Below are 55573 nucleotides of genomic sequence, written 5' to 3'. Positions count from 1 at the left end.
CGCGGGTCCTCGCGGACGGCGTCGACGCTGCGGGTCCAGGTGTTGGTGTGGAGGAAGGTCCGGCCGAAGTCGGCGGCGAAGTCGAAGACTCCGGGGCTCAGCGCGCTGGCGTAGCTGCTGGTGACGGCGTCGACATCGGCGTCGACGAGCGCGGCCAGACCCTCCCGTACGGATGTCTCGTCCAGCGGGTCGATGCCGACGACGACATGCTCGACCGAGCGGCCGTCGTCGTGGAGCAGGGCGTTGATGTCACGGACGGCGAGGGCGGCGCCCTGGGCGGTCTCCCGGCCGTCGGCGGCGAAGGCCCCGGCGACGGCGATGGTGCCGATCCGGACGGTGTCCCGGCCGGCGGCCCGGACCCGGCGGGGGGTGGGGGCGGCCGTCGGGGGCTCGGCTCCCTGGGCGTGGCGCTCGATGTCGAGGACCCGGATGCCGGGGTGGTGGTCGACCCCGCCGGGGACGGGCAGCCGGATCAGGTCGCGGTCGACGGCGAGGGCGCTCAGACCGGCCCGGGAGTCCTGGTCCAGCTTTCTGAGCAGGCGTTCGACCTGGGTGGTGACGGTGCGGATGCTGGTGCCGAGGCGGCTGGATATCTCACGGTTCGAGAGGCCCATCGCGACGAGCGAGATGATGTCGATCTCGCGGGCGGTGAGGCCGGAGGGCGGGCCGGGGAGCGGGCGCAGGGTGAGGGTGACGGCGGGGCCGGGACCGGGTGCGGGACCGGGACCGGGTCCGGCGCGCGTTTCGAGGGTGCACCAGGCCCAGTGGCCGTCCTCGCACCACAGGAAGCGGGCGGAGGCGAGCCGGGCGGCGTGGAAACCGGCGACGCGGCGGAGGAGAGGGGTGCTGAGGGGGGTGGCGGCGGGGTGGCCGGGGTCGGGGTCGCCGGGGGTGAGGGGGATGTCCCAGGAGAGCGCGGGGGTGGTGGGCGGTCCGGCGGTGGGCGTGCTGCCGCTACCGCTGTCGCTGTTGTGAGGCTGAGGCTCAGGTGTCCGCAAGGCGACTCCTCCATTCGTCTCGACGGGACGGCTCACCGTGACCCGCCCGCGCGACGGAACCCCCGCTCAGCACGATAGACCGAAGGGGCCACATGGGGGAATACCCGCCATGGCCTGAAATCGACGGACAGGGGCGGGTCCCGCCCCGGGAGCCCTCGCCGGCCCTCGGAACGGCCCAGCCACGGCCCGACCACGGCCCACCCACGCCCCAGCCACGGCCCGACCACTGCCCAGCCACGGCCCGGCATCGCCTCAGCGGCCGAAGCGGCGGCCCCGGTTCGAGTACGAGCGCATGGCGCGGAGGAAGTCCAGGAGCCGGAAATCGGGCCAGTAGCACTCGCAGAAATGAATCTCCGCGTACACGGACTGCCACAGCATGAACCCGGAGAGTCGCTGCTCCCCGCTGGTGCGGATGATCAGATCGACGGGTGGCTGCCCGGCCGTGTAGATGTGCCGGGAAATGAGATCCACATCGAAATTCATCGCGAGATCGTCAAGGCTCTGCCCGGAATCGAGATACTCCTCGATGGCGGATTTGACCGCATCGGCGACTTCCCGCTGACCGCCGTATCCCACGGCCACATTCACCTGGACACCGCCCGTGCGGTCGGCGGTGCGGGCGGAATTCTCCTTCAGCCGGGCGGCCAGATCGGCGGGGAGGAGATCGAGTGCGCCGATGGCCTTGATCGGCCAGGGGTGACCGTCGGCGGCCAGCGCCGTGACCGTGTCGTCGATGATGGTGACCAGGGCGGAGACCTCGTCCTCGGGGCGGTTGAGGTTGTCGTCCGAGAGGAGGAAGAGGGTGACGCTCTCGATTCCGACGGCATCACACCACTTCAGCAGCGTGGGAATCTTCGCGCCGCCCACCCGGTGCCCGTCGCTCGGGTTGTCGAGCCCGATCGACTTCGCCCAGCGGCGGTTGCCGTCGACCATGACACCGATATGCCGGGGGACTTGGCCCTTCTGGACCTTCGCCATGAGCCTCTTGGCGTACACCGCTTCGAGTGCGGCCCTCAGAGCGTCTCGCATCATATGTCCCTCGCAGTGTCGTGCCGCACTCTTCTGAAATGACCCGGGAAATGATTTCGGCCTATTCGTGCGACGGTCCTGCTCGACCTGCAAGAATTTACTTCAACGGGGGACGCTGAAAACTTGACAGCCGTCGATTCGATCCGGAAGCCCGGCTCCGCCGGCGCGCTCATGGGGCGCCGGCCGATCTCTTCCCAAGTGACAAACTCGCCCTCGACCATATCATCAAACATGATCACCCCGATCACTGCACTTGGACATTTAACAACAACTACGCCAAGTGGCCGTCGGATGGAGTGAAATTCAGTCAATTTCGCCCAAATGGCGGACCTCGGGGGTGGGTGCCGATCATTCCCGAATGGGGAGTGCGGGCCCGCCGCCACCGGGGCGCGGGCGCCTGCGGGGCACAGCTCCGGCCGCCGGCCGCTCGGCGGCCGCGGCGAGGGCGGTCCGCCGGCGGAGGTCACGGTGCGCCGCGTCGGCCGCGACGCCGACCGGGTGGGACGGGCGCGTACATCCCTCACCGGCCCCGGGGCTGATGTCACGCGCGTGCCGCGCCCCCGACATGGAGGGGGCGCGGCACGCGAGAGTCGTTTCCCCTCACACCGGAGGGCGCTCGGGTCAGGGAGTCGCGCTCCCCGCGCACATGCGTCCGCCCGCTCCTATGGTGATGTCATTGTCGGAAGCACCGGGCGGCAGGGTGCGGACCGGGGCACCGAGGGAGTGAATCCTCACCGGCACCGAAAGATTGTTCACTATCGACCGGGTCGAGCCGGAAGCGGCCGGGGCGGCACAGAAGTTCGTTCCGGCAATGACCTGGACGCTACCGGTGAAATCGACACCGGTGTACAGACAGAGCCTGGACGAAGCACAGTTCTGGGCGGTGGCTGTCACCGAGGCCGTCGTGGCCGGGGCGGCCACGGCGGGAGCCGCCGTGGCCAGTAAGCCGGCTCCGGCGATGGCGAGCGCCGAGAAGACCGCGGCGGATTCCCTCTTCACCTTCATGTTCTCCCTCTCCGAGCGAGTGCTGTCGTTGTCGATGGTCGGTGGTCGGTGGGTCGGTGGTCGATGCCGATGTGTTCGCACTGTTCCGAACGGATGGCCCCTGCCGGGACGCCCCCGCCTCCCGGGAGCGCGGCCGGAGGTCAGGGCGTCGCGCTGCCCATGCACACCCGGTCGAGGTTCCCTCCCCCGCGCGGCACCACGATGTCGCTGCTGAAGCCGCCGGACGGCAGGCCCTTGATGATCCAGTTGTCCATCAGGCCGTTCCACTCATAGATCTTGGCGTCAACCGAAAGACCATTGGAATAGGATCTGACCTCACTGAATCCCGGAGTGCTGATGGGACGGAAACAGGCATTGGTACTCGCACTCGTTATTTTTGTGCCGCTGAAGTTGACACCGTCCCACACGCAGAGCCGATTCGGCGCACAATCCCCCGCCGCCGCAGCGGACGGAGCCGTGACGAGCATTCCCGCTCCAGCGACGGCAAGCACCGAAAGAACGGCAGCAGACCTCTTCATCCAGTTCACTGTGTTTTCCCCTTCTCGAATACCGATGAGGCCGCTGCCTCGCGTATCCAGGGCCTCGACAGGCCATGGATGCCCATCCGGTTCACCCGCCACACACATAAATGTCCCGGGCGGCACCGAGCCGTATTCCTTATCGGCCGAGGAGCAGGAGGGTTCCTCAGAGGAAAGTCACGCAAAATGCTTGCACATAGTGTGAAATCAGGTACCGGAATGAGCCGCCCCTGAGGGCGCCCGGGCGGGGATATCACCGGATTTCCGATGCCTTCATCACCCGGGGATCGCCGTGTGCGACACGAAAGGCCTCCGGAACGGCCGTGGGCCGTTCCGGAGGCCTTTCGACGACTGTCGGCAGACGAGCCGGGCTGTACGCCGGGTTCTGTGCCTCGGGACCTCGCGGTCGTCGAGGCGACGGCCATCCATCTAGGACCGGTGTTGCCACCGGCCTCGTGCGGTCTACCCGCGGACTCGGGCGAGCAGCCCTCGAACGTCCGCGCAGGGCCACCGGTTGGGGTGGCCCCTCTTGACCTTGCTCCGGGTGGGGTTTACCTAGCCGCCTGAGTCACCTCAGGCGCTGGTGGTCTCTTACACCACCGTTTCACCCTTACCGGGGGCCGAAGCCCCAGGCGGTCTGTTTTCTGTGGCACTGTCCCGCGGGTCACCCCGGGTGGGCGTTACCCACCACCCTGCTCTGTGGAGCCCGGACGTTCCTCGGGAAGATCGGGTGGATCTTCACGCGGCCGTCCGCCCGGCTCGTCTGCCGTGTCGACCATGCTACCCGGCGGGTGCGAAGAGGACCTTCGCCACCCCGGGCTCCGCGCGGGTGAGCCGCACCCGGAGGCGCTCCCCGAGCGGCAGCGGCGGCGGGCCCTCGACCCGGCCCACGACCGCCGGGTCCTCCAGATGGACCGTGCCCACGCCCGGGTCGTGCTCCTTCACCTCGACGACGCGGGCGTCGAAGATCTCCCCGACCCGGCCGGCGAGGAGCGCCGCCTCCACGAGGTCCACGCACTCCCGCTCGACCGTGTTCGCGCGCCGGGAGCCCTCCGCCATCTCCCCGGGGAGGGAGTCGAGCGCTTCGAGCACCCACTCCGGCACGCCCCGCCCCGCGCAGGCCGCGAGGCACAGCTCTCCCGTATAGCGGTCGACCAGTCGCCGCAGGGGTGCGGTGCAGTGGGTGTACGGGGCGGCGACGGCGGCGTGGACCGCCGGGGAGGGGAGCCTGCCGCCGGTGAAGACGGTGTAGCCCGCGCCGCGCAGGAGGGTGGTGCACTCCTGGAGGAAGGCCGCGTGGCGGGGGTCGCGCGGGTCGAGGGAGCGGACCACGTCGGCGTACGAGACATGGTGCGGCCAGTCGATGCGCAGGGCCTTCGCCGAGCGGCGCAGCCGGGCGACGGCGCCGTCGGGGGCGGTGGGGAGGGTACGGAGCACGCCGGTGCCGGCGGCCGTCATGATCTCGGCGGCGGCCATGCCGGTGAGGAGGGAGATCTGGGCGTTCCATGCCTCGGTGGGGTGGGGGGCGCGGTAGGCGAGGTGGTAGGCGCCGTCGCGTTCGGTGATCTCCTGCTCGGGGACCTGGAGCGAGATTCCGCCGCGCTCGCGCTCGCGCTCCTCCCGGAGGAGGCCGATGGCGCGGAGGAGGGCGAGGGGTTCCTCGGCGGTGCGGGCGTCGATCCTGCGCTGGGCGGTTTCGTAGTCGAGCCGCTCCCGGCTGCGGACCAGGGCCCGCCGCACCTCGGCGGTGAGGGTGCGGCCCTCGGCGTCGAGGTCGATCCGCCAGAGGAGGGCGGGGACGGTGCGCCCGGGGAGCAGGCTCGCGGCGGCCTCGGAGAGGACGGGAGGGTGCAGCGAGATGGTGCCGTCGGGGAAGTAGAGCGTCTGGACCCGTCGGTGGGCCTCGGTGTCCAGGGCGCCGCCCGGGGTGACGAAGGCGGCGACATCGGCGATGGCGTAGTGGACGCGGTAGCCGGTGCCGTGGCGGGCGAGGTGCATGGCCTGGTCGAGGTCGAGGGAGTGGGGTGGGTCGATGGTGAGGAGGGGGAGGTGGGTGGCGTCGGTGCGGGGGGTGGGGGGCGCCGCGGTGGCGGCGGTGGCCGCCTCGGCGAGGACCGGGGGTGGGAAGCCGGCCGGCGCGCCGAGGGTGGTGCGGAGGGTGTGGAGGGCGGTGCTGAGGGGGGAGGCGGTGATGCGGATCGGGCGGCGGGGCATGTTTTGAGCGTAGGGCGGGGGGAGGGGGTCGGCACCTGGGCGCGGGGGGCCGGAGAGGGCCGCAGGGGGCAGGGTCCCGTGGTCCGGGGTCCGTCATCGAACTCCCCCAGAGCTGCCTCCGGCAGGTGCCCCCGGACGGGCTGGGACTGCTCGGGTTGCCTGGGGCACAGGGTCCGTCCTCAAACGCCGGACGGGCTCCCAGCCCCTCCGGCGAGCCGAGGCACACACCCCAGCGGACGGGCTCCCAGCCTCTCCGGCGAGCCGAGGCACACGCCCCAGCCTCTCCGGCGACTGAGCCGCACCACCCCAGCCTCGTCTGCGAGCCGAGGCACACACCCCAGCCCCTCCAGCGACTGAGCCGCACCACCCCAGCCCCTCCGGCGATTGAGGAGCGGGGGTTCGGGGGCAGGCCCCCGACCCGGGCCCGCAGCATGCGGGGACCTGTCGCACAGGGTCCGTCCTCAAACGCCGGACGGACGGGTGGGGGGTGGGGGGAACGTAAAGTGGGGGGAAGCTTTGTGGGTGAGGAGAGGGTTCGTGCTCGTACTGTTGCCGCCGTCCGAAGGCAAGGCCGCATCCGGGCGCGGAGCGCCTCTCAAGCTGGAGGGGCTCTCGCTGAGCGGCCTCGGCGACGCCCGGGCCGCCGTGCTCGACGAGCTGGTCGAGCTGTGCTCCGGCGACGAGGCGAAGGCTCAGCAGGTGCTCGGGCTGAGCGACGGGCTGCGCGGGGAGATCGCGAAGAACGCGCTGCTCCACACCGCGGGCACCCGGCCGGCCGGGGAGATCTACACCGGCGTACTGTACGACGCCCTCGACCTCCCCACCCTCCCCCCGCCCGCCCGCCGCCGCGCCCACTCCTCCCTCCTGGTCTTCTCCGGCCTCTGGGGAGCCGTCCGCGTCGGCGACCGCATCCCCTCGTACCGCTGCTCCATGGGCGTCAGGCTCCCGCGCGCCGGCGCGCTCGGCACGCACTGGCGCGGGCCCATGGAGTCCGTCCTGCCCGAGGCGGCCGGTGACGGCCTGATCCTCGATCTCCGGTCCTCCGCCTACACCGCCGCGTGGAAGCCGAAGGGCGAGCCGGCCGGGCGCACCGCGACCGTCCGGGTGCTGCACTCGCAGCTCGTCGACGGTGTCGAGAAGCGCTCCGTCGTGAGCCACTTCAACAAGGCGACCAAGGGGCGGATCGTCCGCGACCTGCTGCTCTCGGGCGCCGAGCCGGAGACCCCGGGCGAGCTGGTGGAGGCGCTGCGGGAGCTGAAGTACACCGTGGAGGCCGCTCCCCCGGCCCGCGCCGGGCGCCCCTGGGCGCTCGACGTCGTGGTGACGCAGATCCACTGACCCCACCCCATTGCGGAGGGTGCAACGAGCGTTGCGCCCAGTGCGGGGGCACGGCAGGATGAGCCCATGACCTCCGTGCTGGATCTCGCGCCCGTCGTCCCCGTCGTCGTCATCGAGGACGCCGAGGACGCCGTCCCCCTCGCACGGGCCCTCGTCGCCGGCGGGCTCCCCGCGATCGAGGTGACCCTGCGGACCCCCGCCGCGCTGGAGGCCATCCGCGCCATCGCCGCCGATGTGCCCGAGGCCGTCGTCGGCGCCGGCACCGTCCTGACCCCCGCCCAGGTCGACACGGCCGTGGACGCGGGGGCCCGCTTCCTGGTGAGCCCCGGGTGGACCGACCGGCTGCTGGACGCCATGAAGGGCTCGGGCCAGGCGTTTCTGCCCGGCGTCTCCACCACGTCGGAAGTGGTGGCGCTGCTGGAACGCGGGGTGAGCGAGCTGAAGTTCTTCCCGGCGGAGGCGGCCGGCGGCACGCCGTATCTGAAGTCCCTCGCGGGCCCGCTCCCGCAGGCCCGTTTCTGCCCGACCGGCGGGATCTCGCTCGCCTCCGCCCCCGCCTATCTCGCCCTGCCGAACGTCGGCTGTGTCGGCGGCACCTGGATGCTCCCGGCCGACGCGCTCGCCGCGAAGGACTGGAGCCGGGTCCGGGCACTGGCCGCCGAGGCCGCCGGACTGCGCGCCTGACGCGCGTACCCCGGCGGCGGTCGCCGAGACGGCGGCCCGTACCCGGCCGGGGCCGGGCGCGGGCCGTCGCGGTCAACCGCGCAGATGCGAGGTGTCGTTGAGCAGCCGGACGGACGCGTTGCCGTCGGCGTAGTACGCCACCGCCGAGACCGAGGCCGCCGACAGCTCCATCCGGAAGAGGGAGTCCGGCGGCGCGCCGAGGGCGAGCCTGACCAGGGTCTTGATCGGCGTGACATGGGTGACCAGCAGGGCGGTGCGCCCCGCGAAACGGTCCGTGAGCCGGTCCCGGGCCGCCGCGACCCGGCGGGAGACGGTGGCGAAGCTCTCGCCGCCGCCCGTCGGCCGGGCCTTCGGCGAGGCGAGCCAGGCGGCCAGATCGTCCGCGTACCGCTCCTGGACCTCGGCGAACGTCAGACCCTCCCAGGCCCCGAAGTCCGTCTCGCGCAGCCCCTCGTCGACCTCGACATCGAGATTCAGCCGGGTGGCGACCGCCTCGGCGGTCTCCCGGCAGCGCCTCAAGGGGGAGCTGACGATCGCCTGGACCGTGCCGCGCGCGGCGAGCGCGGACGCCACGGCCTCGGCCTGGCGCCGGCCGGCCGGGGAGAGGGAGGGATCGCCGCCGCCGCTGCCCGAGAAGCGCTTCTCGGGGGTGAGGGCGGTCTCGCCGTGCCGCAGCAGGACGAAGGTGGCGGGGGCGCCGAGGTCGGCGGGGGCCGCCCAGCCTACGGGAGGGGCGGCGGCGGTCACCTCGGGGGAGCCGTCGGCCACGGCGGTGGTGGCCACGGCGCCGGCGGCCGGGGCGGCGGTGGTGGCCACGGCGGCGGCGGTGGTGCTCAGTGCCGCGCGGGCCTTCGCCGCGCCGGCCGCCGCGTCGCCGACGACCCGGGCCGCCTCCTCGTCCCGCGCGGAGAGCTGCGCCATGGAGCGCGAGGGCTCCCACTGCTTGCCGCGCTTGCCCGCGTCCATCGCCTCGTTGGCGAGCCGGTCCGCGTGCTTGTTCTTCTCGCGCGGAATCCACTCGTAGGTGACGGAGGACGCCGGGAAGATCCGCGCCGCCTCCGCCGCCAGCGGCTTCATGTCCGGGTGCTTGATCTTCCAGCGGCCCGACATCTGCTCGACGACGAGCTTGGAGTCCATCCGGACGTGCACCGTCGCGTCCGGGTCGAGCGCGCGGGCGGCCTTGAGACCGGCCACCAGGCCCTTGTACTCGGCGACGTTGTTGGTCGCGACACCGATGTACTCGGCCGCCTCGGCGACTGTCTCACCGGTCGCGGCCTCGATCACCGCGGCGCCGTACCCCGCGGGGCCCGGGTTGCCCCGGGAGCCGCCGTCCGCCTCGACGATGAACCTCGGCTGGGACCTCGGCGGCATCAGAGACCGGACTCCGAGGTGCGGATCAGGATGCGGTGGCAGTTCTCGCAGCGCAGCACGGTGTCGGGGGCCGCGGCGCGGACCTCGTTGACCTCGGTGATGTTCAGTTCGAGGCGGCAGCCCTCGCAGCGGCGCTGGTAGAGACGGGCGGCGCCCACCCCGCCCTGCTGGACGCGGAGCTTCTCGTACAGCTTGAGGAGGTCGGCGGGGACGACGGCGGAGACGGCCTCGCGGTCCTTGGCGACCGAGGCGGCGTCGGCGTCCAGCGCGCCCTGGGCCTCGTCGCGGCGGGCCGTGGCGTCGTCGACCTTGGCCTGCACGGCCGAGACGCGCTCGGTCAGCTCGGTGACGCGCTCCTGCACGGACTCACGGCGCTCCATCACATCGAGGACGATGTCCTCCAGGTCGCCCTGGCGCTTGGCGAGGGAGACGATCTCGCGCTGGAGGTTCTCCAGGTCCTTCGGGGAGCCGACGGCGCCGGAGTCCAGGCGCTGCTGGTCGCGCACGGCGCGCTGACGGACCTGGTCGACGTCCTGCTCCGCCTTGGTCTGCTCGCGGGCGGTGTCGCTCTCCTCGGTCTGGGCGGCGACCAGGAGGTCGCGCAGCTGGGTGAGGTCCTTGGTGAGCGCTTCGATCTCGGCGTGCTCGGGGAGCGACTTGCGCTTGTGGGCGAGCTGCGACAGGCGTACGTCGAGGGCCTGGACTTCGAGAAGTCGGATCTGGTCGGCGGGCGCGGCGTTCAGTTGGGGGCTCCAGGAGAAGAGAATCGGGATGACCAGGGATCGGTGACCGTGCGCGAGACATGGACCCGCAGGTTCCAGCCCTGCCGGTCGGAGATGTCGTCGAGCTGGGCGGCGGCCAGCTCGCACCAGGGCCACTCGGTGGCCCAGTGCGCGGCGTCGACCAGCCCGAGCGGGGAGTGCTGGGTGGCTTCGGACACGGGGTGGTGGCGCAGATCGGCGGTGAGGAAGGCGTCCACGCCCGCGGCCCGTACGGCGTCGAAGAGGCTGTCACCGGAGCCGCCGCTCACGGCGACGGTACGGACGAGGGCGTCCGGGTCGCCGGCGACGCGGACGCCCTGCGCGGTGGCGGGGAGGTGCTTCGCGGCGCGCTCGGCGAAGGCGGCGAGGGTCTCGGGGTGGTCCAGCTCACAGATCCGGCCGAGACCGCGGCGGCCGGAGGGGTCGTCCGGAGCGGGGACCAGGGGGCGTACGACCCGGAGGCCGAGGGCGCCCGCGAGGGCGTCGGAGACCCCGGGGTCGGCGGTGTCGGCGTTGGTGTGCGCGACGTGGAGTGCGATGTCGTGCTTGATCAGGGTGTGCACGACACGGCCCTTGAAGTGGCCGGCCGCGACGGTGGTGGTGCCCCGGAGGTAGAGGGGGTGGTGCGTGATGATCAGTTGGGCGCCGAGGCGGAGTGCCTCGTCGGCGATGTCCTGGACCGGGTCGACGGCGAGGAGGACGGTGCCGACCTCGGCGTCCGGGTCGCCGCAGACGGTGCCGACGGCGTCCCACTGCTCGGCCCATGCGGGGGGCCAGAGGGTGTCGAGGGCGGCGATGACTTCAGACAGACGGGGCACGCAAACAGGTTACCCGCGCCACGGGGCCGCCGGTCCTGGGGAGCCCGGCCGCCTTCCGCCCCCGGGTCACCACCGGCCCGGGGGTCACTCCGGGCGCCGCCCGTCCCGTCCGACTCCGGATCGCCCGTGCCGCGGCCCTCGCGCAGCACAGGCCTTCCCTCCCCCTCAGCCGAATCCCCGGGTGGCCACCCTTATGTGTGAACCCGTCGGTCTCGCGTTGTTCGGCAGGGAGTGCGAAATCTAGCTTCGTGACCGGAGGTGACGAAGCGATGACAGTGTGTGCCATCACCGTGGACGGCTCGTACGCCGCACGGCTCGCGGGAGAGGGGGACGCCCTGTTCGCCGAGCGCTGGACGCTGGACGGCCCCGAGCCCTACGCCGTACCGCTGCCGCTCGCGCAGCCGGAGGAGCCCGGCACGGAGGTGGTGCCGCTGAGCGACGGGCGGGTGCTGGTCCGGCGGCGGGTGGCCGGGCGGCAGCTGTTCTCACTGGTGTATCCGGCGGGCGCGGGCACCGGGGAACTCCCGCTCGGCGGGGTCGAGTCGGACTGTCTGGAGCTGCTGCCGCCGGCGCCGGACGGGCGGCGGGTGTACGCCCTCGCCCCCGGGGAGCGGTCGTCGGCGATCTGGCTGGTGGCCGGGGGAGACTTCGGCCCCGAGCATGTCGCGGAGGTGCCGGGGCGCTGCTCGGGAGGGGTGTGGCTGGACCGTACGGGCCGGATGCTGGCGCTCGACCGGAGCCTCGGCGGGGGGCCGGTGAAGGCGGTCGCGGTGGATCTGGAGCGCGGCGGGGAGGTGTCCGTGCTGCTGGCCATCGCCGAGGGGAGCGACGACCGGCTGATCCTCGCGGACCCGGACAGCGGACTGCTGCTGATCCGCTCGAACGCGCCGGGGCGGGAGCGGCTGGGGTGGGGGGTGCTGGGGAGCAGCCGTCCGGTGCGCTTCCCGGAGTGCCTGCTGCTGCCGGACCGCGCGGTGACGCCGTTCGCGGTGCAGCCGGGGCAGGCGCTGGAGCCGGAGAGATGCGGGGTGGCGCTGCGGATCGAGGGGGTGGAGGGGAGCCGGCTGGGGGTGTGGCGGCCCTCGGACCGCCGGGTGCGTCAACTGGCGCCGCCGGAGGGGTGGCTGGTGGGGACGGGGCTGTGGAGCGGGGAAGGGGTGCTGCGGCTGCCGTGTGTCCGGGGGGAGCGGTGGTGCGGGGTGGCGCGGCTGGACACGGAGGGGGTGTTCGGGGAGGCGGGGGACGCGGGGGCGGTGGTGTGCAGGCCGGTGCCGTTGCAGCAGGCGCCGCTGAGGGGGCGGGTGGGGTTTGGATAAACTCTGCGGCCTGAAAAGTTGTTCGGCGTTCGCGCAGGGGGGAGTTTTCGCATGTCCGATGGAGGAGTTGTTCCGGAGGAGGAGGGGTCGCGGGAGCGGGGGGAGAGGGAGAGGGCGGGGAGGCACCGGGGGGTGGCCGCTGCCGTGGAGGAGCCCGGGTCCGAGCCCCACGGCAAGCACCGCCGCCCTTCCCCGGCCCCTTCCCCCTCCTGACCCCGACCTCCCCGGGCCACGGGCAGCCCGAGCGATCCCGGCCCGCCCGGGGGCAGCTCCGGGGAAGCCCGAGGGACGGCCCCCGCGCCACAGGACCCCGCGTGCCGCGGGCCCGGGTCGGGGGCCAGGCCCCCGAACCCCCGCGCCTCAAACGCCGGCGAGGCTGGATTTTGTGCCTCGGGTCCCCGACGGAACCGGGGCTGCTCGATCCATCGGCGAGGCTGGATTCACCGGACCACCGAGACCCGGAGCCCGGGTCAGGGGCCGAACCCCGAACCCCCGCGCCTCAAACGCCGGCGAGGCTGGGATTCGTGCCTCGGGTCCCCGACGGAACCGGGGCTGCTCGATCCATCGGCGAGGCTGGATTCACCGGACCACCGAGACCCGGAGCCCGGGTCAGGGGCCGAACCCCGAACCCCCGCGCCTCAAACGCCGGCGAGGCTGGGATTCGTGCCTCGGGTCCCCGACGGAACCGGGGCTGCTCGATCCATCGGCGAGGCTGGATTCACTGGGTCACAAGGGATGGTGCAGGGTCAGGATTTCCGGGGAAGCGAAGGATTCCGAAGGGGGGCGGGTGGTGAAGTGAGGGGTCAGGAGGGTGTGGAGCTCGTCGTAGGTGAAGGCCTCCTTCGCCGTGTCGAACCTCGCCCCCACCCTCGGCCTCTCCATCACCGCCACCACCCCCCCATGCACCACCAGCACCTGCCCGCTCACCACCCCCGCCGCCGGACCGGCCAGATATCCGACCAGGGGGGAGACATGCTCCGGGGCGAGCCGGTCGAGTGATCCGGGCTCCGGTTCCGCGACACCGGCGAAGACGTCCTCCGTCATCCGGGTGCGGGCGCGCGGGCAGATCGCGTTGACCGTGACGCCGTACTTCGCGAGCGCCGCCGCCGTGGAGGTCGTCAGACCGACGATCCCCCCCTTCGCCGCCGCGTAGTTCGGCTGCCCCGCCGACCCCGCGAGGAACGCCTCCGACGAGGTGTTCACGATCCGCCCGTACACCGGCGCCCCCGCCGCCTTGGAGCGGGCCCGCCAGTGCGCGGCGGCGAAGCGGGTGGTGTTGAAGTGGCCCTTGAGGTGGACCCGTACCACCGAGTCCCACTCCTCCTCGCTCATCGAGAAGATCATCCGGTCCCGGAGAATCCCCGCGTTGTTGACCAGGATGTCCAGCTTCCCGTAGCTGGTGACGGCGAGCGCCACCAGCTCGCGCGCCCGGTCGTGGTCGGCGATGTCACCGTGGTGGGCCACGGCCGACCCCCCGGCGGCGCGGATCTCCGCCGCGACCTCCTCCGCCGGGGCCGCCGACGCATCGCCGGAGCCGTCCCGGCCCGGGCGCCCGTGGTCGTTGACGACCACCGACGCGCCCAGCCCGGCCAGTTCGAGCGCCTCCGCGCGGCCGAGCCCCCGGCCGGCCCCGGTGACGACGGCGGTCAGCCCGTCGAGCGGATGGTGGAGCGGATTCATCCCGGTCACCTCAGATCTCGACGCAGGTGCGGAGGGCCTCGCCCGTCCGCATCTGCTCCAGCGCGTCATTGATCCCCGCGAGCGGCACCCGGTGGGTGATGAGCCCCGCGAGGTCGATCCGGCCCGCGCGCCAGAGGGCGATGGCCCGCTCGTACGAGGCGACGGCGTCCCCTCCCCCGTACATCGAGGGCAGAATCCGCTTCTCGTCGAAGAACAGCTCGAACATGTTGAGCTGGAGGAGGTCGTCCATGGAGCCGGCGCCGACGACGCAGAGGGTGCCGCCGCGCCGGGTCGCCTCGTACGCCGTCCGCGCGGTCGCGGACTTCCCGACCACCTCGAAGACGTAGTCGAAGCCCTCCCCCGCGGTGATCCGCTGCCGCGCGTCGCCGAGCCCGTCGGGCGCCACCGCCTCGGAGGCGCCGAAGCGGAGGGCGGCCTCGCGGCGGGAGGCGACGGGGTCGACGGCGACGATCCGGGCCGCGCCCTTGAGCCGGGCGCCCTGGATCGCGGAGATGCCGACGCCGCCGCAGCCGATGACCGCGACCGAGGAACCGGCCTCCACCTTCGCGGTGTTCAGCGCGGCGCCGAGGCCGGTGGTGACCCCGCAGCCGATGAGCGCCGCGATGTCGTAGGGCAGGTCGTCGGGGATCGGGACGGCGCAGGCCGCGTCGACCACGACCTCCTCGGTGAAGGTGCCGACGCCCGCGAAGCCGAAGACCTCGCCGCCGGCGCGGCGGAAGTTGGGGGTGCCGGCGTTCATGAAGCCGGAGAGACAGAGATGGCTCTGTCCGCGCTTGCAGGAGGGGCAGGTTCCGCAGGCGGGCAGCCAGCAGACGAGGACCCGGTCGCCGGGCCGCACCCCGGTGACGCCCTCGCCGGTCTCGACGACCTCGCCCGCGCCCTCGTGGCCCGGGATGAACGGCACCGGCTGCGGCAGCACCCCGGTCATCGCGGAGACATCGGAGTGGCACAGGCCGGTGGCCCTGATCCGGACCCTGACCTTCCCCGGGCCGAAGCCCACGGCCTCGACATCGTCCAGCACTTCGAGCTCGGTCTGCCCTGTCTCGTGCAGTACGGCTGCGCGCACGGCGCGGCTCCTCTCGTTCGCTGCGTCCTGGGTTCCCGGGCCGGGTGGGTCTCGGTGGATCGAGGTGGATCGAGGTGGATCGAGGGGATCGGTGGGTCTCAGCTGTGCTCGACGGTGGTGTCGGCGAGGACCGGCGCGTCCTCGCGCTCGGCGGCGGTGACCGCCACCCGGACCAGGCCCGGCCCCTCCCACATCCTGATGCGCAGGGTCTCTCCGGGGTAGACCACCCCGGCGAAGCGGGCGGTGTACGAGCGGACCCGGGCGGTCCCGCCGCCGAGGACGGTGTCCACGACCGCCTTGAGGGTCATGCCGTAGGTGCAGAGCCCGTGCAGGATCGGCCGGTCGAAGCCGGCGAGCGCGGCGAACGCGGGATCGGCGTGGAGCGGGTTGAGGTCGCCGGAGAGCCGGTAGAGCAGCGCCTGGTCCTCGCGGACGGGGCGCTCCACCGTTCTGTCGGGCTGTCCGGTGGGAGGGTCGGGGCGGCCGGCCGGGCCCCGGTCGCCGCCGAAGCCGCCCTCCCCTCTGACGTAGATCCGGGAGTCGCTGGTCCACAGCGGGCCCCGGGCGTCGGCCGCCTCCGTGCGCAGCACCAGGATCGCGGCCTTGCCCTTGTCGTGGACGGCGGCGATCCGGGAGGTGGAGACGGCGGTGCCGCACGCCGGGATGGGGCGGTGCGAACGGATGGTCTGGCCGCCGTGGAGCACGGACGCGAGATCGATGTCGACACCGGGCGCGGTGAGCCCGCCCGCGATGCCCCGGCCCGCGCCCGCGACGGTGGCGAAGCTCGGCAGCACCTGGAGCCCGGACTCCAGGGTGTAGCGCAGTTCGGCGGGGTCGGTGGCGGGGATTCCGGCGCCGAGGCCGAGGTGGTAGAGCTGGACGTCCTTGTGGTTCCAGCCGATGTCGGCGCTGCGGGGGGCCGCGGCGAGGGCCCTGGCGGGGTCGATGGGCATCTGGGTGCTGTTCTCCCTCTCCGTCTCCGTCTCCGTCTGCTGCTCCGCCCCGCGGGGTCGGTCCGCGGGGTCGGTCCGCGGGGTACGAGGGCCCCGGGCGCGGGATGCCACGGGGGCTCCTGAGGCTCATGGGGACGAGCCCCCGCACGGCCCCCGGACAGGGCCGGGGGGGGCGCGGTCGCCCCGGGCCCCGCGGGGCCCGGCCGGGAGACCTCGGCACGGCCGTCCGCACCGTCGGCCGCACCGAGGTCGTACGGGACCGGCCCCGCGCCCGTTCTAGAACGCGTTCTAGGCCCGGCTGGCCCTATGTATAACGCAGCCCCCACCACTTGTGAAGAGTGCTGACGCCACGTCAGCCACCGCCGTCCGCCGGTACATTTGTCACTGCCGAGTCCGTACATGCGCCTCTCCCGCGCGGGCCCCGCCCGGACTACCGTCGTTCCCATGACCCAGACGCCAGAGACAGAGCTCGCCGTGAGCCTCACGGGGGTGGCCAAGTCCTTCGGCCGCGTACCCGCCGTGGACGGTGTCGACCTCACCGTCCGGCGGGGGGAGACCGTCGCCCTCCTCGGCCGTCACGGCGCCGGGAAGTCCACCGCCATCGGTCTGATGCTCGGTCTGCACCCGCCGGACTCCGGTGAGGTGCGCCTCTTCGGACTCCCGCCCGCCCAGGTGGTCGCGGCGGGCCGGGTGGGCGCCCTGCTCCAGGACAGCCGGCCCATCCCCCGTACCACCGTCCGGGAACTGGTCACCTTCGTGGCCCACACCTACCCCCGCCCCCTCCCCGTGGCCCGGGCACTGCGGCTGGCGGGTCTGACCGAGTACGCCGACCAGCGCGCCGACCGGCTCTCCAGCGGCCGGCTCCAGCTCGTCCGGTTCGCCCTCGCGCTCGTCGGCGACCCGGAGCTGATCATCCTCGACGAGCCGACCGCGGCCCTGGACGCCAAGGCGCGCAACGCCTTCTGGACCTCGATGCGCGGCTACGCCGCCGAGGGCAACACCGTGCTGTTCTCCACCCACTACCTGGAGGAGGCCCACGACAACGCGGACCGGATCGTCGTGGTCGACCACGGCCGGATCGTGGCCGACGGCACCGGCGACGACCTCCGCCGCTCGGCGGGCGGCACCATCGTCTCGTTCGATCTGGCCGGCCGGGGCAGCCACGGTCTGACCGAGCTGCCCGGGGTCGTCTCGATGGAGATACGCGGCGACCGCGCCCGCCTCACCACCACCGACTCCGACGCCACGGTCGTCGCCCTCGCCCGGATGGACGCGATCCGCGGTCTGGACGTCTCCGCGGTCTCCCTGGAGGACGCCTTCCTCTCCCTGACCTCCCGGCTGGAGGCCGCCCGCCTCGACCGGCCGACCGGAGCGGACCGGCCCGACGACGCCCTGGCGGGATGCGTGCGATGACGCTGCGGTACGTCAGACTGGAGGTCCGGCGTGCGCTGCGGGACACCGGGTTCGCCGTCTTCGGCGTCGGACTGCCGGTGCTGATGTATCTGCTCTTCTCCGCCGTCGGCACGGCGGCCGAGAGCTGGGCCACGCCCCGGATGGTGGGCATGGGCGCGTACGCGGCGGTGGCCGCGGCCCTCGCCACCGGCATCGGGGTCGCCGAGGACACCTCGACGGGGTGGCTGCGGCAGCTCCGGACCACCCCCATGACCTCACGGCAACTGGTGACGGGCCGGGCGATCACCGGCTCGGTGGCGGTGCTGCCCCCGGTGGTCGCGGTGCTGGTGACGGGCGGGCTGGTCAACGGCGTACGGCTGGACGCCTGGCAGTGGGCGGCGATCACGCTGCTCCTCTGGCTCGGCGCGCTGCCCTTCACCCTGCTCGGCATCGGCAACGGCTACTGGCTCTCCGTCCGCACCACCGGGCTGGTGAACGCGGCGTCCGCAGCGGGGCTCGCCGTCCTCGGCGGACTCTGGTTCCCCGCCACCCGGCTGCCCTGCCCGCTGGAGTGGCTGGCCGGCTACACCCCGGCGGGCGGCTTCACCGCGCTGGGCCGGGCGGTCGCCGACGGGGTGCCGCCGGGGCCGATGACCGTGCCCGTCCTGGGCTTCTGGGCGGTGCTGTGTACGGGGTACGCGGCCATCTCGTACCGTCGGTCGGCGAAGGACGGTGTGCGATGGCGTGTGGACAGGTATGGACCGAGCGCGGGTGGACCCGGTGGACGGAGGGAGGCCGCGATGAACTGGGGCCGCCCAGCGGCTTCGCCATGCTGCCCTGGCTGCTGCTCGGAACGGGAGCGGTCTTCAACCTCCTCCAGGGCGAGACTCCCCGGCCCTGGCTCGGCGCCCTCGGGCTGCTGATCTTCAACGTCCTCTACGTCAACCTGGTCTTCCGCTCCGTCGACCGGGCCGCCCGGGAGGCCCCCGCCACCCGCTGGCTGCTGCTCGCGCTCGCCGCCGTCGCCTTCGCGCTCGGCGGCGGCTACGGCGGGACCTGGCTGCTCTTCTTCCCGATGCTCGCCCTGGCGGTGGGGACGGTGCTGCGCGGCCGTCAGGTCAAGGTGTGGGTCATCGCCCTGACCGTCGCCGCCAGCACGGTCGGCTTTCTGCGGGAGGGCTGGAGCGCGGTCGGCATCTCGTACGGAACGTTCATCTCCGGCATGGTGTCCGCGGCGATCATGGCGCTCTCCGAGACGGTGGGCGAACTGCGGGAGACCCGGCAGGAGCTGGCGCGCACCGCCGTCGAACGGGAGCGGCTGCGCTTCTCCCGCGATCTGCACGATCTGCTCGGGCACACCCTGTCGGTGATCGTGGTGAAGTCGGAGGCGGCCCGGCGGCTGGGGCCGGGGAACATGGAAGCGGCCCTGTCCGAGATCGCCGATATCGAGTCGGTGGGCCGGCAGGCGCTCACCGAGATCCGCGAGGCGGTGACCGGCTACCGGGAGGGCACCCTCACCACGGAGCTGGACCGCGCCAGATCGGCCCTCACGGCGGCCGGGATCGAGCCCGTCGTCCGCCAGTCGGGGCCCCCGCTGGACCCGCAGACGGCGGCGCTGCTCGGCTGGGTGGTCCGGGAGGCGGTGACCAACGCGGTACGCCACAGTGACGCGACGACCTGCGAGATCACCGTGCTGGGGACGGCGTGCCAGGCCCGGGTGACCATCGTGGACGACGGGATCGGGCTCTCCGGCACCGACCGGCGCGGCACGTTTCCGCTCACGGTGCCGCTCACGGTTCCGCTCGCGGTGCCGCTCTCCGGGGATGCTCTGCCCGAGGGCGACGGAACGGGGCTGCGGGGGCTCGCCGAACGGCTCGCCGCCGCGGGCGGCCGGCTGGAGGCGGGGGCGCTCGGCCGGGGCGGCTTCCGGGTCCGCGCCGAACTGCCGGTGGACGAGGGGCTGGACGTGGTGTGGGAGCGGGAGACGGGGGCGGGGGCGGATACGGCATGTGCGCCGGACCCGGCGGAGATGCCGTACCCCGGACGGTGACACCGCGCTGTGGGGGCGCGGGCCCGGGCGGGCTGCGAGGTGCCGGGGCGCGGGGCCCGGGCGGGCTGCGAGGTGCCGGGGCGCGGGGCCCGGGCGGGCTGCGAGGTGCCGGGGCGCGGGGCCCGGGCGGGCTGCGGGGTGCCGGGGCGCGGGCGGGCGCGGGCCTACGATGGCGCCGTGGAAGAGATGCCCCGGGATCATCGCCCGGCCAGGTCCGTACGCCTTCTTCTCGCCGAGGACCAGGGCATGCTGCGGGGCGCGCTGGCCCTGCTGCTCGGGATGGAGGCCGATATGGAGGTCGTCGCCCAGGTGGGGCGGGGCGACGAGATCACCGCCACGGCGCTCATGACCCGGCCCGATGTGGCCCTGCTGGACATCGAACTCCCCGGCCGCAGCGGGCTGGACGCGGCGGCGGAGCTGCGGGACGAGGTCCCGGACTGCCGGGTGCTGATTCTGACGACCTTCGGCCGGCCGGGGTATCTGCGGCGGGCGATGGAGGCCGGGGCGGCCGGATTCCTGGTCAAGGACGGGCCGGTGGAGGATCTGGCGCGGGCGATCCGGCAGGTGCTGACCGGGGAGACCGTGATCGATCCGGTGCTCGCCGCCGCCGCGCTGAGCGCCGGGCCCAGCCCTCTGACCACCCGGGAGCGGGATGTGCTGAACGCGGCGGTGGACGGGGCGACGGTCGCGGACATCGCGGAGGGGCTGCGGCTCTCCGAGTCGACCGTGCGGAACTATCTCTCCTCGGCGATCGGGAAGACGGGCACCCGCAACCGCATGGAGGCGGTGCGGGCGGCCCGCCGTCAGGGCTGGCTCTAGGGTCCGCCGGGGCTCCAGGGACTCCGGGGGCTCCGGGGGCTCCGGGGGCTCTCGGGGCCCTCAGGTCGTCCCGGTGCGGCGCGGCAGCCAGAACAGGCTGAGCAGCGCGCAGGCCAGCAGCAGCCCCGAGCCCACCTGGAACGCGCGCGCGTACCCGGCGGCCAGCTCCGCCGGGTCCGTGCTGCCGCCGGTGCGGGCGGCGGCGACGGTGGAGAGAACGGCCAGGCCCAGCGCGCCGCCCATGGTGCGGGAGGTGTTGATGAGCCCGGAGACCAGTCCCGCGTCGCCGGGTTCGGCGCCGGCGGTGGCGAGGGCGGCGAGCGGGGTCGCGGCGAGGCCGATGCCCAGCATCATCAGGATGCCGGGGCCGAGGATGGTGGTGAGGAAGGTCCCGTCGGCGGTCATCAGGGACTGCCAGCCGAACCCGGCGGCGGCGATCAGCGCCCCGGTGACGGCGATGGTCACCGCTCCGGCCCGCACCATCAGCCGCGGGGCGAGTTTGGAGCCGATGACGACACTGATGGAGCTGGGGATGAGGGCGAGACCCGCCTCCAGCGGGGTGTAGCCGAGCACGTTCTGCGCGTACACCGTCATGAAGAACCACATGGCGAAGGAGGCCGAGCCGCAGAGCATCATCGTCACATTGGCCGCCGTGACCGCGCGGGAGCGGAAGAGCTTCAGCGGCATCAGCGGGGCCGGGGTTCTCGCCTCCACCGCGACGAAGAGGCCGAGCAGGGCGATACCGCCGAGCAGCGGCAGCAGGGTCGCCGAGGCCGTCCAGCCGGTCTCCTCGGTCTGGACGATGCCATAGGCGACGGCCGCCAGACCGCCGGTGACCAGCACCGCGCCCGGGAGGTCCAGCCGGCGGCCGGCGCCGGAGCGGCTCTCGGTGAGCCAGATCGCCGCGCCGAGCAGCACCAGCGCCCCGACCGGCACATTGATCAGCAGCACCCAGCGCCAGGAGAGCAGATCGGTGAGCAGGCCCCCGACGAAGCCGCCGGCCGCGCCGCCCGCCGCGCCCACCGCCGACCAGGTGCCGATCGCCCGGGTGCGGGCGGGGCCCGCCGGGACGGCGGAGGTCACGATGGTCAGCGTCGCGGGCGCGAGCACCGCAGCGCCCAGGCCCTGCACCGCGCGGGCCGCGAGGAGTTGCCAGCCCTCCTGGGCGAGACCGCCCGCGAGGGAGGCGAGGGTGAAGAGCCCGAGCCCGAAGAGGAAGGTCCGCTTGCGGCCGAAGAGGTCGGCGGCGCGCCCCCCGAAGAGCATGAACCCGGCGAAGGCGATGCTGTAGGCGTTGAGCACCCACTGGAGGCCGGTGGTGGAGAGTCCGAGGTCGGCGCGCATCGAGGGGAGCGCGACATTGACGACGGAGACATCGAGGACGACGAGGAACTGCCCGGCGCTGGCGGCGAGGACGACCAGCCAGGGGCGGACGGGGCGGACGGGGCGGGCCGCGGAGGGGGATATTCGGGGCTTGGCGGCTTCTGAGGGGGCTTGGACCATGACTGTCATGGTCTCAGCCACCCCCGGTCCCGTACATCCGGATATCGGGGCCGGGGCGCGGGCCGGGGCGCGGGTACAGGTCCGGGCACGGACCCGGGGTGCGGGCCCGGCCCTCCGGACCGCCGGGCCCGGCGACGCCCTCCCCCGAGCACACCCCACCCGCATCCGGCTCTCCCGGCGGAGTTCAGGGGCCCCGGAAGAGGGTGACGACCGCCGCGCCGCCGAGGCCGATGTTGTGGGCGAGGGCGGTCCGGGCGCCCGCGACCTGGCGGGGGCCGGCCTCCCCGCGCAGTTGCCAGACCAGCTCCGCCGTCTGGGCCGGCCCGGTGGCGCCCAGGGGATGGCCCTTGGCGATCAGGCCGCCGGACGGGTTGACCACCCACCGTCCGCCGTGGGTCGTCGCCCCGCTCTCCACCAGCTTCCCCGACGCGCCCTCCGGGCACATGCCGAGCGCCTCGTAGGTGAGGAGTTCGTTGACCGAGAAGCAGTCGTGCAGCTCGATGACGTCGATGTCCTCGATCCCCAGGCCCGACGCCTCGTACAGAGGGCCTCGGCCCCTGCCTCGCGGGCCATGTCCCAGTACCGCCGGTCCCGGGACTCGGGCTTCTCGAACCGGGTCATGCCGACGCCGGCGACATAGCTCCTGGGCATGGTTCTCCTTCGGGCTCGGTGGCGTGGCCACCGGGCCCGGCGGACGCGCCGCGAAACGCGGGCCCGGCGCGGGGCCTGGCGCGGTCCGGCGGCGGCCACGGGCGGCAGAGTAGAACACGTTCCATTGAGAGGGAAGACCGGGAAGCGGCGCGGGCGGCCCGCGCGCCGCCTCCCCGGCGACCACGGCGGGGCGTACGGCACCATGGGCGGCTGTGGAACATCCGTACGACACGGCAAGGAAGCGCCCATGACCACCGCCACCCCCGAGCCCGCCGTCCTCGAAGCCTTCGAGAGCGCCAAGGGGTTCATGCCCCGCACCGAGGGGCTCGCCCTGTACGCCGCCGCGCGGGAGGCGGGGGCGCTGGGGCTGCCGCTACTGGAGGTCGGGACGTACTGCGGGCGGTCCACCGTCCTGCTCGCCGACGCGGCCCGGTCGGCGGGCGTCACCGCCGTCACCGTGGACCACCACCGGGGCAGCGAGGAGCAGCAGGCGGGGTGGGAGTACCACGATCCGGCCGTGGTGGACCCCGAGGTGGGACGGATGGACACGCTGCCGGCGTTCCGGCGCACCCTGTACCGGGCGGGGCTGGAGGACCACGTGGTCGCGGTGGTCGGCCGCTCCCCGCAGGTCGCCCGGCTCTGGAACACCCCGCTGGGCCTGGTCTTCATCGACGGCGGGCACACCGAGGAGCACGCGAGCGGCGACTACGAGGGATGGGCGCCCCTGGTGGCCGGCGGCGGGCTGCTGGTGATCCACGATGTCTTCCCGGACCCGGCGGACGGCGGCCGGGCACCGTACGGGATCTACCTCCGCGCCCTCGCGTCGGGCGCGTTCACCGAGATCTCCGCGACCGATTCGCTGCGGGTGCTCCGGCGCACGGGCGCGGGCATCTGACCCCCGTACCGTCCCCGCACCGCCGCCGCACCACCCCCGGACCGACCCGCGCCCCCACCGGACCGGCCCCGGGCGCGCCCCCGACACACCGCTGACACACCCCGGCCACGCCGACGGGCCCGCGCGGCGACGGCCTAGCATCGGACAGATGTCGTACGAGGAGAACAGGCGTCCCGCCCGTCGCGGGCCCACCGCCGTCGCCACCGCCGTGGTGACGGTGGCCGCGCTGACGGGGTGCGCGTCCGGCGGGACGCCGGGCGGTGCGGACCGGGAGGACGCCAAGCCGGGGCGCTCCGCCGACTCCCGGGCGGCGGGCGAGCGCCCCTCCCGCCAGCCGCTCGCCGGGCGGACGGTGGTGGTCGACCCCGGTCACAATCCCGGGAATTTCCAGCACACCGACGAGATCAATCAACTCGTGGACATCGGAACCAACCGCAAGAATTGCGACACCACGGGTACCGCCACCAACAGCGGTTACACCGAGGCCGCATTCACCCGCGATGTTTCACAACGCCTGCGAACCCTTCTCGAAAAGCAGGGCGCGCGGGTGGAATTCACCCATGACGGAAACCGGGCATTCGGCCCGTGCGTGGACGAGCGGGCCCGGATCGGAAACGCGGCGCGCGCCGATGCCGTGGTCTCGGTCCACGCCGATGGATCGGCCCGGGGCAACCGCGGATTCCATCTGATCCTGCCCGGACGGGTCAAGGAGGGGCAGGCGGACACCACCCGTATCGTGGGCCCGTCGCGCGCGCTCGGCGAGCGGATCGCCGGGTCCTTCGCCCGCGCCACCGGGAGCGAGCCGGCCAACTACATCAACGGCGGGAGCGGGCTCGATGTGCGCACCGATCTCGGCGGACTGAATCTCTCCACCGTGCCGAAGGTCTTCATCGAATCCGGCAATATGCGCGATGCGGCCGACGCGGCGCTGCTCTCCAGCCCCGGGTGGCGGCAGCGGGCCGCGGCGGGCATCGCGAACGGCATCCGGGACTTCCTCACCGGATAGCGGAAGCGCCGCCCCGCTCGCTCCCCGACCGCTCCCCGACCGCTGCCCGGTCACCCTTCCGGGCGGAGACGACTCCCGATACCGGGCAGACGGCCATGGAGCCCAGACGATAGATTCATCCCCACGAAGGGGACCCCCTCCCCCGCTCCGTGCCACGCACACCGCCCCAGGCGGCAGCGACGACCGCCCCGATGAGACGACCCAAGAAGGACTTTCTACGTGAACATCCGCTCCCTCACACGAGGTGATGGCGTGGTGATCGGAGCAGCGGTACTGCTGTTCATCGCCTCGTTCCTGGATACGATCGACTGCTCCGGCACCCTCTGCGGGGATGTGCCGAACGCGTGGGACAACGGCTCGCTGCTTCTCGGCGTCTATCTGGCCGGCATCATCAGCGCGGCCCTGATCGTCCTCTCCCGGCTGCTGCCCAGCCCTCCGAAGGTCATCGGCATCGAGCTGGGCCACCTCGGCATCGCCCTGGCGCTCTTCACGGCCTGGTCGGCGCTGGGCGCGATCTTCGACCCGGCGGGCTCGTTCAACGGCGAGCTGGACCCGGACGCCGGCACCGGGCTGATCCTGGGCTTCATCGCGGCCCTGCTGCTGGCGGCCGGCGCGGTCACCGCCCAGCTCGTGCCCGCGCTGAGGGCCCCGCTGATCGGCGCCCCGCGCCCCACTCCGGCCCCGGCTCCGTACGGCGGCCAGCCGCAGACGGGGTACGGCTACCCGGGCGCGCAGCAGCAGCCGTACGGCGGCGCCCAGCAGCAGCCCTCCTACGGCGGCAACCCCGCCCAGGGCGGCCCGGCCGCGGCGCCGCAGCCGGGCGGCGGCGGCGCGGACTTCGCGCCGTTCTGGTTCGCGGTGCCGGTGGCCCGTCCGCTGTACGGCGAGGACGGCTCCCCCAGCCCGATCGCCGAACTGGCGCCGGGCACCTGGTATCTCGCGGTCGAGCAGCGCGGTTCCGGGCTGATCGCGCAGACGCAGGACGGGCGGCGCGGGGTGCTCCAGGACACCTCGGGCATCCAGCGCGGCTGACGCCCCGCCCCGAGAACCCTTGAGGGGTGCCACCGGACGCACGGTCCGGTGGCACCCCTCCGGCGTGCTCAGTGGAGGTTGTCGCCCCAGCCGCCCTGGAGCATGGTCTGGAACGCCCACGCGCCGTCCCGCTTGATCAGGATGTCGGCGTACCGCAGCCGCTGGGTGTGGCCGCCGGCGGTCATGGCCGAGTCGGTGAAGACGATCACCATGGCGGGCGAGAGGAAGACGGGCGTACGGGTCGACTCGAAGGTGATGTCCTCGTCGCCGCCGCCCATCACCTGGGTCATCGTCTCGACGAACCGGGCGCGGTCCCACTGGGCCGCCGCGCCGTTGCCCTGGGAGTCGTCGCTGACGAGGTTGAGCGGGAAGACGGCGACATCGGCCATCCTCTCGATCTCGCGCCGCGCGCTGTAGCCGTCGTAGGCGGCGAACCAGGCGTCGATCTCGGCCAGCTCTTCGGTGGTGGGGATGTGTCCGGCGTCGGGCAGCAGGGGCATGCGAGGGTCTCCCGTTCGGATGGATCAGGTGGAACGTCCACGACCGTAGTTCCCCGGCCACCATCTAGTCAAACTTGATTAGATGATCGGACCCCGGCTCCGGCTCCATTGCCGAGGCACCAGGCCCGCTCTACTCTGACGGTCCATCAGATACGGGTGTGGCGGCACGGAGGTGGTGGGATGCGGCTGGGGCTCGCGCTCGGCTACTGGGGCCGCGGCCCCACCCCGGGACAGCTCGACCTCGCCCGCGAGGCCGAGCGGCTCGGATACGCCTCGGTGTGGACGGCCGAGGCCTGGGGCTCCGACGCCTTCACCCCGCTGACCTGGATCGCCGCGCACACCTCCCGGATCGGACTCGGCACCGCCGTCGCACAGATGGCGGCCCGCACGCCCACCGCCACCGCCATGCACGCGCTCACCCTGGACCATCTCTCCGGCGGGCGGATGATGCTCGGGCTCGGGCTCTCCGGGCCGCAGGTGGTGGAGGGGTGGTACGGACGGCCGTTCCCGAGCAGCCCGCTCACGGCGAGCCGGGAGTATGTGGAGGTCGTCCGGCAGGTGCTGCGGCGCGAGGGGCCCGTGGAGCTGGACGGGCGGTTCCACCAGCACCCGTACCGGGGCGCGGGCGCGAGCGGGCTCGGCCGGGCGCTGGCACCGATCACCCACCCCCTGCGGGCCGGTCTCCCCGTGCTCCTCGGAGCGGAGGGGCCCAAGAACATCGCCCAGACGGTCCGCATCGCCGACGGCTGGCTGCCGCTGTACTGGTCGCCGCTGCGGACCGGCGCGTACCGCGAGGCGCTCACCGGTGCGCCCGACGGGTTCATGGTCGCGCCGATGGTCCGCGCCCGGGTCTGCGACGACCTCGCGGAGGGGCTGCTCTCCGTCAAGGCGATGCTCGCCTTCTACATCGGCGGCATGGGGCACACCGCGCGGAACTTCCACGCCGATCTGATGGCGCGGATGGGGTTCGAGGGCCCGGCGCGGGACATCCAGCGGCTGTTCGCCGAGGGCCGCCGCGAGGAGGCGGTGCGCGCGGTGCCCGACGCCTTCGCCGACGAGATCTCCCTGACCGGACCGAGGGAGCGGATCGCCGAACGGCTGGAGCTGTGGCGGACGGGGCCGGTGACCGATCTGCTGGTCGCCGGGCCCGACCCGGCGACCCTGCGGACCCTGGCGGAGCTGGTGCTCTGACCGCTCCGGCACGATCCGGAAGAGACGACCTAGCCGCAGGCCCCGCAGTCGGGGGTGAGGCCCCGGGGGAGGCGTTCGCCGCCGAAGACGGCCGTGGTGGCCTCGTCGCCGCCGAGGGCGGCCACCGCGAGCAGCAGGGAGCCCGCCGTCCAGGTGGTGCGTTCCTCGGGCCAGATCGCGCGCTCGCCCTCGAAGACGTACCCCGTCCAGTACATCCCGTCCGGGGCGCGCAGATGGCCGATGGACTGGAGGATCTCCAGCGCCCGGTCGGACTCCCCCGTCATCCAGAGCGCCAGGGCGAGTTCACAGCTCTCGCCGCCCGTGACCCACGGGTTGGGCAGCACACAGCGCACCCCGAGGCCGGGGACGACGAAGTCGTGCCAGCCCGACTCGATACGGGCGGTGGCCGCCGGGCCCTCGACCGCGCCGCCCAGGACCGGGTAGTACCAGTCCATGGAGTAGCGGCGCTTGTCCAGGAAGCGTTCCGGGTGGCGGGCGATGGCGTGGGCGAGGGCGCCCGCCGCCAGTTCCCAGTCCGGCTGGGGCTCCTCGCGCTCGTCGGCGATGGCGAGCGCGCAGCGCAGGGCGTGGTGGATGGAGGAGCTGCCGGTGAGCAGGGCATCGGTGACGGGGGTCCCGTCGGCCTCGCGCTTCCAGCCGATCTGGCCGCCGGGCCGCTGGAGCCGGAGCACGAACTCGGTCGCGGCGTACACCACCGGCCACATCAGGTCGAGGAACGCCTCGTCCCCGGTGGCGAGGTAGTGGTGCCAGGTGCCGACGGCGACATAGGCGCAGAAGTTGGTCTCGCGGCCCCGGTCGGTGGGCCGGTCCGGGTCGCCGTCCTGGTAGGCGGCGTACCAGGAGCCGTCGGCGTTCTGGTGCCGGAGCAGCCAGGCGTACGCCTTCGCCGCGGCCTCGTGCTCACCGGCCGCGTCCAGGGCCATGGCGGCCTCGATGTGGTCCCAGGGATCGAGATGGTGGCCCCGGAACCAGGGTATGGCGCCATCGGCCCGCTGGACGGCGAGGACGCCGGCGACGGTCTCGGCGGCCTGCTCGGCGGTGAGCACGCCGGGCAGGACGAGGTGCTCGGTGCGGGGAGTGGTCACGCGTCGGCCCCGGTGGCGGGCGCGGACGCGGTGGTGGTCGCGGTGGCGGTGGCGATCGCGGAATCGGGCACGGTCGCGGTCGCGGGTTCGGGTTCGGGCGCCGGGAGGTGCGGCTTGGTCGCGTACGCCACGAAGCTCTTGCCGATCAGCGGGTTGAGCGCGCGTTCCGCGAGGCGGGTGGCGAGGGGCTTCTTCATGATGTCCCAGACCAGCAGCTTGTGGTACGCCTTGACCGGCAGGACCTGGTCGTTGTCCACGCCGAAGGCGCACTTCAGCCACCAGTAGGGGCTGTGGAGCGCGTGGGCGTGGTGGGTGCCGTAGGGGACGAGGCCGGCCTCCTCGATCCTGGTGAGGAGTTCATCGGCCCGGTAGATGCGGATATGGCCGCCCTCGACCTGGTGGTACGCGTCGCTGAGGGTCCAGCAGACCTTCTCCGGGCCGTACCGGGGCACGGTGACGGCGATCCGCCCGCCGGGCCGCAGCACCCGCACCATCTCGGCGAGCACCCCCTTGTCGTCGGGGATGTGCTCCATCACCTCGGAGATGATGACGACGTCGAACGACTCATCGGGGAAGGGCAGGTTGAGCGCGTCGCCCTCCATCGCGGTGGCGGTGGCGCCCTCGGGGGCCTCCCCCGCCTCCTTCATCGCGGCGAACCACCTGGCGACCTCGCGGATCTCCTCGGCGTTCCGGTCCAGGGCGACGACCCGCGCCCCGCGCCGGTAGCACTCGAAGGCGTGCCGCCCCGCGCCGCAGCCGAGGTCGAGCACACGGTCGCCCGCCGCCAGCGGAAAGCGGGTGAAGTCGACGGTCAGCACAGGTTCCCGCTTTCGCAGTCGGAGGATGGGGGCAGAGGGGTGGTGGGCGGGCGGCGGTCCCGCCCGGGCGGTCAGCGGGGAGCGGTGCTGGCGATGGCCGCCCGGTAGAGCTCCACCGTCCCCTGGGCCGCTTTCGCCCAGGTGAAGCGCTCCAGGACCCGGGCCCGGCCGGCCGCGCCCAGCCTGGCCCGCAGCTCCGGGTCGCCGAGCAGCCGGCCGAGGGCGGCGGCCAGCGCGCCGGCGTCCCCGGGCGGCACGGCGAGGGCGCTCTCCCCGTCGGGGCCCGCCACCTCCGGGATCGCGCCGCCGGTGGTGGCGACCAGTGGGGTGCCGGTGGCCATCGCCTCGGCGGCGGGCAGCGAGAACCCCTCGTACAGCGAGGGCACACAGGCGATCTGCGCGCCGCGCACCAGGTCGACGAGTTCGGTGTCGGAGATGCCCTTGACGAACTCGACCGCGCCCGCGAGGCCGTGGCGCTCGATGAGCCGGGCGACCGGGCCGTCCTCGGCACGGCGGCCGACGACCACCAGATGGGCGTCCGGGTGTGCGGTGCGGAGCCGGGCCAGCGCCTCCACCAGGTGCACCAGGCCCTTCAGCGGCACATCGGCGCTGGAGGTGGTGACGATCCGGCCCGGCACCTCGGGGACGGCGGGGTCGGGCGAGAACAGTTCGGTGTCGGCGCCGATGTGGACGACCCGGACGCGGTCCTCGCGCACGCCGAGATGGTCGACGATCTCCTGCCGGGAGGAGCCGGAGACGGTGAGGACGGAGGGCAGCCGGCGGGCGACCCGCTTCTGCATCCGGGTGAAGCCGTACCAGCGGCGCACGGAGGCCCGCCGCTGCCAGCCGTCCGCCGCGTCCAGCTCCAGCCGGCGGTCGACCGTGATGGGGTGGTGGATGGTGGTGACCAGGGGCGCGCCGAGGTCGGCCAGGAGTCCGTAGCCCAGGGTCTGGTTGTCGTGGACGACGTCGAACCGGCCGCGCCGGGCCGCGAGATGGCGGCGGGCGCGGAGCGAGAAGGTCAGCGGCTCGGGGAAGCCGCCGGTCCACATGGTGGCGACCTCCAGCCGGTCGATCCAGTCGCGGTACTCGTCGCGCGCGGGGGTGCGGAAGGGGTCCGGGCTGCGGTAGAGGTCGAGACTGGGCAGCTCGGTGAGGGTGACGCCCTCGACGCCCTCGTCGAGGACGGGGTAGGGCTGGGCGCCGATCACGTCGACGGTGTGGCCGAGGCGGGCGAGTTCGCGGGAGAGATGGCGGACGTAGACGCCCTGGCCACCGCAGTACGGGTTGCCCTTGTAGGTGAGCAGGGCGATCCGCAGCGGTCCGGCGCCGTCGCCGGCCGCGGCCGGTCCCTCGGCGCGGGGGGCCCGGCCGGAGTCCTGGTCGGGGCCCTTCCCCGAGCCCGGGTGCGGGCTGTGGCGAGGGCCCTGGCCGCCGCCCGGCTGGGGGCCGGCCTCAATGGCCTCAGCGGTCACTCACGGCCCCCTTCTCGCTGTGTTTTCGCCGGAGCGTAACCGCTCGCGCTAATCTAGAACAAGTTTCAGACTTGATCGCTCAAGGAGCTTCGAATCTACCGGCAGGTAGCGCCGCTGTAAGGGCTGGAACAGGTGATTCGCACCACGGCGGGCGCGCTGTCCTGCTGCGCCGCCCCTCCGTGTCCGATACTCGCCCGGTAGCCGCCCGGTGCGACCGCCTCGCCGCACCCGGACGGGACGATCCGCCTCGTGATGGAACGGGACCTATGACAGCCGAAGCCAAGGCCAAGGTGCAGGCCGGCCCTGCCGCACCCCAGCTGACCGAGCGCCAGGAGGCGCGCCGCCGCCGCATTCTGCACACCAGCGCCCAACTGGCCAGCCGTGGCGGCTTCGACGCGGTGCAGATGCGGGAAGTGGCCGAATCCTCCGAGGTCGCCCTGGGCACGCTGTACCGGTACTTCCCCTCCAAGATCCATCTGCTGGTCGCCACCATGCAGGACCAGCTCCAGCATCTGCACACCACCCTGCGCAAGCGCCCGCCGGGCGGGGCGGACCCGGCCGAGCGGGTGGCCGAGACCCTGATGCGGGCCTTCCGGGCGCTCCAGCGCGAACCGCATCTCGCGGACGCGATGGTGCGGGCGCTGACCTTCGCGGACCGGAGCGTGAGCCCCGAGGTGGACACGGTCTCGCGGCAGACCACCGCGATCATCCTGGACGCGATGGGTCTGGAGCACCCGACGCCCGACCAGCTCTCGGCGGTGCGGGTGATCGAGCACACCTGGCACTCGGCGCTGATCACCTGGCTGTCGGGGCGGGCCTCGATCGCGCAGGTGAAGATAGACATCGAGACGGTGTGCCGGCTCATCGAGCTGACGGAAACGGAGCGCCCGCGGCGCTAGGTGCCGGCGGGCCTGCCCGGGGTTTCAGTCCTCCGGCGGGAACACCGGTTCACCGCCGGCCGCGAGGGTGATGGTGATCGCCTCCACCGGGCAGTTCTCGGCGGCGGCGAGCACCGTCTCGCTCGCCTCCGCCTCGGGCTCCCGGGGGTGCGACTGCCGCGCCCCGTCCAGACTGAATCCGTCCGGCGCGGTGCCGGCGCACATGCCGGAGCCGATACAGACGGCGCGGTCGACCCGGATGTTCCAGCGGTCGCCCATCAGTTGCCTCCGTCTCCCGTGGACGCGCCCCCGGGTCCGGTGGTCCCGAGCCCCGGGGCCTCGTATCCGGCGGGCAGATGGATCATCTTGTGCTCCAGATACTCACCGTAGCCCTCGGGGCCCAATTCGCGCCCCATGCCGGAGTCCTTGTATCCGCCGAACGGCCCAAGCATGTCCAGCCCGAAGGTGTTGACGCAGTACGTGCCGGTCCTGATCCGGCGGGCGAAGTCGATGCCGCGCTCCACGTCACCGGTCCACACACTGCCGCTGAGCCCGTAGTCGGAGTCGTTGGCCACCCGGGCGGCCTCCGTCTCGTCCCCGTACGGCAGCAGACAGATCACCGGCCCGAAGATCTCCTCCCGGGCGATCCGCATGCCGTTGTCGACCTCGCCGAAGAGGGTCGGTTCGACATACCAGCCCCGGTCCAGACCGGCGGGGCGCCCGCCGCCGGTGAGGAGCTTCGCGCCCTCCTCCCGGCCGATGCCGATGTAGTCGAGCGAGCGCTGCCGCTGGCGCCGGGCGACCAGCGGGCCCACCTCGGTCGCCGGGTCCAGCGGGTCGCCGACCACCAGCGCGGCGGCGGCGGCCGTCAGGGCCTCGGCGATCTCGTCGTAGCGGGAGCGCGGGGCGAGGATACGGGTCTGGGCCACACAGGCCTGTCCGTTGTTCATCCAGGCGGCGGGCACGATCCCGGCGATCGCCGACTCCAGGTCCGCGTCCGGGAGGATCACGGCGGCGGACTTGCCGCCCAGTTCGAGGGTGACACGGGTGAGGTTGCGGGAGGCCACCTCCATGACCCGCCGGCCCGCCGCGACGGAGCCGGTGAAGGAGACCTTGTCGACCCCGGGGTGCCCGACCAGATACTCGCTGACCTCGCGGTCCGCCGGGAGGATGGAGAGCACGCCCTCGGGCAGCCCGGCCTCCTGGGTGATCTCGGCGAGGAGATAGGAGTCGAGCGGCGCCTCGGGGGACGGCTTGAGCACCGCCGTGCAGCCGGAGAGCAGCGCCGGGGCGAGCTTGGCAGCGGCGGTGAACTGCGGGACGTTCCAGGGCAGCACCGCCGCGACGACCCCCACCGGCTCCCGCCGCACCAGAATCCCGCCGAGCGCGCCGGCCCGCCGCTCCTCGTGGGTGAAGTCCCGGGCGACCTTGAGATACGAGTCCCACACCAGCACCGCGCCCAGCGCCTGGGCGAAGACGCTCCAGGAGTACGGGGAGCCGTTCTGCGCGCTGATCGAGCGGGCCAGCTCGTCGTGGCGGGCGGTGATCGCGTCCTTGATCCGCTCGACCACGGCGATCCGCTCGGCGAGCGGCGTCCGGGGCCAGGGCCCCTCGTCGAATGCCCGGCGGGCGGCGGCGACCGCTCGGTCCACGTCGGCGCGGGAGGCGTGCGGGACCCGGCCGATGACCTGCTCGGTGTGCGGGGAGACGACCTCGATGGTTCCGGTGCCGAGCGGATCGGCCAACTCGCCGCCGATGAAGAGCTTTCCGTGTTCCACGAGCTGGGTCATGCTGCTGCCTCCTGCGCCCCGACGCGGTAGCTGACACTGCTTCAGAACTGATATCAGTTCTAGTTATCGTGGGCAATGCTCGTGAGGCGATGCCCGCCGGGGGCGCGGAGGGGCTGCGCGGGCCCCGGGAGGCGGAGCCCGGCCGCCTCGCCGAGCGGGGGGGCGCGCCGGGGGGCCGATGAGCACACGGCGCCGCAGCCGGGCGGGGGGCGCCGGGCGCCGGAGGCGGAGGAGCGGCAACCGGGGCGCGTCCGCCGGGGAGGGGGCAGCTCCTCCCCGGGGACCATCCGCCGCACGGGGGCACGCCGCGCGCCGGGCCGGACGACGCCGCGCCCACCGCCCCCTCGGCTCCCGGGCGGGTCCGGGAGCCGCCCGGCCACCGCGAGGAGCTGGGGCGCGGACCATCGCGGTGGCGCGGGCGGAGGCACCTCCGCGGAGACCGGTGAGGCCGGGGCTCGCGGAGGAGCCGCCGGGGGTTCCGGTGCGGTGCGCGGCGGTGCGGAGCGGGAGGCCGGAGGGAAGCGGGGGCGCAACTTCCGGATGCGCGGTGACCGGCCGGTAGAGTGGGCAGGTCGTCATCACACCCGTACGGGGGGAAGCCGGTGCGAATCCGGCACTGACCCGCAGCCGTGAGCCGCCCGCCGATCACCGGGGGCGGCGAGCCGGAATGCCCCGTACGCGACCGTGAACGGCTCGTGCCACCGGCAGCCCGCCGGTGACCGGCACCGTCGAGGAATACGGAGCCGGAGCCCTGGTGCCCGCGTGTGCCCGTGCCCGGCTCCCGCAGGAGAGGCCCGCCCCGCTCATGACCACCGCCCGCCGCAGCGCAGCCGCGCTCGCCGTGTCCGCCGTCCTCTCCGTGGCCGTCGCCACCGCGGCCCCGGCCGCCTCCGCGGCCCCCACGCCGTCGCCCGCCGGGAAGCTCCCCGCCGGTCTGTACGGCACCGGCGACCCCACGTACGACGGTGTCTGGCGGCAGTCCCTCGCGCTGCTCGCGCAGGACACCGCCGGGGTGAGGCCCGCCGCGCAGGCCGTCGAGTGGCTGACCGGGCAGCAGTGCGACAGCGGTGCGTACGCCTCGTACCGCGCCGACACCACCGCGCCCTGCGGCCCCAAGCTGCCGCTGGACTCCAACGCCACGGCCGCCGCCGTGCAGGCGCTCGCCGCGCTCGGGGGTGAGGAGAAGGCCGTCGAGGAGTCGGTGGGCTGGCTGAAGGCCGTGCAGAACCCGGACGGCGGCTGGGGGTACAACCCCGGCGGCGCCAGCGACGCCAACTCCACCTCCGTGGTGATCGGCGCGCTCGCGGCGGCCGGTGAGACGCCCGAGGACGTGCTGTCGAAGGACGGGCAGTCGCCGTACGACGCGCTGCTGACCTTCGCGCGGCCGTGCGGCGGGAAGAACGGCGGGGCCTTCGTCTTCCAGCCGAAGCAGCCCGGGATCGTCGCCGACTCCACGGCGGCTGCGGTGGTGGCCGCGAAGGGCGAGGGCATGGTGGTGCGGACGGATGTGAAGGATGTCCGGGGCCGGTCCTGCGGGCCCTCCAAGACCGTCCAGGGCGCCGCGCACAACGGCGCCGCCTACCTCGGCGCCGCGCTCGCGAAGACCGGCTATCTCACCACCCCGCCGATGCCCGGCTCCGACGACCCGGCCGAGAAGCCGGACCACGGCAACACGGCGGACGCGGTGGTCGCGCTGAGCGCGCAGGGGATGGCCGAGCAGGTGAAGAAGCCGCTGGCGTGGCTGGAGCGGAACGCGGCGGACTGGGCCGAGGAGTCCGGGCCGGCGGCGTACGCGCAGCTGATCCTGGCGGCGGAGGCGGCGGGCGCGGACCCGTCGAAGTTCGGGAAAACGGACCTGGTGGCGGCGTTGAACGCGACCGGGCCCGAGCCGCGGAAGGAGTCCGCGGCGAAGGACGGGGACTCCGGCGGCGGCACCTGGTGGTTCGTCGGGGCCGGCGCCGCCGCGCTCGTCGGTGTGGGTGTGCTGTTCGGCGGGCGCCGCAGGTCGCAGCGGTGAGGCGGGGCGGCGCGCTGCTGCTGGTGCTCGCCGCCGTGCTGACGCTGTTCGGTGCGGGGGCGGGGGCGGCGCAGGCGGCGGGGTACCGCTACTGGTCGTACTGGCAGGGCGACGGCGGGACGTGGGTGTACGCCACGGAGGGTCCGGCGACGGCCCGGCCCGCCGACGGGTCGGTCAGCGGGTTCCGGTTCTCCGTGAGCGAGAACAGCGCGGACGCGGCGCAGCCGCGCCGGGAGCCCGGTTTCGCCGCGATCTGCGGGGGGACGGACGCGGAGCCGGGCAGCAAGCGCGTCGCGCTGGTCATCGATCCCGGGACCGCGGGGGACGCGCCGTCCGGGGAGACGCCGCCGCCGCCGCGGACGGCCTGTGCGAAGGTGCCCGGGGCGGCGACGACCGCGGACGCTCTGGCGAGCGTGGCGAAGCCGCTCCGCTACAACGGGCAGGCGCTGCTCTGCGCGATCTCCGGGTACCCGGGGACGGGCTGCGGCGAACAGGTGTCCGCCCGGGAGCCGTCCGCCTCCGCCTCCGCACCCGCGCCCGCCTCCGATGAGGGCGGTCCCTCCCTCGGCGTGATCGCGGGCGCCTCGGCGATCGCGGCGCTGGCCGCCGCGACCCTGTGGCAGTCCCGCCGCCGCCGGACCCGATGAGCGCCGCGCCGGGGCGCGGTGCGCGCTTCCCGCTCCCCGCCTTCCGGGCCCTCCGCCGGCTCGGCACCTGGAGCCCGAGGGTCCGTCCTCAAACGCCGGACGGGCTGAAATCCCCGGCCCCCCCAGCGGAGAGCCGCACCCTGCGAGAGGCCAATCCCACAGCACACCCAAGGCACGAAGCCCACCCCCAAACACCGGACAGGCAGAAACCCCCGACCCCCCAAGCGGAGGACCGCACCCTGCGAGAGGCCGATCCCACAGCACACCCAAGGCACGAAGCCCACCCCCAAACACGGGGCGGGCTGGAGAACCCGGCCCTGCCCGAGGCACACCCTGCCCCGCCGGCGATCGAGGCACGCCCCCGGGCCGGAGGCCGACCCCCGGCCGAGGGGCGTGGCGGGCGGTGGTGGCGGGCTCCCGAGGAGGTCCGGGGGAAGGGGCTGCACCCGGGGGCCTGGTGGCTGTGGGCGCTCGGGCTCGCCGTCGCCGCCTCGCGCACCACCAACCCCCTCCTCCTCGGCCTCCTCGTCGCCGTCGCCGGCTACGTCGTCGCCGCCCGCCGCACCAGCGCCCCCTGGTCCCGCTCCTACACCGCCTTCCTCAAGCTCGGCCTCGCCGTCATCCTCATCCGCGTCCTCTTCTCCACCCTCCTCGGCTCCCCCATCCCCGGCTCCCACACCCTCTTCACCCTCCCCGAGGTCCCCCTCCCCGACTGGGCGCGCGGCATCCGCGTCGGCGGCCGGGTCACCGCCGAGCAAGTGGTGTTCGCGCTGTACGACGGCGCGAAGCTCGCCGCGCTCCTCGTCTGCGTCGGCGCCGCCAACGCCCTGGCCAACCCCGCCCGGCTGCTCAAGTGCCTCCCCGGCGCCCTCTACGAGGCCGGGGTCGCCGTCGTTGTCGCGATGACCTTCGCGCCGAACATGGTCACCGACATCGCCCGCCTCCGCACGGCCCGCCGGCTGCGCGGCCGGCCCACCGGCGGGATCAGGGCCGTCGCCCAGATCGGGCTCCCGGTCCTGGAGGGCGCGCTGGAGCGGTCCGTCGCCGTCGCCGCCTCCATGGACGCCCGGGGCTACGGCCGCAGCGCCGAGGTCCCGCCCGCCGTGCGCCGCACCACCACCGCCCTCACCCTCGGCGGGCTCCTCGGGGTGTGCGCGGGCACCTATGGACTGCTCGCCGCCGAGGGCGCGGTGTACGGGCTCCCGCTGCTCGGCGCCGGGCTCGCCGCCGCCGTCGTCGGGCTGCGCCTCGGCGGTCGCCGCTCCCTGCGCACCCGCTACCGCCCCGACCGGTTCGGCCCGCGCTCCTGGCTGGTCGCGGCGTCGGGCGCGGCCGTCGCCGCGGCGATGATCTGGGCCGGGGCGCACGACCCCGCCGCCCTCCACCCCTCCGTCGTCCCGCTGACACCCCCCTCCCTCCCCGTGTGGCCGGCCCTGGCGATCGGCATCGGCCTGCTCCCCGCGTCTGTCGCCCCCGTACCCAAGGAGTCCCCGTGATCCGGTTCGACGCGGTGTCGGTCACCTACGACGGGGCGCCGGGCCCGACGCTCCGGCACGTCGACCTCACCGTCCCCGAGGGGGAGCTGGTGCTGCTCGTCGGCCCCTCGGGGGTCGGCAAGTCGACCCTGCTCGGTACGGTCTCCGGGCTCGTCCCGCACTTCACCGGCGGCACCCTGCGCGGCCGGGTCACCGTCGACGGCCGGGACACCCGCACCCACCGCCCGCGCGAGCTGGCCGATGTGGTCGGCACGGTGGGCCAGGACCCGGCCGCGCACTTCGTCACCGACACCGTCGAGGACGAGCTGGCCTACGGCATGGAGTCGCTGGGTCTCGCCCCGGCCGTGATGCGCCGCCGGGTGGAGGAGACCCTCGATCTGCTGGGCCTCGCGGAGCTGCGGGAGCGGCCGATCGCGACCCTGTCGGGCGGGCAGCAGCAGCGGGTGGCGATCGGTTCGGTCCTCACCCCGCACCCCAGGGTGCTGGTCATGGACGAGCCCACCTCGGCGCTCGACCCGGCGGCGGCCGAGGAGGTCCTCGCGGTGCTCCAGCGGCTCGTGCACGACCTGGGGACGACCGTGCTGATGGCCGAGCACCGGCTGGAGCGCGTGGTGCAGTACGCGGACCAGGTGATCCTGCTCCCCGGCCCGGGGCTGGCCCCGGTGCTGGGCGCCCCGGCCGATGTGATGGCGGTCTCGCCGGTGCGGCCCCCGGTGGTGGAGCTGGGGCGGCTCGCCGGGTGGGAGCCGCTGCCGCTCACCGTCCGGGACGCCCGCCGGCGCGCCCCGGCGCTCCGGGAGCGCCTCGCGGACCGCTCACCCTCCGTACCCCGGTTCACGGGCCCGCCCCCGGAGCCCCTCCCCGAGCCCGCGCCCCGGCGGCGCAGGGGTCTGTTCTCCGGGCGCGGGGCCGCCGCGCCCGCCGCCGCGCCCACCGGCACCGCCACCGCCGCCGTGGAGCGGCTGACCGTGCGCCGGGGCCGGGTCACCGCTCTCCGCGAGGTCGCTCTCACCCTCTCGCCCGGTGAGACCGTCGCCCTCATGGGCCGCAACGGCGCGGGCAAGTCCACCCTGCTCTCCGCCCTCGTCGGCCTGCTCGAACCCACCTCGGGCACCGTCACCACCGGTGGCCTCGCCCCGCACCGCACCGCCCCCGCCGCGCTGGTCCGCCGGGTCGGTCTGGTGCCGCAGGAGCCGCGCGATCTGCTGTACGCGGACACCGTGGCGGCCGAGTGCGCCGCGGCCGACACCGACGCGGGCGCCGCGCCCGGTACCTGCCGCGCCCTGGTCAGCGGGCTGCTTCCCGGAGTGCCCGACGACACCCACCCCCGTGATCTCTCCGAGGGGCAGCGGCTGGCGCTCGCGCTCGCGCTGGTCCTCACCGGCCGTCCACCGCTGCTGCTGCTCGACGAGCCGACCCGGGGTCTGGACTACGCGGCCAAGGCCCGGCTGGTCGCGGTCCTGCGGGGGCTCGCCGCCGAGGGGCACACCATCGTGCTCGCCACCCACGATGTGGAGCTGGCCGCCGAGCTGGCGCACCGGGTGGTGATCCTCGCCGACGGGGAGGTCGTCGCGGACGGGCCGACGGCCGAGGTCGTCGTCTCGTCGCCCGCCTTCGCCCCCCAGGTCGCCAAGATCCTCGCCCCCCAGCAGTGGCTGACCGTCGCCCAGGTCGAGGAGGCGCTGTGAGCGGGCGCACCGCCGCCGCGCGGCCCATCCGGCTCGGCCCGCGTTCCGTCGCCGCCCTCGCGCTGGTCAGCGCGATCGGTGTGGTCGCGTTCGGCTGGCCGCTGCTCGCCGACCCCGGCTCGGGTCTGGTCGCCCACCGCGCCGACGCCCCCTGGCTCTTCGCCCTGCTGCTGCCGCTGCTCGTGGCCGTGGTGGTGGCGACGATCGCCGACACCGGGATGGACGCCAAGGCGGTGGCGATGCTGGGGGTGCTCGCGGCGGTGGGGGCCGCGCTGCGCCCGCTGGGCGCGGGCACGGCCGGTCTGGAGCCGATGTTCTTCCTGATGGTGCTCAGCGGGCGGGTGCTGGGGCCGGGCTTCGGTTTCGTGCTGGGCTCGGTGACGATGTTCGCCTCGGCGCTGCTGACGGGCGGGGTCGGGCCCTGGATGCCGTTCCAGATGCTGGCGATGGGCTGGTTCACCATGGGCGCGGGGCTGCTCCCGGGCCCGGAGCGGCTGCGCGGGCGCGGGGAGGTGCTGCTGCTGGGGGTGTACGGGACGGTCGCGTCGTTCGCGTACGGCACGGTCATGAACCTCCAGGGGTGGATCTTCATCGGCGGGCTGTCGTCGGGGATCTCCTTCCACCCGGGCGATCCGGTGCACGAGAACCTGGTGCGCTTCCTCGCCTACTGTGTGGCGACCTCACTCGGCTGGGACCTGGGGCGGGCGGTGCTGACGCTGGTGCTGACCCTCACGCTGGGGCCGACGCTCCTCAAGGCGCTGCGCCGGGCGACCCGGCGGGCCGCCTTCGAGGCGCGGGTCACATTCGAGGGGCCGGCGGAGGGGCCGGGCGGTGAGGCGGCCCACAGGGCTTAGGTCCTCCACTAAGCGGGATAGGGGCGTGGCGGGGGCCCGGGGCGGGGGCGGGGCGGGTCGAGCGCGGGGGCGGTGCGATCCCGGCTAGTACCGGGGGTCGTTGCGCCGGGGCCGGCGGGCTGCTCACATGGGTCCGGTCGCACGGCGCGTCCTGTGCTCGCGTCCGTTCCGGTTCGTTCCGGTCCGGGAGCCCGGCAGCCCGTGCGACGGCAATGTCCCCGACGTTAGGTGTTCTCTGTGTCGCGCTCCTCCCTGCTCAGCCGTATCGCCCTCCGCCCCCGCACCGCCCTGGCCGGCTCGGCCCTCGTGGCCGGTTCCGCCGCGCTGGTGCTGGGTGTGAACGTGTCGGCGGCGTCGGCGGCCCCGGCCGCTCCGGCGGCTCCCACGGCGGCGTCGGCGAAGGCCATCGCGAAGAAGGTGATCAAGGATGAGGCGCAGTTCACGTGCTTCAGCGAGATCGTCGCGAAGGAGAGCAACTGGGATGTGAACGCGCAGAACCCGTCGAGCGGGGCGTACGGGCTGGTGCAGGCGCTGCCGGGCGGGAAGATGGCGACGGCGGGGGCGGACTGGAAGACGAATCCGGAGACGCAGATCGAGTGGGGGCTGGGGTACATGAACGAGCGGTACGGGAGCCCGTGCCAGGCGTGGACCATCTGGCAGACCCAGGGCTGGTACTGACCCTCCGGGTGGCCGCCCGGGCCGGTGTCCGCCCCTTCGCCGGGGGCCGGCCCCCGAACCCCCGCTCCTCAATCGCCGGAGGGGCTGAACAACTCGGCCCGCCCGGAAGACCCACCGGCCCGTCCGGAGAAACCACCGGCCCACCCGGAGGAATCACCAGCCCGTCCGGCGCTTGAGGACAGACCCGCGCCCCGGGGCTCGGAAGCACCCGATTCCGCCCCCTCGTCGGGGGCCAGCCCCCGAACCCCCGCTCCTCAATCGCCGGAGGGGCTCGGTAACTCAGCCCGTCCGGAGGAACCACCAGCCCGTCCGGCGCTTGAGGACAGACCTCGCGCCCCGGGCGGGCCGCGCCGGGCGGGAGCCCGGCGGCACACATCCCCGCCCCCGCAGGGCTACACCCGCTGAAGGATCGTCGCCGTCGCCAACCCTCCCCCCGCACACATCGTCACCAGCAGAAACTCCTTGTCGCGGCGCTCCAGCTCATGCAGCCCCGTCGCCATCAGCCGCGCCCCCGTCGCCCCCACCGGGTGCCCCAGGGCGATCGCTCCCCCGTTCACATTCACCTTCTCCAGGTCCTGGTCGAAGACCTGCGCCCAGCTCAGCACCACCGAGGCGAAGGCCTCGTTGATCTCGACCAGGTCGATGTCCCTCAGGGACATCCCCGCCTTCCCCAGCACCGCGCGGGTCGCGTCGATCGGGCCGTCCAGGTGGAAGCGGGGGTCCGCGCCGACCAGGGCCTGGGCGACGATCCTCGCGCGGGGGCGGAGCCGCAGCGCGCGGGCCATCCGCTTGGAGGTCCACAGCAGGGCGGCCGCGCCGTCGGAGATCTGGGAGGAGTTGCCCGCGGTGTGCACCGCCGTCGGCATCACCGGCTTCAGGGTGGCCAGCGCCTCCGTGCTGGTGTCCCGGAGCCCCTCGTCGCGGTCGACGAGCCGCCACATCCCCTGGCCCGCCCCCTGCTCCTCCTCCGTGGTGGGGACCTGCACCGCGAAGGTCTCGTCCTTGAAGCGCTCCTCCGCCCAGGCGGTGTGCGCGCGCCGCTGCGAGAGGAGGCCGAGGGCGTCGACGCGCTCCCGGGTCAGCCCCCGGTGGCGGGCGATGCGCTCGGCCGCCTCGAACTGGTTCGGCAGGTCCACGTTCCACTCGTCGGGGAACGGCTTCCCCGGCCCGTGCTTGGACCCGCTCCCGAGCGGCACCCGGGACATCGACTCGACCCCGCAGCTGATCCCCACGTCGATGACCCCCGAGGAGATCATGTTCGCGACCATGTGCGCGGCCTGCTGCGACGACCCGCACTGGCAGTCCACGGTGGTCGCGGCCGTCTCGTAGGGCAGCCCCATCGCGAGCCAGGCGGTGCGCGCCGGGTTCATGGACTGCTCACCGGCGTGGGTGACCGTGCCGCCGACGATCTGCTCGACGCAGTCGGGCTGGATTCCGGTGCGGCCGAGGAGTTCGCGGTAGGTCTCGCCCAGGAGGTAGGCGGGGTGCAGATTGGCGAGCGCCCCTCCGCGCCTGCCGATCGGGGTGCGCACGGCTTCGACGATGACGGGTTCCGCGGCCATGACTCGTCCTCTCCTCGCTGCACGGGCGTCCCGGCACTCCGCGCGGGAACTAGTACGCGTTCTAGTTCTCCCGCCAGTCTGCTGAGAGTTACCTTCGGTACGCAAGGGTCCTGCACGCCCTTACCGCACCCCGTGGCGGACAACGGACACCGCCGCGCCCCTTGCCACTTGCGGCACTCGTCACTAGCTTTCGGGCCACTTCTGATGGGTCGTCAGAGACCGACGCCAGAGCTGGAGCTGCCCATGCCCTGCCCCCATCTGCCCGAAGGGTTCGACTTCACCGACCCCGATCTCCTCCAGGCCCGCGTGCCCCACCCCGAGTTCGCTCTGATGAGGGAGACCGCCCCGGTCTCCTGGATACCCCAGCGGCGCGGCATCTCGGGCTTCGACGACGAGGGGTACTGGGCGGTGACCCGGCACGCGGACGTCAGACACGTCTCCACCCACCCGGAGCTGTTCTCCTCCTACCGGAACACGGCGGTCATCCGCTTCAACGAGTCGATCCGGCGCGACCAGATCGACGTCCAGCGGCTGATCATGCTCAATATGGACCCGCCGGAGCACACCCGGGTCCGGCAGATCGTCCAGCGCGGCTTCACCCCCCGCTCGGTCAACTCCCTGGAGGCGGCCCTGCGCGACCGCGCCCGGGGGATCGTGGAGACCGCGCTCGGCGGTCCGGCCTCGGCCGGCGGCTCCTTCGACTTCGTCAGCAACATCGCGGTCGAACTCCCGCTCCAGGCCATCGCCGAACTGATCGGCGTCCCCCAGGACGACCGGGCCCGGATCTTCGGCTGGTCCAACACCATGGCCTCGTACGACGACCCCGAGTTCGCCGTCACCGAGGCCGCCGGGATCGAGGCGACCATGGCGTTCATGGCGTACTCGATGAACCTCGCGGCGGCCCGCAAGGAGTGCCCCGCCCAGGACATCGTCTCCCAGCTGGTCGCCGCCGAGGGCGCCGGCAATCTCTCGTCGGACGAGTTCGGGTTCTTCGTCATCCTGCTGGCCGTGGCGGGCAACGAGACCACCCGCAACGCCATCACCCACGGCATGCACGCCCTGCTGACCCACCCCGAGCAGTGGGAGCTGTTCAAACGGGAGCGCCCCGCGACGGCGGCCGAGGAGATCGTGCGCTGGGCCTCCCCCATCGTCTCGTTCCAGCGCACCGCCACCGAGGACTGCCTCCTCGACGGGCAGGAGATCAGGAAGGGGGACCGGGTGGGTCTCTTCTACTCCTCCGCCAACAACGACCCCGAGGTCTTCGACCGCCCCGGGGAGTTCGACATCACCCGTGACCCCAATCCCCATCTGGGGTTCGGCGGCGGCGGACCCCACTTCTGCCTGGGGAGGTCACTGGCGGTGCTGGAGATCGATCTGATGTTCAACGCGCTCGCGGACACCCTCCCGGACCTCCGGCTCGCGGGCGATCCGCGCCGGCTCCGCTCGGCGTGGCTGAACGGTGTGAAGGAACTCCAGGTCACCGCGGGAGGCTGAGCCCGGGCCCCGGCCCGCTCCGCAGCCGCTCCGGTGGCGGAGCGCCCCGTACGGGCGGATGCTGGCGGGACGCGGCGATCCACCCCGGGGGGTGCGGGAGCCCTCCCGTACCCCCCGGGCCGCACCCGTACCCCCCGGGGCCGCACCCGTGTCCGGTCTACGGCGCCGGGACCGCCGGCTTCCCCGGCTTCCCCTTCGGCTCCCCCGGCTCCGCGGCCCTGTCCTCCTCCACCGGGGCCTTCTTCTCCCCGGTGCTCCCGCCCGGCTCCCGCGCCGCCGGAACCGCGACCGCCACCACCTCGGCGGCGGCGCCCGGCTCCGGCCGCGGCCGGAGCCCCCGCCGCCCCGACAGCAGCCAGGTGAGGCCGAAGCCCGCGGCGACGACGACCGCGCCGCCCAGCGCGTCCAGAATCCAGTGGTTGGCCGTGCCGACGATGACACAGATCGTGATCAGCGGATGGACCAGGCCCAGCAGCTTCATCCAGAGCTTCGGCGCGAGCAGCACCACGACCACACCGCACCAGAGCGACCAGCCGAAGTGCAGCGAGGGCATCGCCGCGTACTGGTTGGTGAGCTGGGTGAGCGGGCCGAACTCCGGATTGGCGAGATCCTTGGTGCGGTGCACGGTGTCGATGAAGCCCATCCCCGGCATCAGCCTCGGCGGGGAGAGCGGATAGAGCCAGAACCCGACCAGCGCCAGCAGCGTGGCGAAGGCCAGCGCCGAGCGCGCCCAGCGGTAGTCCGCGGGACGGCGGATGTAGAGCACCGCGAGAATCAGCAGCGGCACCGGGAAGTGGAACGACGTGTAGTAGAAGTTGAAGAAGCCCTCCAGCCACGCCACGTCCACCACCGCGTGATTGACCCAGTGCTCGATGTCGATGCCGATGGCCTGCTCGATCGAGTGGATCTGACGGCCGTGCTCACGGGCCGCCTCCACACTGCCGGTCGCGGCGAGCCGGATCTGCGAGTAGATCGAGTAGCCGACCCGGATCACGATCAGTTCGAGCAGCAGATTCGGCCGGCTGACCACGCGCCGCCAGAACGGCAGCAGCGGAATCCGGCTCCAGCGCGAGGGCAGCGGGGCGACGTACTCGGTGGGGACGGGCCGCCGGAAGTGCGGTGAGGTGCGCGGCAGGAACGGCACCGCGCAGGCCGCGGCGAGCGCGGCGATCAGGACGGCGTTGTCCCGGACGGGGTGGAGCACGACGATGTTCGGCAGCAGCATCTTGCTGGGCAGGGTCACCGTCAGCACGGTCAGCACCGGCCAGAGCATCCGGTCCGACCGGCGCGTGCCGACCCGGCCGACGACCGCGAGCAGGACCCAGATCAGCTGGTGCTGCCAGGTGGTGGGCGAGACGGCGACGGCGACACAGCCGGTGATGGCGACGGCCAGCAGCAGCTGGCCGTCGCGGGCGTACCGGACGGCGCGGCGCAGGCCCAGCCAGGCCACCCCGGCGGCCAGCAGCAGATAGAGCGCGATCTCCAGCGGCCCTTCGAGGCCGAAACGGAGCAGCGCGCCGTGGAGCGACTGGTTGGCGAGGCCGTCGGCGTGGCTGCCGAGCCCGGCGCCCGCCGCATGGTCCACCCAGTACGTCAGGGAGTCGCCCGGCATCGCGGCCCAGGCCAGCACCGTGCAGGCGGCGAAGGTCGCGGCGGAGGTGACGGCCGCCCTGCGGCGCCCGGTGAACCAGAGCAGCGGCGCGAAGAGCAGCACGGTCGGCTGGAGGGCCGCGGCGACACCGATCAGCAGGCCGGACGGTCTCTCGCCGCGCACGGCGAAGCAGCCGAGGAGGACCAGGAGGACCGGGATGATGCTGGTCTGGCCGAGGTGGAAGCTGTTGCGCACCGGCAGCGAGATCATCAGCAGGCTGAGCGCGACCGGCGCGGCCAGCAGTGAGCTGCGGCGCGAGACGGGCCCGGGCAGGGCGCGTGCGACGACGAGGGCGATCCCGACGACGAGCAGCAGGGTGCCGAAGGTCCAGGCGACGCCCAGGCCCTGTTCGGCGGCGCGGGTGAGGGGTTTGAGGACCAGCCCGGCGAAGGGGGTGCCGGTGAACCGGTCGGTGTCGTACAGCGATCCCTCGACACGCAGGACGCCGTTGTCGCCGAGCCAGGTCTCCAGATCCAGGAAGCGCTCGCCGGGGGGCAGTCTCAGCACCGCCGCCGTCTGCCGTATGGCGAGGACGGCGGCCACGAGCCACAGGGCGACCCTCGCCGCACCCGTCCTCGTGTCCGTCGTCGCACTCCCGCGCACGCTGTGCTCCGCGTTTGCCACGTCGCGCCGCGCCTCCCCTACGTCTTCGTTCCGTTGTGTCCGGTCTTCCTCTGGTTTCCCAGAGCCTTGCACTGCCCGTTCCGGAAGACCCGGGCAACCCCCTCGTTGCCTGACAGGCGACCGGAATGCGGCCGTTTTCCGCCGGCTCTTCCCGGCGGGCGCCGGGTGGTGCGACGGGTGCGGGGTGCCCGAGGGGGCATGCGGGGGGAACATACAAGAACCGCGGCGGACGTCTGCCCACCACGGCTGCTCGGGACGGACCCGGAACCCCTCACTGACCTAAGTTTGACGCATGAATCAGAGGACTCAGCAGCCCCGGGGCCACAACGACGAAGTATGGCGGGACGTCGACCGCTACATCACCGGCCTTCTCGCCCCTGATGACGCTGTGCTGACCGCCGCTCTGGCGGAGAGCGACCGGGCCGGTCTGCCGGAGATCGCCGTCGCGGGCAACCAGGGAAAGCTGCTCCATCTGCTGGCGAGAACGCAGGGCGCGCGCACGGTGCTGGAGATCGGCACCCTGGGCGGCTACAGCACCATCTGGCTGGCTCGCGCGCTGCCGGAGGGCGGCAGGCTGATCTCCCTGGAGTACAGCGCGGAGCACGCCGAGGTGGCCCGGACCAACATCGCCCGCGCGGGTCTGGACGCCGTCGCGGAGGTGCGGACGGGGGCGGCGCTGGAGACGCTGCCGCTGCTGGCGGCGGAGCCGGGGGCGGGGCCCTTCGATCTCTTCTTCATCGACGCGGACAAGAAGAACAACCCGCGCTATGTGGAGTGGGCGCTCAAGCTCTCCCGCCCCGGCAGCGTGATCATCGTCGACAACGTGGTCCGGGGCGGCGCGATCCTGTCGGACGACGGTGCCGACCCGTCGGTCGCGGGCACCCGGGCGATGTACGAGCTGGTGGCGCGGGAGCCCAGACTGGAGGCGACGGCGGTGCAGACGGTGGGGACGAAGGGGTACGACGGGTTCCTGATCGCCCGGGTCGTCTCCTGAGCCGGCGGGCCTCCTCGCGCCGCGCCCCGGGCCCCGGGAGCCCGCCGCCGGGGCCCGCCGCCGGACGGACGACCCCGGACGGACGGACGACCCCGGACGGACGACCCCGGGCAGACGGACGGCCCCGGACGGACGGCTACCCCCGGGCGTCGGCGCGGGCCTGCTCCTCGATCCGGCGTCTGGCGTCCTTCCAGTCGATGGGCAGCCGCTCCACCGGCACCTCCCAGAAGGTGAAGGTCGTCGACCGCATGGTGGGCCGGATCGTGGTCATCACGCTCTTGTGCGGCTCGGTCCGCACGAAGGCGTAGAGCGCGTCCCGGTCCACCCACGCGGAGAGCGTGTAGAAGACCCGTTTCGCCGGCTGGGCGTCGAGCGAGGCGCCGAGGGCTCCCGGCGCCGTCCGGACCTGCTGCCAGACGGAGAACGACTTCAGCAGGAAGCGGGGGACATCGGCCAGGGAGCGGACCTCCAGCCGGGACGCCATGACATAGGCGCTGGTGCCGGGGGTCGCCGGCTGGGGGGTGACCCAGGGAAGAGCGGGCATCGGGGTCCTCGCTTCCGTCGTCGGCCCGAGGCACTTCCACGGTAGGGAGGGACCCCGGGCCCGGCGATCGGGGCGGGCCCGGATACGTCCGTCCGGGTGGGGCCGGTGCTCGGGGACGGGCCCGGCCCCGGGGACGGCGCCCGGGTCAGCGGACCGCGAGCCGCCAGAGCGACGTGATCTCCCCCGCCCGGGCGGTGTGCAGCGGGTCGTCGGCGTCCCTGGCCCGCGGGTGCCTCGGCCGGGTGTCGATCCGGTCCACCACCCGCAGCCCCGCGGCCCCGATCGCGTCCGTCAGTTCGCCGGGCGCCCGAAGCCCCAGCCGCTCGGCCAGGTCCGAGAGCACGAGCCAGCCCTCGCCACCGGGCAGCAGATGGTCCGGCAGCCCGGTGAGAAAGCCGTGCAGCATCGTGCCGCCGGGGTCGTAGACGCCCTGCTCGACGGCGGAGGACGGCCGGGCGGGCAGCCAGGGCGGATTGCAGACGGCGAGGTCGGCGCGGCCCTCCGGGAAGAGCGCCGGGCCGGTGACCTCGACCCGGCCGGCGGGGCAGAGCCGGCGGACGTTCTCCCGGGCGCAGACCAGGGCGCGCGGGCTGATGTCGGTGGCGACGGTGCGCCCGAACCCCCGGCGGTCCAGGACGGCGGCCAGCACCCCCGTCCCCGTACCGAGGTCGAACGCGGTGCGGCCCGCCGCGGGGGCGGGCAGCGGGGCCTCGGCCACCAGGTCGACGTACTCGCCCCTGACCGGCGAGAACACCCCGTAGTGCGGATGGACCCTGGCGTCCAGGGCCGGGATCTCCACCCCCTTCGTGCGCCACTGGTGGGCCCCGATCACGCCCAGCAGCTCACGGAGGGAGACCACGGCCGACCCGTCCGGCGGCCCGTACGCCTCGGTGCACGCGCGGCGGACATCGGGGGAGCGGCGCAGGTCCAGGCCGTGGTCGCCGTCGAGGAGCACCAGCAGCCGGCCGAGGACACGGGCGCGGTGGCCGCGGGCCCGGCGGTGGAGGTGGAAGGATTCCGCGGCGGTCGCCCCGGGGACGGGACCGGGGGTCTTCCGGTCGACCCGGCGGCCCATCGCCTGGAGCAGCGAGCGCGCGCCGGGGAAGTCTCCGCGCCAGAGCAGCGCCGTGCCCTCGCAGACGAGGCGGTGGGCGGTGGCGGCGTTCATCCGGTCGTCGGCGACCTCGACGCGCCGGGGCGCGGGGGTCGCGTTCTCTGAGTGCCAGCGGGCGGACCGGGGGGTGCCGGCCTCGGTCCAGTGAACCCTGGGCACTGCGGACTCTGAGGATGCTGAGGACGCTGAGGACACCGGGCGCTCCTGGTTGGTGCTCGGACATGCGGCGAAGGGGCAGCGGGGAGCACGTCGGCGGGGAGGGGGAAGGGGGCCGGGGGCGGCCCGGAGCTTTGACCTTGCCACAGCCCGCTCCCCCGGACAAATGTCCTGTCGCCGGGGAGGTACGGTCGAATCCCGCTCCGTTCCTGCGAATTCTGCGAAGGACTGCCCCGTGGCCAGTGTGGTGAAGATCAATGTTCTGAACGTTCCGGCCGATCAGCGCGAGGTGCTGGAGAAGCGCTTCGCCGCCCGCGCCGGGTCCGTGGACAGCGCCGACGGATTCGAGTGGTTCGAGCTGCTGCGTCCGCTGGAGGGCACCGACGACTACCTGGTGTACACAAGGTGGCGCAGTGAGGCCGATTTCGAGGCGTGGATGGCGGGCTCGATGCGCGGGGCGCACGCGCCGGCGTCCGGAGCCGGGGGCGGACAGGGCGGCCCCGGAGCTGCGGACGGCGCGGGTGGCGAGAAGCCGAAGCCGGCCGCGACCGGTTCGACGCTCTGGTCGTTCGAGGTCGTGCAGTCGGCGGGCCCGAAGAGCTGAACCCGGCGGAAGGCACACCGGCCGGCCCGGGGCCGAAAACCCCTGGCCAAAGGGGCTCTTACCGGGATACACAGGGCGCTGTGACCTCCTGGACCATAGCCCCCGAAGTCTTCGACTCGCCCGACGCGACCCGGTTGCGCCACGACTACTACGCCGATGTCGCCGGCCGCTACTGGAAGCGGCCGGCGACCGCGGGCGAGGTCGCGGGCGGGCTCGCCGGTGACGGTGTGGAGCTGCTGACGCCGCCCACCGGGGATTTCCTGGTCGGGCGGTACGACGGGGTGGCGGCGGCCTGTGGCGGGGTCCTGCTGCTGGACGCGGACCGCGCCGAGCTGACCCGGGTCTTCGTGCGCCACGCGTACCGCGGGAAGCGGGGCGCCGGGCTGCTGATGGACGCGCTGGAGGAGCGGGCGCGCGGGCTGGGGGCGCGGCGGATGGTGCTCAACACCCGGCTGGACCTGGTCGAGGCGCGGGCGCTGTACACGCGCCACGGGTACGCCGAGATCCCGGCGTACCGCACCGGTCCGTACATGGACATCTGGTACGGCAAGCGTCTCTGACCCCGCTCGGGTCAGGGAGCCCGGTGGCCGCGCTCGGGTCAGGGAGCCCGGTGGTCGCGCTCGGGCCCCGGCCCGTGCGGCCGTTCGCCGTCGGAGCCGCACAGCTCCGCGTTCAGCTCCTCCACCAGCTGGACGAGGTCGGTGGGCCGCTCGGGTCCCCACCAGTCGCCCAGCAGCTCGGCGAGGGAGTCCTCGCGCGCCTTGGCCAGCCGTACGGCGGTCCGCAGCCCGCTCTCGCTGAGCATGAGCTGCACCCCCTCGCGGCGGACGAGACCGCGCTCCTCCAGCTGCCGGGAGGCGTCGGTGATCACTTCCAGCGGTACGGGGGTGGTGTCGGCGAGCAGACCGGGTTCCACGGTCCCGTGGCGGCGGATGCGCAGCAGGACCCAGCTGGCGGCCGGCAGCAGGTCGTACCCCGCCTTCGCGGTGATCTTCTCGTACACCTTGCGGCGGCCGTCGCGCGAGCCGAGGACGGAGAGCGCGCGGGCGCACTCCTCCTGGGAGGAGCGCTCCACCGGGTTGGAGGCGAGGGTCTGGCTGGCCTCGGGGGCGGTGACCGAGCCGCGCAGCCGGTCCTCCTTGAGGAACCAGGCGACAACGAAGGCGACGAGGACCACCGGCACCGCCCAGAGGAAGACATCGGTGATCGCGGAGGCGAAAGCGTGGATCACCGGCTGCCGGAGCCCCGGCGGGAGCTTGGCGATGTCCTGCGGGTCGGCGGCGAGATCGCCCGCCTGCGCGCCGGGCGGCACCGGGCGGCCCCGGAGGACATCGGCGAGCTTGGTGTTGAGCCCGTTGGAGAAGATCGTGCCGAAGATGGCGACACCGAAGGAGGCCCCGATGGAGCGGAAGAAGGTGGCCCCGGAGGTGGCCACGCCCAGGTCCTCGTAGCGCACGGCGTTCTGCACCACCAGCACCAGCACCTGCATGACCAGGCCGAGTCCGGTGCCGAAGACGAAGAAGTAGGCGCTGATCTGCCAGTTGGAGCTGGTCTCGGTGAGCCGGTGGAGCAGCAGCAGCCCGATCACCGTGATGCCGGTCCCGGCGATCGGGAAGACCTTCCAGCGGCCGGTGCGGCTGACGATCTGCCCGGAGACGGTGGAGGCGGTCAGCAGCCCGATGACCATCGGCAGCATGTGCACACCGGAGAGGGTCGGGCTGATGCCGTGGACGACCTGGAGGAAGGTCGGCAGGAAGGTCATGGAGCCGAACATCGCGAAGCCGATGATGAAGCTGATGACGGCGACCAGGGTGAAGGTGCGGATACGGAAGAGCCGCAGCGGCAGCACGGGTTCGGCGGCCCGGCGCTCGACCCGGATGAAGAAGACCAGCAGCACCAGGCCGAGGACCGCGAGCCCGATGATCCGGGCCGAGTCCCAGGGCCAGGTGGTGCCGCCGAGCGAGGCGACGAGAACCAGACAGGTGGCGACGGAGGCGATGAGGAAGGTGCCCAGGTAGTCGATGGTGTGGGGGGTGGAGCGGACCGGGATGTGCAGGACGGCCGCGATCACCAGCAGGGCGACGATCCCGATGGGGAGATTGATGTAGAAGACCCAGCGCCAGCTCAGGTTGTCGGTGAAGAATCCGCCGAGCAGCGGGCCGAGGACGCTGCTGGCGCCGAAGACCGCGCCGAAGAGCCCCTGGTACTTGCCGCGCTCGCGGGGCGCGACGATGTCGCCGACGATCGCCATCGACAGGACCATCAGCCCGCCGCCGCCGAGCCCCTGGAGCGCGCGGAAGCCGATGAGCTGGGGCATGTTCTGGGCGATGCCGCAGAGCGCGGAGCCGATCAGGAAGATGACGATCGCGGCCTGGAAGAGCTTCTTGCGGCCGTACTGGTCGCCGAGTTTGCCCCAGAGGGGGGTGGCGGCGGTGGAGGCGAGGAGATAGGCGGTGACGACCCAGGAGAGGTGCTCCAGGCCGCCCAGCTCGCTGACGATGGTGGGGAGGGCGGTGGAGACGATCGTCTGGTCGAGGGCGGCGAGCAGCATGCCGAAGAGCAGGGCCCCGATGGCGATCATCACGGAACGGCTGTTCTGCCCCTCGCCGGGGGCCGGGCTCGTGGGGCTGCTCACTTCCTGAGCCATGCCGTCTCCTCGGGGCCGGGTCCTTTCCATCGTGTGGGGTGGGGGCGGTTCTGGCCTGCGGAGGGGGGCCGGGGGTGGTGTCCGGGCGGAATGATTTGTACCATGACAAAACAAAGTGGTTCCGTCCGTACTCCCTGACCGGCGGGCGGGACCGCCTTGTTCCCCCGCACCACGGACGTACGGAGCACACCCATGCCGGAGAACACCCTCACCGCCCGTGCCCTGCTGCTCGACATGGACGGCACCCTCGTCAACTCGGACGCGGTGGTGGAGCGGCTGTGGCGCGAGTGGGCGGTGGGGCACGGGCTCGACCCGGACGACGCGCTGAGGGTCGTGCACGGCCGGCAGGGGTACGCCACCATGGCGGCGCTGCTGCCGGAGCGGCCGATGGAGCTGAACCACGCGGAGAACGCGGTGATGCTGGCGCGCGAGACGGCGGACGTGGAGGGGGTGGTGCCGGTTCCGGGCGCCCCGGCCCTCATGGCGGCGATCGAGGACCTGCCGCACGCGCTGGTGACCTCGGCGGACGAGGCGCTGGCACGGGCGCGGATGACGGCGGCGGGGCTGCGGATGCCGGTCGTGCGGGTGACGGCGGAGAGCGTGGGGGCGAGCAAGCCGCATCCGGAGGGGTTTCTGAAGGGGGCGGCGGCGCTGGGGGTGGCTCCTGCGGAGTGCATAGCCTTCGAGGACTCGGAGGCGGGGATCGCGGCGGCCCGCGCGGCCGGGGTCCGCGTGGTGGGCGTGGGCCCGCGCGCCCTCCCCCACTCCCCCGACCTCCACGTCGACGACCTCCGCGCCCTCACGGTGAGGAGCACCCCGCACGGCGCTTTCCAGGTGACGGCTTCCGCCCCCAGCCCGGCGACGACATGAGCCCGGGGCAACCGACCCGGGCGGGGTCACCTCCCAGAGGGGGCCCAACCCAGCCCCGCCGGGGACACCCCCCAGAGGCAGCTCAACCCAGCCCCGCCGGCGATTGAGGCGCGGAGGTTCGGGGGCCGGCCCCCGACCGTGGCCCGCACCCTGCGGGCACCCGTGGCCCAGAGGGATGCGCACCCCCGTGGCGCATCCAGGACAACGGGCCCCCGGCAGCCCCCGCGCTTCGTAGGCTAGAACCTCCAGCACACCGGAGGTTCAAGCAATGGTGAGCCAGATCACATGGACAATCGGCGAGCTGGCAGCCCGCACCGGGCTGCCGGTCAAGACCGTCCGGTACTACTCCGACATCGGCCTGCTCCCCCTCTCCGGCCGCTCCCCCGGCGGCCACCGCCGCTACGCCCCCGAAGCCCTGAACCACCTCACCCTGATCCAGCAGCTCCGCGCCCTCGGCACCCCCATCGCCACCATCACCCAGGTCACCACCGGTGAGCGCAGCCTCGCCGACCTGGTCGCGGAGGCCCTCGACCGCACCCGCTCCCACCTCGCGGAGCTCCAGTGGCGCCAGGCCACCCTGGAGGCCCTCGACGACTGCTCCGACCAGGAGCGCCTGCGCCGCCTCACCGTGCTCTCCCGCGTCCAGCGATTACCGGACGCCCGCCTCGACCTCGCCCGCGCCTGGGAGCGGATGATCCCCCGGGACGTCCCGGCCCACCTCACCGACCTGATCACCTCGCAGGCCGTCCCCGACCCGCCCCGCGACCCCTCCCCCCAGTCGGTACTGGCCTACGCGGAACTGCACACCCTCGTCGAGCACCCCGGCTTCCGGGGCTACTGGACCCCGCCCGCCGTCCGGGACCGGGCATCCCTCTACTCCGCCCAGCTCGACGCCTCGCTGCTGGCCTCCGCCGCCGTCGCCAGCGGCCTCCCGCCCCAGCGCGGCGAGGCGCTCAACCGGTTCACGGGCGCCTGCGCCCGCGCCAAGGGCGTCGACGACACCCCCCTCTTCCGCGCCTCCATGCGCGAGGAGATCCGCCCCTCCCTGCGCCCGTTCCGCCTCTACTGGCAGCACATCGCCACCCTCCGGGGCGACACCCCCTTCAGCCTGGGCAGCTCCCACTGCTGGCTCGCCCAGGCCCTCGTGGCGGAACAGCGCCGGGTGCCGGCGAAGCCGCCGGGCGGCGCGGACACCCCACCGGGTCAGCCCGTGATCGCCTCGTAGAGGCTGAACCCGGCCAGCGCCAGCATCAGCCCCGCCGCCACCTTCGTGATCAGCTTCAGCGGCACATACTTCATCAGCGTCCGCCCGCCGAGGATTCCGATCCCCGCCACGGCCCAGAGCGCCAGGACGGCCCCCAGCCCCACCGACACCGGGTCGTCGTACCGCGCCGCCAGGTTCGCGGTCATGATCTGGGTCAGATCGCCGAACTCCGCGACCAGGATCAGCATGAACCCCGCGCCGGAGACCTTCCAGAAGGACTGGTCGGCGGGCGGCTTGATGCTCTCCCCGTCCTCGTCGTGCTTCCGCAGGAGCAGCACCAGCGCCCCCGCCAGGAAGAGCGCGCCCACCACCGCCTGCACCAGCCGCTGCGGCAGCAGCGTCAGCACGCTGCCGGCGGCGATCGCGAGCGCCACATGGACGACGAAGGCGGCGGCGACGCCGGCGAAGACATAGGACGCCCGGTAGCGGGTGCCCAGCATCAGACCGGCGAGCGCGGTCTTGTCGGGGAGCTCGGCGAGAAAGACGACCCCGAAGGTGATCGCCAGGACGGTGAAGCTGATCACGGCTGTGATTCCTCAATCGGTCGGGCTGTCCGCACCGAGAGACCAGACGTGAAAAGGGGTCGCTTCGGCACGGCAGCGTCCAATGAACACTGCGGCCGAAGGTCTCGCTGGCGGTCCGCTGAACGGTCCGCCTCCGGGCGCCGGCCGGGCCCAGGGCCCAGCAGTATGTCGACGTTCCGGCGAAGAGCTACTCCCCTTCTGCTCCGTTCAGGGTACGCCACCCCCGGCGCCCGCGCCCGGCCTCACCCGGCCCGGTGCAGCCTCCCCCGCGCCACCAGCTCCAGCACCACCGCCACGGCCACCGCCTGCACCGCCATCAGCCCGACCAGGACGAAGAGCTGCACCGCGCCCGCCAGCAGCGGCGAGGCCCCGCCCAGCAGCATCCCGACGAAGGCGCCGGGCAGGGTGACGAGCCCCACGGTCCTGGTCTGGTCGAGACCCGGGAGCAGGGCGTCCGCCGCCGGACCCCGGGCCACCTCCAGCCGGGCGTCCCGGTCGAGCAGCCCGAGGGCGAGACCGGCCTCCACCTCGCCGTGCCGGGTCCGCAGCTCGTCCAGCGCGCGCCGCCCGGCCAGCACGGTCACGGTGAGGGCGCCGCCGATGAGAATCCCGGCGACCGGCACCAGGGCGATGCCCTTGAGCGGTACGAGCCCGGTGAGCAGCAGCGCGGCCAGGACCGGGAAGACACCGGCGGCGATCGGCGGCGCGGCCCACCACCAGCTCCCGTTCGGGGTGATCCGGCGGCCGGCGGTGCGTACGGCGACGGCGTACATCAGCAGCACGAAGGCGAGGAGCAGGGGCACGGAGCGCACCACCCACCCGATGACCAGGGAGACGGCGGCGAGCTGAGCGGCGGCCCGGACCCCCGCGACCAGGATCTCCCGGGACCGTCCGAGGTGGGCGAGCGCGGCCACCGCCGCCGCCACGGCGAGCAGGACGGCCAGCACGGCCCCGAAGGTGGCATCGACCGTCAGCAGCACCCGGCAACCCTACGCCGCACCCGCACCCGCCCGCCCGGGTCCGAGTCCGGGTCCGCCGGTCCGGGCCGGCGCACCCGCACCCGCCCGCCCGGGTCCGAGTCCGGGTCCGGGTCCGCCGGTCCGGGTCCGCCGGTCCGGGTCCGGGCCGGCGCACCCGCCGGAGGCCCCGCGCCCGCGCCCCGCCGCGCCCCCTCCCCGCCGTGCGTGTCCCTGGTCGCGACCGGTGCGCTCCGGCCCGAGCTGCTGATCACCGGTGAGCTGGGGCTGCACGGCGCGCCGGACGCCCT

50 protein-coding genes, 1 other RNA gene and 1 riboswitch (1 of these 52 cut by a window edge) are annotated in these 55573 nt (G+C 73.6%); of the genes, 24 read left to right on the top strand and 27 right to left on the bottom strand.

Features of this window, described 5'->3' with window-relative positions:
- From ACWCRA_RS17615 to ACWCRA_RS17590, 6 genes are all read right to left on the bottom strand, one after another.
- Nucleotides 1-998, bottom strand: partial view of an ABC transporter substrate-binding protein gene (locus ACWCRA_RS17615; RefSeq protein WP_451067994.1) — the 5' portion only. Its footprint begins 772 nt before the window's first position; the window shows 998 of its 1770 coding nt (coding positions 1-998); the start codon lies at nucleotides 996-998; its stop codon lies off the left edge, out of view.
- A 252-nt stretch (nucleotides 999-1250) separates the two neighbouring features.
- On the bottom strand, nucleotides 1251-2027 hold the full coding sequence (locus tag ACWCRA_RS17610; protein WP_351544312.1) for an isoprenyl transferase: 777 nt from the start codon (nucleotides 2025-2027) through the stop codon (nucleotides 1251-1253).
- A 621-nt stretch (nucleotides 2028-2648) separates the two neighbouring features.
- Nucleotides 2649-3032, bottom strand: coding sequence for a peptidase inhibitor family I36 protein (locus ACWCRA_RS17605; RefSeq protein WP_451067993.1), 384 nt, complete (start codon nucleotides 3030-3032; stop codon nucleotides 2649-2651).
- Between the two features lie 140 nt (nucleotides 3033-3172).
- Nucleotides 3173-3652 (bottom strand): peptidase inhibitor family I36 protein, encoded by a 480-nt coding sequence (locus ACWCRA_RS17600; protein ID WP_351544318.1) that lies wholly within the window; start codon nucleotides 3650-3652, stop codon nucleotides 3173-3175.
- A 256-nt stretch (nucleotides 3653-3908) separates the two neighbouring features.
- An RNA gene (gene rnpB, locus ACWCRA_RS17595) (RNase P RNA component class A) lies at nucleotides 3909-4312 on the bottom strand.
- Between the two features lie 18 nt (nucleotides 4313-4330).
- Nucleotides 4331-5764 carry an RNB domain-containing ribonuclease gene (locus tag ACWCRA_RS17590; protein WP_451067992.1) on the bottom strand — a complete coding sequence of 478 codons (1434 nt, stop codon included), beginning with the start codon at nucleotides 5762-5764 and terminating at the stop codon, nucleotides 4331-4333.
- 537 nt (nucleotides 5765-6301) lie between these two features.
- Between ACWCRA_RS17590 and yaaA the strand changes: the two genes are divergently transcribed.
- Both yaaA and ACWCRA_RS17580 read left to right on the top strand, forming a co-directional pair.
- Nucleotides 6302-7102 carry a peroxide stress protein YaaA gene (gene yaaA / locus ACWCRA_RS17585; RefSeq protein ID WP_351544323.1) on the top strand — a complete coding sequence of 267 codons (801 nt, stop codon included), beginning with the start codon at nucleotides 6302-6304 and terminating at the stop codon, nucleotides 7100-7102.
- Nucleotides 7103-7168: 66 nt separating this feature from the next.
- Nucleotides 7169-7786: a bifunctional 4-hydroxy-2-oxoglutarate aldolase/2-dehydro-3-deoxy-phosphogluconate aldolase gene (locus ACWCRA_RS17580; protein ID WP_451067991.1), complete on the top strand. Its 618-nt coding sequence runs from the start codon at nucleotides 7169-7171 to the stop codon at nucleotides 7784-7786.
- Nucleotides 7787-7858: 72 nt separating this feature from the next.
- Here ACWCRA_RS17580 and ACWCRA_RS17575 read toward each other — a convergent pair whose 3' ends face one another.
- Genes ACWCRA_RS17575 through ACWCRA_RS17565 form a run of 3 tightly spaced genes read right to left on the bottom strand, consistent with a single transcriptional unit; the run spans nucleotide 7859 to nucleotide 10736 of the window.
- The gene (locus tag ACWCRA_RS17575) at nucleotides 7859-9157 is read right to left on the bottom strand and encodes a bifunctional RNase H/acid phosphatase (protein ID WP_451067990.1); all 1299 of its coding nucleotides are present in this window, start codon (nucleotides 9155-9157) and stop codon (nucleotides 7859-7861) included.
- Complete coding sequence (locus ACWCRA_RS17570; protein ID WP_351544444.1) at nucleotides 9157-9900, bottom strand: zinc ribbon domain-containing protein; 744 nt, start codon at nucleotides 9898-9900, stop codon at nucleotides 9157-9159. The genes ACWCRA_RS17575 and ACWCRA_RS17570 overlap by 1 nt, the downstream gene beginning before the upstream one ends.
- Nucleotides 9897-10736, bottom strand: a complete 840-nt coding sequence (locus tag ACWCRA_RS17565) for a Nif3-like dinuclear metal center hexameric protein (RefSeq protein WP_351544332.1) — start codon at nucleotides 10734-10736, stop codon at nucleotides 9897-9899. Before ACWCRA_RS17565 ends, ACWCRA_RS17570 begins: the two co-directional genes overlap by 4 nt.
- Nucleotides 10737-11005: 269 nt before the next feature.
- Here ACWCRA_RS17565 and ACWCRA_RS17560 point away from each other — a divergent pair, with 269 nt between their 5' ends.
- A complete protein-coding gene (locus tag ACWCRA_RS17560) occupies nucleotides 11006-12052 on the top strand; it encodes a hypothetical protein (protein WP_451067989.1) in 1047 nt (348 codons plus the stop codon).
- Nucleotides 12053-12778: 726 nt separating this feature from the next.
- On the opposite strand, the gene ACWCRA_RS17555 is transcribed toward ACWCRA_RS17560, so the two are convergent.
- From ACWCRA_RS17555 to ACWCRA_RS17545, 3 genes are all read right to left on the bottom strand, one after another.
- Nucleotides 12779-13732 (bottom strand): 3-oxoacyl-ACP reductase, encoded by a 954-nt coding sequence (locus ACWCRA_RS17555; RefSeq protein WP_351544337.1) that lies wholly within the window; start codon nucleotides 13730-13732, stop codon nucleotides 12779-12781.
- Between the two features lie 10 nt (nucleotides 13733-13742).
- Nucleotides 13743-14819, bottom strand: a complete 1077-nt coding sequence (locus ACWCRA_RS17550; protein ID WP_351544340.1) for a Zn-dependent alcohol dehydrogenase — start codon at nucleotides 14817-14819, stop codon at nucleotides 13743-13745.
- Between the two features lie 98 nt (nucleotides 14820-14917).
- On the bottom strand, nucleotides 14918-15772 hold the full coding sequence (locus tag ACWCRA_RS17545) for a MaoC/PaaZ C-terminal domain-containing protein (protein ID WP_351544343.1): 855 nt from the start codon (nucleotides 15770-15772) through the stop codon (nucleotides 14918-14920).
- Between the two features lie 444 nt (nucleotides 15773-16216).
- Between ACWCRA_RS17545 and ACWCRA_RS17540 the strand changes: the two genes are divergently transcribed.
- The 4 genes from ACWCRA_RS17540 to ACWCRA_RS17525 all read left to right on the top strand — a co-directional run bounded on the left by ACWCRA_RS17540 (nucleotide 16217) and on the right by ACWCRA_RS17525 (nucleotide 20033).
- Nucleotides 16217-17185: an ABC transporter ATP-binding protein gene (locus tag ACWCRA_RS17540; RefSeq protein WP_351544346.1), complete on the top strand. Its 969-nt coding sequence runs from the start codon at nucleotides 16217-16219 to the stop codon at nucleotides 17183-17185.
- Nucleotides 17173-18087: an ABC transporter permease gene (locus ACWCRA_RS17535; RefSeq protein ID WP_451067988.1), complete on the top strand. Its 915-nt coding sequence runs from the start codon at nucleotides 17173-17175 to the stop codon at nucleotides 18085-18087. The genes ACWCRA_RS17540 and ACWCRA_RS17535 overlap by 13 nt, the downstream gene beginning before the upstream one ends.
- Nucleotides 17994-19214 (top strand): sensor histidine kinase, encoded by a 1221-nt coding sequence (locus ACWCRA_RS17530; protein WP_451067987.1) that lies wholly within the window; start codon nucleotides 17994-17996, stop codon nucleotides 19212-19214. The genes ACWCRA_RS17535 and ACWCRA_RS17530 overlap by 94 nt, the downstream gene beginning before the upstream one ends.
- A 186-nt stretch (nucleotides 19215-19400) precedes the next feature.
- Entirely contained in the window at nucleotides 19401-20033 is a 633-nt protein-coding gene (locus ACWCRA_RS17525) for a response regulator transcription factor (RefSeq protein WP_351544447.1), read from the top strand.
- Between the two features lie 60 nt (nucleotides 20034-20093).
- Here the strand turns inward: ACWCRA_RS17525 and ACWCRA_RS17520 are convergent, their stop codons facing one another.
- Both ACWCRA_RS17520 and ACWCRA_RS17515 read right to left on the bottom strand, forming a co-directional pair.
- Nucleotides 20094-21536, bottom strand: coding sequence for an MFS transporter (locus ACWCRA_RS17520; RefSeq protein WP_451067986.1), 1443 nt, complete (start codon nucleotides 21534-21536; stop codon nucleotides 20094-20096).
- A gap of 184 nt (nucleotides 21537-21720) precedes the next feature.
- A complete protein-coding gene (locus ACWCRA_RS17515; RefSeq protein ID WP_451067985.1) occupies nucleotides 21721-22218 on the bottom strand; it encodes a thiolase C-terminal domain-containing protein in 498 nt (165 codons plus the stop codon).
- Nucleotides 22219-22434: 216 nt separating this feature from the next.
- Between ACWCRA_RS17515 and ACWCRA_RS17510 the strand changes: the two genes are divergently transcribed.
- The 3 genes from ACWCRA_RS17510 to ACWCRA_RS17500 all read left to right on the top strand — a co-directional run bounded on the left by ACWCRA_RS17510 (nucleotide 22435) and on the right by ACWCRA_RS17500 (nucleotide 25120).
- Entirely contained in the window at nucleotides 22435-23082 is a 648-nt protein-coding gene (locus tag ACWCRA_RS17510) for a class I SAM-dependent methyltransferase (RefSeq protein WP_451067984.1), read from the top strand.
- Between the two features lie 148 nt (nucleotides 23083-23230).
- Nucleotides 23231-24088: an N-acetylmuramoyl-L-alanine amidase gene (locus tag ACWCRA_RS17505; RefSeq protein WP_351544359.1), complete on the top strand. Its 858-nt coding sequence runs from the start codon at nucleotides 23231-23233 to the stop codon at nucleotides 24086-24088.
- A gap of 219 nt (nucleotides 24089-24307) precedes the next feature.
- Nucleotides 24308-25120, top strand: a complete 813-nt coding sequence (locus tag ACWCRA_RS17500) for a hypothetical protein (RefSeq protein ID WP_351544361.1) — start codon at nucleotides 24308-24310, stop codon at nucleotides 25118-25120.
- 68 nt (nucleotides 25121-25188) lie between these two features.
- Here the strand turns inward: ACWCRA_RS17500 and ACWCRA_RS17495 are convergent, their stop codons facing one another.
- The gene (locus ACWCRA_RS17495) at nucleotides 25189-25620 is read right to left on the bottom strand and encodes a nuclear transport factor 2 family protein (RefSeq protein WP_451067983.1); all 432 of its coding nucleotides are present in this window, start codon (nucleotides 25618-25620) and stop codon (nucleotides 25189-25191) included.
- Between the two features lie 180 nt (nucleotides 25621-25800).
- On the opposite strand from ACWCRA_RS17495, the gene ACWCRA_RS17490 reads away from it, so the two are divergent.
- The gene (locus ACWCRA_RS17490) at nucleotides 25801-26811 is read left to right on the top strand and encodes an LLM class F420-dependent oxidoreductase (protein ID WP_451067982.1); all 1011 of its coding nucleotides are present in this window, start codon (nucleotides 25801-25803) and stop codon (nucleotides 26809-26811) included.
- Nucleotides 26812-26840: 29 nt separating this feature from the next.
- On the opposite strand, the gene ACWCRA_RS17485 is transcribed toward ACWCRA_RS17490, so the two are convergent.
- From ACWCRA_RS17485 to ACWCRA_RS17475, 3 genes are all read right to left on the bottom strand, one after another.
- Nucleotides 26841-27917: a prenyltransferase/squalene oxidase repeat-containing protein gene (locus ACWCRA_RS17485; protein ID WP_351544370.1), complete on the bottom strand. Its 1077-nt coding sequence runs from the start codon at nucleotides 27915-27917 to the stop codon at nucleotides 26841-26843.
- Nucleotides 27914-28735, bottom strand: a complete 822-nt coding sequence (locus ACWCRA_RS17480) for a class I SAM-dependent methyltransferase (RefSeq protein WP_451067981.1) — start codon at nucleotides 28733-28735, stop codon at nucleotides 27914-27916. The genes ACWCRA_RS17485 and ACWCRA_RS17480 overlap by 4 nt, the downstream gene beginning before the upstream one ends.
- A gap of 71 nt (nucleotides 28736-28806) precedes the next feature.
- A complete protein-coding gene (locus ACWCRA_RS17475) occupies nucleotides 28807-30210 on the bottom strand; it encodes a glycosyltransferase family 4 protein (RefSeq protein WP_451067980.1) in 1404 nt (467 codons plus the stop codon).
- A gap of 266 nt (nucleotides 30211-30476) precedes the next feature.
- On the opposite strand from ACWCRA_RS17475, the gene ACWCRA_RS17470 reads away from it, so the two are divergent.
- Nucleotides 30477-31109, top strand: a complete 633-nt coding sequence (locus ACWCRA_RS17470; protein WP_351544374.1) for a TetR family transcriptional regulator — start codon at nucleotides 30477-30479, stop codon at nucleotides 31107-31109.
- Between the two features lie 24 nt (nucleotides 31110-31133).
- Here ACWCRA_RS17470 and ACWCRA_RS17465 read toward each other — a convergent pair whose 3' ends face one another.
- Together ACWCRA_RS17465 and ACWCRA_RS17460 are read right to left on the bottom strand one after the other, a co-directional pair.
- Nucleotides 31134-31367, bottom strand: a complete 234-nt coding sequence (locus ACWCRA_RS17465) for a ferredoxin (RefSeq protein WP_351544376.1) — start codon at nucleotides 31365-31367, stop codon at nucleotides 31134-31136.
- A complete protein-coding gene (locus tag ACWCRA_RS17460; protein ID WP_451067979.1) occupies nucleotides 31367-32878 on the bottom strand; it encodes an aldehyde dehydrogenase in 1512 nt (503 codons plus the stop codon). The genes ACWCRA_RS17465 and ACWCRA_RS17460 overlap by 1 nt, the downstream gene beginning before the upstream one ends.
- A 593-nt stretch (nucleotides 32879-33471) precedes the next feature.
- A riboswitch (cobalamin riboswitch) is annotated at nucleotides 33472-33550 on the top strand.
- A gap of 133 nt (nucleotides 33551-33683) precedes the next feature.
- Here ACWCRA_RS17460 and ACWCRA_RS17455 point away from each other — a divergent pair.
- The 6 genes from ACWCRA_RS17455 (at nucleotide 33684) to ACWCRA_RS17430 (ending at nucleotide 40258) form a co-directional block, all read left to right on the top strand.
- Nucleotides 33684-34895 (top strand): prenyltransferase/squalene oxidase repeat-containing protein, encoded by a 1212-nt coding sequence (locus ACWCRA_RS17455; RefSeq protein ID WP_451067978.1) that lies wholly within the window; start codon nucleotides 33684-33686, stop codon nucleotides 34893-34895.
- Complete coding sequence (locus tag ACWCRA_RS17450; RefSeq protein WP_451067977.1) at nucleotides 34892-35542, top strand: SCO2322 family protein; 651 nt, start codon at nucleotides 34892-34894, stop codon at nucleotides 35540-35542. Before ACWCRA_RS17455 ends, ACWCRA_RS17450 begins: the two co-directional genes overlap by 4 nt.
- A gap of 440 nt (nucleotides 35543-35982) precedes the next feature.
- Nucleotides 35983-37038, top strand: coding sequence for an energy-coupling factor transporter transmembrane protein EcfT (locus tag ACWCRA_RS17445; protein WP_451068061.1), 1056 nt, complete (start codon nucleotides 35983-35985; stop codon nucleotides 37036-37038).
- Nucleotides 37035-38726: an ABC transporter ATP-binding protein gene (locus ACWCRA_RS17440; protein ID WP_451067976.1), complete on the top strand. Its 1692-nt coding sequence runs from the start codon at nucleotides 37035-37037 to the stop codon at nucleotides 38724-38726. The genes ACWCRA_RS17445 and ACWCRA_RS17440 overlap by 4 nt, the downstream gene beginning before the upstream one ends.
- Nucleotides 38723-39580: an ECF transporter S component gene (locus tag ACWCRA_RS17435; RefSeq protein ID WP_351544389.1), complete on the top strand. Its 858-nt coding sequence runs from the start codon at nucleotides 38723-38725 to the stop codon at nucleotides 39578-39580. Before ACWCRA_RS17440 ends, ACWCRA_RS17435 begins: the two co-directional genes overlap by 4 nt.
- A gap of 237 nt (nucleotides 39581-39817) precedes the next feature.
- On the top strand, nucleotides 39818-40258 hold the full coding sequence (locus ACWCRA_RS17430) for an aggregation-promoting factor C-terminal-like domain-containing protein (RefSeq protein WP_351544392.1): 441 nt from the start codon (nucleotides 39818-39820) through the stop codon (nucleotides 40256-40258).
- Nucleotides 40259-40650: 392 nt separating this feature from the next.
- Here ACWCRA_RS17430 and ACWCRA_RS17425 read toward each other — a convergent pair whose 3' ends face one another.
- A complete protein-coding gene (locus ACWCRA_RS17425; protein WP_451067975.1) occupies nucleotides 40651-41820 on the bottom strand; it encodes a steroid 3-ketoacyl-CoA thiolase in 1170 nt (389 codons plus the stop codon).
- Between the two features lie 243 nt (nucleotides 41821-42063).
- Here ACWCRA_RS17425 and ACWCRA_RS17420 point away from each other — a divergent pair, with 243 nt between their 5' ends.
- Nucleotides 42064-43314 carry a cytochrome P450 gene (locus ACWCRA_RS17420; RefSeq protein WP_351544398.1) on the top strand — a complete coding sequence of 417 codons (1251 nt, stop codon included), beginning with the start codon at nucleotides 42064-42066 and terminating at the stop codon, nucleotides 43312-43314.
- A gap of 157 nt (nucleotides 43315-43471) precedes the next feature.
- Here the strand turns inward: ACWCRA_RS17420 and ACWCRA_RS17415 are convergent, their stop codons facing one another.
- Nucleotides 43472-45589: a bifunctional glycosyltransferase 87/phosphatase PAP2 family protein gene (locus ACWCRA_RS17415; RefSeq protein WP_451067974.1), complete on the bottom strand. Its 2118-nt coding sequence runs from the start codon at nucleotides 45587-45589 to the stop codon at nucleotides 43472-43474.
- A 292-nt stretch (nucleotides 45590-45881) separates the two neighbouring features.
- Between ACWCRA_RS17415 and ACWCRA_RS17410 the strand changes: the two genes are divergently transcribed.
- Complete coding sequence (locus ACWCRA_RS17410; protein WP_351544404.1) at nucleotides 45882-46583, top strand: O-methyltransferase; 702 nt, start codon at nucleotides 45882-45884, stop codon at nucleotides 46581-46583.
- A 136-nt stretch (nucleotides 46584-46719) separates the two neighbouring features.
- On the opposite strand, the gene ACWCRA_RS17405 is transcribed toward ACWCRA_RS17410, so the two are convergent.
- Together ACWCRA_RS17405 and ACWCRA_RS17400 are read right to left on the bottom strand one after the other, a co-directional pair.
- Nucleotides 46720-47127 carry a DUF3291 domain-containing protein gene (locus tag ACWCRA_RS17405; protein ID WP_351544407.1) on the bottom strand — a complete coding sequence of 136 codons (408 nt, stop codon included), beginning with the start codon at nucleotides 47125-47127 and terminating at the stop codon, nucleotides 46720-46722.
- 145 nt (nucleotides 47128-47272) lie between these two features.
- Nucleotides 47273-48400, bottom strand: a complete 1128-nt coding sequence (locus ACWCRA_RS17400) for a class I SAM-dependent methyltransferase (RefSeq protein WP_351544410.1) — start codon at nucleotides 48398-48400, stop codon at nucleotides 47273-47275.
- A 232-nt stretch (nucleotides 48401-48632) separates the two neighbouring features.
- Between ACWCRA_RS17400 and ACWCRA_RS17395 the strand changes: the two genes are divergently transcribed.
- Both ACWCRA_RS17395 and ACWCRA_RS17390 read left to right on the top strand, forming a co-directional pair.
- Nucleotides 48633-49001, top strand: coding sequence for an antibiotic biosynthesis monooxygenase family protein (locus tag ACWCRA_RS17395; protein ID WP_351544413.1), 369 nt, complete (start codon nucleotides 48633-48635; stop codon nucleotides 48999-49001).
- Nucleotides 49002-49081: 80 nt separating this feature from the next.
- Nucleotides 49082-49561: a GNAT family N-acetyltransferase gene (locus ACWCRA_RS17390; protein WP_351544416.1), complete on the top strand. Its 480-nt coding sequence runs from the start codon at nucleotides 49082-49084 to the stop codon at nucleotides 49559-49561.
- Between the two features lie 38 nt (nucleotides 49562-49599).
- Here the strand turns inward: ACWCRA_RS17390 and ACWCRA_RS17385 are convergent, their stop codons facing one another.
- Nucleotides 49600-51648, bottom strand: coding sequence for an MFS transporter (locus tag ACWCRA_RS17385; RefSeq protein ID WP_351544419.1), 2049 nt, complete (start codon nucleotides 51646-51648; stop codon nucleotides 49600-49602).
- Between the two features lie 192 nt (nucleotides 51649-51840).
- Between ACWCRA_RS17385 and ACWCRA_RS17380 the strand changes: the two genes are divergently transcribed.
- Both ACWCRA_RS17380 and ACWCRA_RS17375 read left to right on the top strand, forming a co-directional pair.
- Nucleotides 51841-52518, top strand: a complete 678-nt coding sequence (locus ACWCRA_RS17380; protein WP_451067973.1) for an HAD-IA family hydrolase — start codon at nucleotides 51841-51843, stop codon at nucleotides 52516-52518.
- A gap of 268 nt (nucleotides 52519-52786) precedes the next feature.
- Entirely contained in the window at nucleotides 52787-53743 is a 957-nt protein-coding gene (locus ACWCRA_RS17375; RefSeq protein WP_351544424.1) for a helix-turn-helix domain-containing protein, read from the top strand.
- Here the strand turns inward: ACWCRA_RS17375 and ACWCRA_RS17370 are convergent.
- Both ACWCRA_RS17370 and ACWCRA_RS17365 read right to left on the bottom strand, forming a co-directional pair.
- Nucleotides 53722-54306, bottom strand: a complete 585-nt coding sequence (locus tag ACWCRA_RS17370) for a TMEM165/GDT1 family protein (RefSeq protein WP_351544426.1) — start codon at nucleotides 54304-54306, stop codon at nucleotides 53722-53724. The two genes, ACWCRA_RS17375 and ACWCRA_RS17370, sit on opposite strands and share 22 nt — an antisense overlap.
- Nucleotides 54307-54548: 242 nt before the next feature.
- The gene (locus tag ACWCRA_RS17365; protein ID WP_451067972.1) at nucleotides 54549-55286 is read right to left on the bottom strand and encodes an ABC transporter permease; all 738 of its coding nucleotides are present in this window, start codon (nucleotides 55284-55286) and stop codon (nucleotides 54549-54551) included.
- Nucleotides 55287-55573: the final 287 nt, after the last annotated feature.

The organism is Streptomyces sp. NPDC001889, from assembly GCF_053594535.1.
The sequence above is the reverse complement of the archived record's forward strand: the minus strand, read 5'-3'. Positions and strand labels throughout refer to the sequence as shown.

Excerpts from the sequence above, each read along its gene's own strand:
- ACWCRA_RS17610 (WP_351544312.1), bottom strand. The coding sequence starts at position 2,027 with ATGCGAGACGCTCTGAGGGCCGCACTCGAAGCGGTGTACGCCAAGAGG.
- ACWCRA_RS17605 (WP_451067993.1), bottom strand. The coding sequence starts at position 3,032 with ATGAAGGTGAAGAGGGAATCCGCCGCGGTCTTCTCGGCGCTCGCCATC.
- ACWCRA_RS17590 (WP_451067992.1), bottom strand. The coding sequence starts at position 5,764 with ATGCCCCGCCGCCCGATCCGCATCACCGCCTCCCCCCTCAGCACCGCC.
- ACWCRA_RS17580 (WP_451067991.1), top strand. The coding sequence starts at position 7,169 with ATGACCTCCGTGCTGGATCTCGCGCCCGTCGTCCCCGTCGTCGTCATC.
- ACWCRA_RS17575 (WP_451067990.1), bottom strand. The coding sequence starts at position 9,157 with ATGCCGCCGAGGTCCCAGCCGAGGTTCATCGTCGAGGCGGACGGCGGC.
- ACWCRA_RS17560 (WP_451067989.1), top strand. The coding sequence starts at position 11,006 with ATGACAGTGTGTGCCATCACCGTGGACGGCTCGTACGCCGCACGGCTC.
- ACWCRA_RS17555 (WP_351544337.1), bottom strand. The coding sequence starts at position 13,732 with ATGAATCCGCTCCACCATCCGCTCGACGGGCTGACCGCCGTCGTCACC.
- ACWCRA_RS17545 (WP_351544343.1), bottom strand. The coding sequence starts at position 15,772 with ATGCCCATCGACCCCGCCAGGGCCCTCGCCGCGGCCCCCCGCAGCGCC.
- ACWCRA_RS17540 (WP_351544346.1), top strand. The coding sequence starts at position 16,217 with ATGACCCAGACGCCAGAGACAGAGCTCGCCGTGAGCCTCACGGGGGTG.
- ACWCRA_RS17535 (WP_451067988.1), top strand. The coding sequence starts at position 17,173 with ATGCGTGCGATGACGCTGCGGTACGTCAGACTGGAGGTCCGGCGTGCG.
- ACWCRA_RS17530 (WP_451067987.1), top strand. The coding sequence starts at position 17,994 with ATGCTGCCCTGGCTGCTGCTCGGAACGGGAGCGGTCTTCAACCTCCTC.
- ACWCRA_RS17525 (WP_351544447.1), top strand. The coding sequence starts at position 19,401 with ATGCCCCGGGATCATCGCCCGGCCAGGTCCGTACGCCTTCTTCTCGCC.
- ACWCRA_RS17520 (WP_451067986.1), bottom strand. The coding sequence starts at position 21,536 with ATGGTCCAAGCCCCCTCAGAAGCCGCCAAGCCCCGAATATCCCCCTCC.
- ACWCRA_RS17510 (WP_451067984.1), top strand. The coding sequence starts at position 22,435 with ATGACCACCGCCACCCCCGAGCCCGCCGTCCTCGAAGCCTTCGAGAGC.
- ACWCRA_RS17505 (WP_351544359.1), top strand. The coding sequence starts at position 23,231 with ATGTCGTACGAGGAGAACAGGCGTCCCGCCCGTCGCGGGCCCACCGCC.
- ACWCRA_RS17495 (WP_451067983.1), bottom strand. The coding sequence starts at position 25,620 with ATGCCCCTGCTGCCCGACGCCGGACACATCCCCACCACCGAAGAGCTG.
- ACWCRA_RS17490 (WP_451067982.1), top strand. The coding sequence starts at position 25,801 with ATGCGGCTGGGGCTCGCGCTCGGCTACTGGGGCCGCGGCCCCACCCCG.
- ACWCRA_RS17470 (WP_351544374.1), top strand. The coding sequence starts at position 30,477 with ATGACAGCCGAAGCCAAGGCCAAGGTGCAGGCCGGCCCTGCCGCACCC.
- ACWCRA_RS17465 (WP_351544376.1), bottom strand. The coding sequence starts at position 31,367 with ATGGGCGACCGCTGGAACATCCGGGTCGACCGCGCCGTCTGTATCGGC.
- ACWCRA_RS17460 (WP_451067979.1), bottom strand. The coding sequence starts at position 32,878 with ATGACCCAGCTCGTGGAACACGGAAAGCTCTTCATCGGCGGCGAGTTG.
- ACWCRA_RS17455 (WP_451067978.1), top strand. The coding sequence starts at position 33,684 with ATGACCACCGCCCGCCGCAGCGCAGCCGCGCTCGCCGTGTCCGCCGTC.
- ACWCRA_RS17425 (WP_451067975.1), bottom strand. The coding sequence starts at position 41,820 with ATGGCCGCGGAACCCGTCATCGTCGAAGCCGTGCGCACCCCGATCGGC.
- ACWCRA_RS17420 (WP_351544398.1), top strand. The coding sequence starts at position 42,064 with ATGCCCTGCCCCCATCTGCCCGAAGGGTTCGACTTCACCGACCCCGAT.
- ACWCRA_RS17410 (WP_351544404.1), top strand. The coding sequence starts at position 45,882 with ATGAATCAGAGGACTCAGCAGCCCCGGGGCCACAACGACGAAGTATGG.
- ACWCRA_RS17405 (WP_351544407.1), bottom strand. The coding sequence starts at position 47,127 with ATGCCCGCTCTTCCCTGGGTCACCCCCCAGCCGGCGACCCCCGGCACC.
- ACWCRA_RS17385 (WP_351544419.1), bottom strand. The coding sequence starts at position 51,648 with ATGGCTCAGGAAGTGAGCAGCCCCACGAGCCCGGCCCCCGGCGAGGGG.
- ACWCRA_RS17380 (WP_451067973.1), top strand. The coding sequence starts at position 51,841 with ATGCCGGAGAACACCCTCACCGCCCGTGCCCTGCTGCTCGACATGGAC.
- ACWCRA_RS17375 (WP_351544424.1), top strand. The coding sequence starts at position 52,787 with ATGGTGAGCCAGATCACATGGACAATCGGCGAGCTGGCAGCCCGCACC.